This window comes from Streptomyces sp. NPDC036764 (assembly GCF_055609385.1).
The window spans coordinates 1-54366 of the sequence record NZ_JBVJPT010000025.1; the positions used below are offsets into that span (position 1 = coordinate 1).

At 70.5% G+C, this 54366-nt stretch carries 47 protein-coding genes, 2 pseudogenes and 2 riboswitches; of the genes and pseudogenes, 12 read left to right on the forward strand and 37 right to left on the reverse strand.

The annotated features are described in order from the left end of the window. Nucleotides 1–99: 99 nt before the first annotated feature. The 6 genes from serA to ACZ69Q_RS44580 all read right to left on the reverse strand — a co-directional run bounded on the left by serA (nucleotide 100) and on the right by ACZ69Q_RS44580 (nucleotide 10141). Nucleotides 100–1689, reverse strand: a complete 1590-nt coding sequence (gene serA / locus ACZ69Q_RS44555) for a phosphoglycerate dehydrogenase (protein WP_471054442.1) — start codon at nucleotides 1687–1689, stop codon at nucleotides 100–102. A 231-nt stretch (nucleotides 1690–1920) separates the two neighbouring features. Next, on the reverse strand, nucleotides 1921–2919 hold the full coding sequence (gene ilvC / locus ACZ69Q_RS44560; protein WP_471054443.1) for a ketol-acid reductoisomerase: 999 nt from the start codon (nucleotides 2917–2919) through the stop codon (nucleotides 1921–1923). A gap of 129 nt (nucleotides 2920–3048) precedes the next feature. Continuing rightward, nucleotides 3049–3573 (reverse strand): acetolactate synthase small subunit, encoded by a 525-nt coding sequence (gene ilvN, locus ACZ69Q_RS44565; protein WP_394727596.1) that lies wholly within the window; start codon nucleotides 3571–3573, stop codon nucleotides 3049–3051. A 21-nt stretch (nucleotides 3574–3594) separates the two neighbouring features. Beyond that, nucleotides 3595–5448 carry an acetolactate synthase large subunit gene (locus ACZ69Q_RS44570; RefSeq protein ID WP_471054445.1) on the reverse strand — a complete coding sequence of 618 codons (1854 nt, stop codon included), beginning with the start codon at nucleotides 5446–5448 and terminating at the stop codon, nucleotides 3595–3597. A gap of 237 nt (nucleotides 5449–5685) precedes the next feature. Then, nucleotides 5686–8739 carry a putative bifunctional diguanylate cyclase/phosphodiesterase gene (locus tag ACZ69Q_RS44575; protein ID WP_471054447.1) on the reverse strand — a complete coding sequence of 1018 codons (3054 nt, stop codon included), beginning with the start codon at nucleotides 8737–8739 and terminating at the stop codon, nucleotides 5686–5688. Nucleotides 8740–9190: 451 nt separating this feature from the next. Further along, nucleotides 9191–10141, reverse strand: coding sequence for a 2-hydroxyacid dehydrogenase (locus tag ACZ69Q_RS44580; protein WP_471054449.1), 951 nt, complete (start codon nucleotides 10139–10141; stop codon nucleotides 9191–9193). A gap of 183 nt (nucleotides 10142–10324) precedes the next feature. On the opposite strand from ACZ69Q_RS44580, the gene ACZ69Q_RS44585 reads away from it, so the two are divergent. Together ACZ69Q_RS44585 and ACZ69Q_RS44590 are read left to right on the forward strand one after the other, a co-directional pair. Then, nucleotides 10325–11323 carry an aldo/keto reductase gene (locus tag ACZ69Q_RS44585; RefSeq protein WP_471054451.1) on the forward strand — a complete coding sequence of 333 codons (999 nt, stop codon included), beginning with the start codon at nucleotides 10325–10327 and terminating at the stop codon, nucleotides 11321–11323. A gap of 148 nt (nucleotides 11324–11471) precedes the next feature. Beyond that, nucleotides 11472–12611: a PQQ-dependent sugar dehydrogenase gene (locus tag ACZ69Q_RS44590; RefSeq protein WP_471054453.1), complete on the forward strand. Its 1140-nt coding sequence runs from the start codon at nucleotides 11472–11474 to the stop codon at nucleotides 12609–12611. 18 nt (nucleotides 12612–12629) lie between these two features. On the opposite strand, the gene ACZ69Q_RS44595 is transcribed toward ACZ69Q_RS44590, so the two are convergent. From ACZ69Q_RS44595 to ACZ69Q_RS44620, 6 genes are all read right to left on the reverse strand, one after another. Further along, entirely contained in the window at nucleotides 12630–12830 is a 201-nt protein-coding gene (locus tag ACZ69Q_RS44595; protein ID WP_471054455.1) for a DUF6191 domain-containing protein, read from the reverse strand. Between the two features lie 38 nt (nucleotides 12831–12868). Further along, entirely contained in the window at nucleotides 12869–15925 is a 3057-nt protein-coding gene (locus tag ACZ69Q_RS44600; RefSeq protein ID WP_471054457.1) for a helix-turn-helix transcriptional regulator, read from the reverse strand. A gap of 203 nt (nucleotides 15926–16128) precedes the next feature. Further along, the gene (locus ACZ69Q_RS44605) at nucleotides 16129–16317 is read right to left on the reverse strand and encodes a hypothetical protein (protein WP_471054459.1); all 189 of its coding nucleotides are present in this window, start codon (nucleotides 16315–16317) and stop codon (nucleotides 16129–16131) included. 207 nt (nucleotides 16318–16524) lie between these two features. Then, the gene (locus ACZ69Q_RS44610) at nucleotides 16525–17097 is read right to left on the reverse strand and encodes a hypothetical protein (RefSeq protein WP_471054460.1); all 573 of its coding nucleotides are present in this window, start codon (nucleotides 17095–17097) and stop codon (nucleotides 16525–16527) included. A gap of 213 nt (nucleotides 17098–17310) precedes the next feature. Next, nucleotides 17311–19557 (reverse strand): MMPL family transporter, encoded by a 2247-nt coding sequence (locus tag ACZ69Q_RS44615; RefSeq protein WP_471054462.1) that lies wholly within the window; start codon nucleotides 19555–19557, stop codon nucleotides 17311–17313. Between the two features lie 213 nt (nucleotides 19558–19770). Next, nucleotides 19771–20103, reverse strand: a complete 333-nt coding sequence (locus ACZ69Q_RS44620; protein ID WP_471054463.1) for a hypothetical protein — start codon at nucleotides 20101–20103, stop codon at nucleotides 19771–19773. 187 nt (nucleotides 20104–20290) lie between these two features. Here ACZ69Q_RS44620 and ACZ69Q_RS44625 point away from each other — a divergent pair, with 187 nt between their 5' ends. Continuing rightward, nucleotides 20291–21097, forward strand: coding sequence for an SAM-dependent methyltransferase (locus ACZ69Q_RS44625; RefSeq protein WP_471054465.1), 807 nt, complete (start codon nucleotides 20291–20293; stop codon nucleotides 21095–21097). A 59-nt stretch (nucleotides 21098–21156) separates the two neighbouring features. On the opposite strand, the gene gatB is transcribed toward ACZ69Q_RS44625, so the two are convergent. The 6 genes from gatB to ACZ69Q_RS44655 all read right to left on the reverse strand — a co-directional run bounded on the left by gatB (nucleotide 21157) and on the right by ACZ69Q_RS44655 (nucleotide 25910). Then, nucleotides 21157–22671, reverse strand: coding sequence for an Asp-tRNA(Asn)/Glu-tRNA(Gln) amidotransferase subunit GatB (gene gatB / locus ACZ69Q_RS44630; RefSeq protein ID WP_471054467.1), 1515 nt, complete (start codon nucleotides 22669–22671; stop codon nucleotides 21157–21159). 15 nt (nucleotides 22672–22686) lie between these two features. Next, on the reverse strand, nucleotides 22687–22926 hold the full coding sequence (locus ACZ69Q_RS44635; protein ID WP_147993895.1) for a hypothetical protein: 240 nt from the start codon (nucleotides 22924–22926) through the stop codon (nucleotides 22687–22689). After that, a complete protein-coding gene (gene gatA / locus ACZ69Q_RS44640) occupies nucleotides 22923–24425 on the reverse strand; it encodes an Asp-tRNA(Asn)/Glu-tRNA(Gln) amidotransferase subunit GatA (protein ID WP_471054469.1) in 1503 nt (500 codons plus the stop codon). Before gatA ends, ACZ69Q_RS44635 begins: the two co-directional genes overlap by 4 nt. 5 nt (nucleotides 24426–24430) lie before the next feature. Beyond that, nucleotides 24431–24727, reverse strand: coding sequence for an Asp-tRNA(Asn)/Glu-tRNA(Gln) amidotransferase subunit GatC (gene gatC / locus ACZ69Q_RS44645; RefSeq protein ID WP_007384860.1), 297 nt, complete (start codon nucleotides 24725–24727; stop codon nucleotides 24431–24433). 280 nt (nucleotides 24728–25007) lie between these two features. Continuing rightward, nucleotides 25008–25502 carry a cupin domain-containing protein gene (locus tag ACZ69Q_RS44650; RefSeq protein WP_471054471.1) on the reverse strand — a complete coding sequence of 165 codons (495 nt, stop codon included), beginning with the start codon at nucleotides 25500–25502 and terminating at the stop codon, nucleotides 25008–25010. A 36-nt stretch (nucleotides 25503–25538) separates the two neighbouring features. Continuing rightward, nucleotides 25539–25910 carry a DUF4267 domain-containing protein gene (locus ACZ69Q_RS44655; protein WP_471054473.1) on the reverse strand — a complete coding sequence of 124 codons (372 nt, stop codon included), beginning with the start codon at nucleotides 25908–25910 and terminating at the stop codon, nucleotides 25539–25541. A gap of 87 nt (nucleotides 25911–25997) precedes the next feature. Here ACZ69Q_RS44655 and ACZ69Q_RS44660 point away from each other — a divergent pair, with 87 nt between their 5' ends. Continuing rightward, entirely contained in the window at nucleotides 25998–26585 is a 588-nt protein-coding gene (locus ACZ69Q_RS44660; protein WP_471054475.1) for a TetR/AcrR family transcriptional regulator, read from the forward strand. 106 nt (nucleotides 26586–26691) lie between these two features. Here ACZ69Q_RS44660 and ACZ69Q_RS44665 read toward each other — a convergent pair whose 3' ends face one another. From ACZ69Q_RS44665 to ACZ69Q_RS44685, 5 genes are all read right to left on the reverse strand, one after another. After that, the gene (locus tag ACZ69Q_RS44665; protein WP_471054477.1) at nucleotides 26692–28926 is read right to left on the reverse strand and encodes a putative bifunctional diguanylate cyclase/phosphodiesterase; all 2235 of its coding nucleotides are present in this window, start codon (nucleotides 28924–28926) and stop codon (nucleotides 26692–26694) included. Nucleotides 28927–29198: 272 nt separating this feature from the next. Further along, a complete protein-coding gene (ligA, locus tag ACZ69Q_RS44670; RefSeq protein ID WP_471054479.1) occupies nucleotides 29199–31391 on the reverse strand; it encodes an NAD-dependent DNA ligase LigA in 2193 nt (730 codons plus the stop codon). Between the two features lie 14 nt (nucleotides 31392–31405). After that, the gene (locus ACZ69Q_RS44675; protein ID WP_471054480.1) at nucleotides 31406–32413 is read right to left on the reverse strand and encodes a methionine synthase; all 1008 of its coding nucleotides are present in this window, start codon (nucleotides 32411–32413) and stop codon (nucleotides 31406–31408) included. 50 nt (nucleotides 32414–32463) lie between these two features. Continuing rightward, the gene (locus tag ACZ69Q_RS44680) at nucleotides 32464–33162 is read right to left on the reverse strand and encodes an SDR family oxidoreductase (protein ID WP_471054482.1); all 699 of its coding nucleotides are present in this window, start codon (nucleotides 33160–33162) and stop codon (nucleotides 32464–32466) included. Nucleotides 33163–33180: 18 nt separating this feature from the next. Next, nucleotides 33181–33744, reverse strand: a complete 564-nt coding sequence (locus ACZ69Q_RS44685; RefSeq protein WP_471054483.1) for an LOG family protein — start codon at nucleotides 33742–33744, stop codon at nucleotides 33181–33183. 51 nt (nucleotides 33745–33795) lie between these two features. On the opposite strand from ACZ69Q_RS44685, the pseudogene ACZ69Q_RS44690 reads away from it, so the two are divergent. After that, nucleotides 33796–34119: pseudogene (locus ACZ69Q_RS44690) on the forward strand (DUF427 domain-containing protein). Nucleotides 34120–34156: 37 nt separating this feature from the next. Next, nucleotides 34157–34936 carry an alpha/beta fold hydrolase gene (locus tag ACZ69Q_RS44695; protein WP_471054485.1) on the forward strand — a complete coding sequence of 260 codons (780 nt, stop codon included), beginning with the start codon at nucleotides 34157–34159 and terminating at the stop codon, nucleotides 34934–34936. Nucleotides 34937–35020: 84 nt separating this feature from the next. Here the strand turns inward: ACZ69Q_RS44695 and mnmA are convergent, their stop codons facing one another. Beyond that, the gene (mnmA, locus tag ACZ69Q_RS44700; protein WP_471054487.1) at nucleotides 35021–36151 is read right to left on the reverse strand and encodes a tRNA 2-thiouridine(34) synthase MnmA; all 1131 of its coding nucleotides are present in this window, start codon (nucleotides 36149–36151) and stop codon (nucleotides 35021–35023) included. A 60-nt stretch (nucleotides 36152–36211) separates the two neighbouring features. Here mnmA and ACZ69Q_RS44705 point away from each other — a divergent pair, with 60 nt between their 5' ends. After that, nucleotides 36212–36877: an N-acetylmuramoyl-L-alanine amidase gene (locus tag ACZ69Q_RS44705; RefSeq protein ID WP_471054489.1), complete on the forward strand. Its 666-nt coding sequence runs from the start codon at nucleotides 36212–36214 to the stop codon at nucleotides 36875–36877. 4 nt (nucleotides 36878–36881) lie between these two features. On the opposite strand, the gene ACZ69Q_RS44710 is transcribed toward ACZ69Q_RS44705, so the two are convergent. The 3 genes from ACZ69Q_RS44710 to ACZ69Q_RS44720 form a co-directional block, all read right to left on the reverse strand. Then, nucleotides 36882–38057, reverse strand: coding sequence for a cysteine desulfurase family protein (locus ACZ69Q_RS44710; protein ID WP_471054490.1), 1176 nt, complete (start codon nucleotides 38055–38057; stop codon nucleotides 36882–36884). Between the two features lie 128 nt (nucleotides 38058–38185). Then, nucleotides 38186–38464, reverse strand: a complete 279-nt coding sequence (locus ACZ69Q_RS44715) for a DUF4190 domain-containing protein (RefSeq protein ID WP_471054492.1) — start codon at nucleotides 38462–38464, stop codon at nucleotides 38186–38188. A 43-nt stretch (nucleotides 38465–38507) separates the two neighbouring features. Next, entirely contained in the window at nucleotides 38508–38660 is a 153-nt protein-coding gene (locus ACZ69Q_RS44720) for a hypothetical protein (protein ID WP_030963311.1), read from the reverse strand. Nucleotides 38661–38804: 144 nt separating this feature from the next. On the opposite strand from ACZ69Q_RS44720, the gene ACZ69Q_RS44725 reads away from it, so the two are divergent. Continuing rightward, entirely contained in the window at nucleotides 38805–39431 is a 627-nt protein-coding gene (locus ACZ69Q_RS44725) for a TetR family transcriptional regulator (RefSeq protein WP_471054493.1), read from the forward strand. 720 nt (nucleotides 39432–40151) lie between these two features. On the opposite strand, the gene ACZ69Q_RS44730 is transcribed toward ACZ69Q_RS44725, so the two are convergent. After that, nucleotides 40152–41018: a thioesterase family protein gene (locus ACZ69Q_RS44730; protein ID WP_471054495.1), complete on the reverse strand. Its 867-nt coding sequence runs from the start codon at nucleotides 41016–41018 to the stop codon at nucleotides 40152–40154. Between the two features lie 124 nt (nucleotides 41019–41142). On the opposite strand from ACZ69Q_RS44730, the gene ACZ69Q_RS44735 reads away from it, so the two are divergent. After that, nucleotides 41143–42381, forward strand: coding sequence for an alpha/beta hydrolase (locus ACZ69Q_RS44735; protein WP_471054496.1), 1239 nt, complete (start codon nucleotides 41143–41145; stop codon nucleotides 42379–42381). On the opposite strand, the gene ACZ69Q_RS44740 is transcribed toward ACZ69Q_RS44735, so the two are convergent. From ACZ69Q_RS44740 to ACZ69Q_RS44780, 9 genes are all read right to left on the reverse strand, one after another. After that, a complete protein-coding gene (locus ACZ69Q_RS44740; protein WP_471054512.1) occupies nucleotides 42290–42946 on the reverse strand; it encodes a trimeric intracellular cation channel family protein in 657 nt (218 codons plus the stop codon). The two genes, ACZ69Q_RS44735 and ACZ69Q_RS44740, sit on opposite strands and share 92 nt — an antisense overlap. Nucleotides 42947–43009: 63 nt before the next feature. Next, nucleotides 43010–44338 carry an ABC transporter ATP-binding protein gene (locus ACZ69Q_RS44745; RefSeq protein WP_471054498.1) on the reverse strand — a complete coding sequence of 443 codons (1329 nt, stop codon included), beginning with the start codon at nucleotides 44336–44338 and terminating at the stop codon, nucleotides 43010–43012. Next, nucleotides 44335–45417 carry an ABC transporter ATP-binding protein gene (locus ACZ69Q_RS44750; protein ID WP_471054499.1) on the reverse strand — a complete coding sequence of 361 codons (1083 nt, stop codon included), beginning with the start codon at nucleotides 45415–45417 and terminating at the stop codon, nucleotides 44335–44337. The genes ACZ69Q_RS44745 and ACZ69Q_RS44750 overlap by 4 nt, the downstream gene beginning before the upstream one ends. Further along, entirely contained in the window at nucleotides 45414–46424 is a 1011-nt protein-coding gene (locus ACZ69Q_RS44755; RefSeq protein WP_471054500.1) for an ABC transporter permease, read from the reverse strand. The genes ACZ69Q_RS44750 and ACZ69Q_RS44755 overlap by 4 nt, the downstream gene beginning before the upstream one ends. A 95-nt stretch (nucleotides 46425–46519) precedes the next feature. After that, nucleotides 46520–48271 (reverse strand): ABC transporter substrate-binding protein, encoded by a 1752-nt coding sequence (locus ACZ69Q_RS44760; protein WP_471054501.1) that lies wholly within the window; start codon nucleotides 48269–48271, stop codon nucleotides 46520–46522. A 26-nt stretch (nucleotides 48272–48297) separates the two neighbouring features. Further along, on the reverse strand, nucleotides 48298–49296 hold the full coding sequence (locus tag ACZ69Q_RS44765) for an ABC transporter permease (RefSeq protein ID WP_471054503.1): 999 nt from the start codon (nucleotides 49294–49296) through the stop codon (nucleotides 48298–48300). Between the two features lie 361 nt (nucleotides 49297–49657). After that, nucleotides 49658–50455, reverse strand: coding sequence for an enhanced serine sensitivity protein SseB C-terminal domain-containing protein (locus ACZ69Q_RS44770; RefSeq protein ID WP_471054504.1), 798 nt, complete (start codon nucleotides 50453–50455; stop codon nucleotides 49658–49660). 147 nt (nucleotides 50456–50602) lie between these two features. After that, nucleotides 50603–51394, reverse strand: coding sequence for an enhanced serine sensitivity protein SseB (locus tag ACZ69Q_RS44775; protein ID WP_471054506.1), 792 nt, complete (start codon nucleotides 51392–51394; stop codon nucleotides 50603–50605). Between the two features lie 79 nt (nucleotides 51395–51473). Next, on the reverse strand, nucleotides 51474–52148 hold the full coding sequence (locus ACZ69Q_RS44780; RefSeq protein WP_471054507.1) for an AAA family ATPase: 675 nt from the start codon (nucleotides 52146–52148) through the stop codon (nucleotides 51474–51476). A 171-nt stretch (nucleotides 52149–52319) separates the two neighbouring features. After that, a riboswitch (glycine riboswitch) is annotated at nucleotides 52320–52418 on the forward strand. Then, nucleotides 52419–52535, forward strand: a riboswitch (glycine riboswitch). 37 nt (nucleotides 52536–52572) lie between these two features. Here ACZ69Q_RS44780 and gcvT point away from each other — a divergent pair. The 3 genes and pseudogenes from gcvT to ACZ69Q_RS44795 form a co-directional block, all read left to right on the forward strand. Continuing rightward, on the forward strand, nucleotides 52573–53691 hold the full coding sequence (gene gcvT, locus ACZ69Q_RS44785) for a glycine cleavage system aminomethyltransferase GcvT (protein ID WP_471054509.1): 1119 nt from the start codon (nucleotides 52573–52575) through the stop codon (nucleotides 53689–53691). A gap of 121 nt (nucleotides 53692–53812) precedes the next feature. Continuing rightward, entirely contained in the window at nucleotides 53813–54190 is a 378-nt protein-coding gene (gcvH, locus tag ACZ69Q_RS44790) for a glycine cleavage system protein GcvH (RefSeq protein ID WP_471054510.1), read from the forward strand. Nucleotides 54191–54205: 15 nt separating this feature from the next. Further along, a pseudogene (locus ACZ69Q_RS44795) lies at nucleotides 54206–54366 on the forward strand (serine hydroxymethyltransferase); the annotation flags it as partial.

Consider the following 54366-nt stretch of genomic DNA (forward strand, 5'->3'; position numbering starts at 1 on the left):
CCTCTCCCCCCCCCCCCCCCTCCACCCCCCCCCCCCCCCCCCCCCCCCCCCCCCCCCCCCCCCCCCCCCCCCCCCCCCCCCCCCCCCCACCCCCGCTGCTCAGGTCAGGTTCACGGCACGAGCGGACGTCGCCCCGATCTCCGCCGCGACCTCGGCCAGCACCCCGGCGGGCACCGTGTCGTCGACGGTGAGGACGGCCAGCGCCTCGCCACCGGCGACCGCACGCGACACCTGCATACCGGCGATGTTGATACCGGCCTCGCCGAGGATGCGGCCGACGGTGCCGACGACACCCGGACGGTCCTCGTAGCGCAGCACGGCCATGTGGTCGGCCAGCGCGAGGTCCACGTCGTACTCGCCGACCGCGACGATCTTCTGGAGGTGCTTGGGGCCGGCCAGCGTGCCGGAGACCGACACCTCCTCGCCGCCCGCGAGCGTGCCGCGCACGGTGACGACGTTGCGGTGGTCGGCCGACTCCGAGCTGGTCGTCAGCCGCACCTCGACGCCGCGCTCCTGCGCGAACAGCGGGGCGTTGACGTACGACACCGTCTCGTCGACGACGTCCTCGAAGACACCCTTGAGGGCGGACAGCTCCAGCACCTTCACATCGTGCTGGGTGATCTCGCCGTACACCTCGACGTCGAGGCGGACCGCGACCTCACCGGCGAGCGCCGTGAAGATACGGCCGAGGCGCTCGGCGAGCGGCAGACCCGGCTTGACGTCCTCGGCGATGACGCCGCCCTGGACGTTGACTGCGTCCGGGACCAGCTCACCGGCGAGCGCGAGGCGCACCGACCTGGCGACGGCGATACCGGCCTTCTCCTGCGCCTCGTCGGTGGAGGCACCGAGGTGCGGGGTGGAGACGACCTGGTCGAACTCGAACAGCGGGGAGTCCGTGCAGGGCTCCTTCGCGTACACGTCCAGACCGGCACCGGCGACCCGGCCCTCCTTGAGGGCGGAGTACAGCGCCTCCTCGTCGACGATCCCGCCGCGCGCGGCGTTGACGATGCGCACGCTCGGCTTGACCTTGCGCAGCGCCTCGTCGCCGATCAGGCCGACGGTCTCGGGGGTCTTGGGCAGGTGGACGGTGATGAAGTCGGAGACCTCGAGCAGCTCGTCCAGCGACAGCACCTTCACGCCCATCTGCGCGGCGCGCGCGGGCTGCACATAGGGGTCGTAGGCGACGACCTTCATACCGAAGGCGGACATGCGCTGCGCGACGAGAGCGCCGATACGGCCGAGGCCGACGACCCCGAGGGTCTTCTCGGCGAGCTCCACGCCCGTGTACTTGCTCCGCTTCCACTCGCCGTTCTTCAGCGCGGCGTTGGCCTGCGGGATGTTGCGGGCGGTGGCGAGCAGCAGACCGCAGGCCAGCTCGGCGGCGGTCACGATGTTCGAGGTGGGGGCGTTGACGACCATCACGCCGGCCTTGGTGGCGGCGGAGACGTCGACGTTGTCCAGGCCGACGCCGGCTCGCGCGACGACCTTGAGCTTCTTGGCGGCGGCGATGGCCTCTGCGTCGACCTTGGTGGCGGAGCGGACCAGGATCGCGTCCACGTCGGCGATGGCCGGGAGCAGCTCGGCTCGGTCCGCTCCGTTGCAGTGCCGGATCTCGAAGTCGGGGCCGAGCGCGTCCACGGTCGCGGGCGACAGCTCTTCGGCGATGAGTACGACGGGTTTCGAGCTCACGTGAGTCCTCACATGTCCATTGCGGACGGCCGTCCCGACGGCCGCAGGCGGTGGAGGGGTGGTGGCCGCGTGGAAGACGCACGACGCTGTGGGCCTGACGCGTATGTTGTGCGCCAGTGTAGTGGCGCGGCGGAGGCCCTCTTGCGCCTCTGCGGAAGGATCACCCGTCCGTGATGTGACGGGTTGGACAACGGGGCCGGAGCAGCATGCTCCGGCCCCGTCGGCTGAGGCTTACGCCTCCTCGTTCACCCAGCTCATGAGCTTGCGCAGCTCCTTGCCGGTGGTCTCCAGCAGGTGCTCGGAGTCCTGCTTCTTGTACTCGTTGTACTTCTTCAGACCGCCGTGGTACTCGTCCATCCAGGCCTGGGCGAAGGTGCCGTCCTGGATCTCGGCGAGGACCTGCTTCATCTCGGCCTTGGTGGCGTCGGTGATGATCCGCGGGCCGGTGACGTAGTCGCCCCACTCGGCGGTCTCGGAGATCGACCAGCGCATCTTCTCCAGGCCGCCCTCGTACATGAGGTCCACGATCAGCTTCAGCTCGTGCAGGCACTCGAAGTACGCGATCTCCGGCTGGTAGCCGGCCTCGGTCAGCGTCTCGAAACCGGCCTTGACCAGCGCGGCCGTACCACCGCAGAGAACGGCCTGCTCACCGAACAGGTCGGTCTCGGTCTCCTCGGTGAAGGTCGTCTTGATGACGCCGGCGCGGGTGCCGCCGATGCCCTTGGCGTACGACAGGGCCAGCGCGAAGGCGTTGCCCGTGGCGTCCTGCTCGACGGCGGCGATACACGGAACGCCGCGGCCCTCCTCGTACTGGCGGCGGACCAGGTGGCCCGGGCCCTTGGGGGCGACCATGCAGACGTCGACGCCGGCCGGGGGCTTGATGAAGCCGTAGCGGATGTTCAGGCCGTGACCGAAGAACAGGGCGTCGCCGTCGTTCAGGTTCGGGGCGATGTGCTCCTCGTAGACCTGGGCCTGGATCGGGTCCGGGACCAGGATCATGATGACGTCGGCCTCGGCGGCGGCCTCCGACGGGCTCACCACGCGCAGGCCCTGCTCCTCGGCCTTCGCCTTGGACTTGGAGCCCTCGTGCAGACCGACACGCACGTCGACACCCGAGTCACGGAGCGACAGCGCGTGGGCGTGGCCCTGGCTGCCGTAACCGATGACCGCGACCTTGCGGCCCTGGATGATGGACAGGTCGGCGTCGGCGTCGTAGAACAGCTCGGCCACTTTGGGTTCTCTCCTTGTGTGCAGGTGTTGCGTCCCACCGTATGACGGCGGGGGGAAGGGAAGTTTCCGGGTCTCGCTATACGGGCGGAATCCGGACGGCCGGTGTCACCCGACCGTCCGAACGCACCCTTATGCGGAGCGGTCGAGCGCCCGCAGCGACCGGTCCGTGATCGAGCGCGCGCCGCGGCCGATCGCGATCGTGCCGGACTGGACGAGCTCCTTGATGCCGAACGGCTCCAGCATCTTCAGCATGGCCTCCAGCTTGTCGCTGGAGCCGGTGGCCTCGATGGTGACGGCCTCCGGGGAGACGTCGACGGTCTTGGCGCGGAACAGTTGGACGATCTCGATGATCTGGGAGCGGGTCTCGTTGTCGGCGCGCACCTTCACCAGAACGAGTTCGCGCTGAACGGCCGAACCCGGCTCCAGTTCGACGATCTTCAGCACGTTGACGAGCTTGTTGAGCTGCTTCGTCACCTGCTCCAGCGGGAGGTCGTCGACGCTCACCACGATGGTGATGCGGGAGATGTCGGGGTGCTCGGTGACGCCCACCGCGAGCGAGTCGATGTTGAAGCCGCGGCGGGAGAACAGGGCGGCGATCCGGGCGAGGATGCCCGGCGTGTTCTCCACCAGGACGGAGAGCGTGTGCTTGGACATGGTCTTTTACGTCTCTCTCGCTCAGTCGTCTTCGTTGTCGCCGAAGTCGGGGCGCACGTCCCGGGCGGCCATGATCTCGTCGTTGGAGGTGCCGGCGGCGACCATCGGCCACACCATGGCGTCCTCGTGGACGATGAAGTCGACGACGACCGGGCGGTCGTTGATGGAGTTCGCCTCTTCGATGACCTTGTCGAGGTCGGCGGGGTTCTCGCAGCGGATCGCGTAGCAGCCCATGGCCTCCGACAGCTTCACGAAGTCGGGGACGCGGGTGCCGGCGCTCGGCTGCTTGCCGTCGGCCTCCGGGCCGGAGTGCAGCACGGTGTTGGAGTAGCGCTGGTTGTAGAAGAGGGTCTGCCACTGGCGGACCATCCCGAGGGCGCCGTTGTTGATGATGGCGACCTTGATCGGGATGTTGTTCAGGGCGCAGGTGGTGAGTTCCTGATTGGTCATCTGGAAGCAGCCGTCACCGTCGATCGCCCAGACGGTCCGGTCCGGCACGCCGGCCTTGGCGCCCATCGCGGCCGGGACCGCGTAGCCCATCGTTCCGGCGCCGCCGGAGTTCAGCCAGGTCGCGGGCTTCTCGTACTGGACGAAGTGCGCGGCCCACATCTGGTGCTGGCCGACGCCCGCCGCGAAGACCGTGCCCTCGGGGGCGAGTTGGCCGATGCGCTCGATGACCTGCTGCGGGGACAGCGAGCCGTCCTCGGGCTGGTCGTAGCCGAGCGGGTAGGTGTCCCGCCAGCGGCTCAGATCCTTCCACCAGGCGGTGTAGTCGCCCTTGTGGCCCTCGGCGTGCTCCTTCTGGACGGCCTGGACCAGGTCGGCGATGACCTCGCGGGCGTCCCCGACGATCGGCACGTCGGCGGCGCGGTTCTTGCCGATCTCGGCCGGGTCGATGTCGGCGTGGACGATCTTGGCGTACGGGGCGAAGCTGTCCAGCTTGCCGGTGACGCGGTCGTCGAAGCGGGCTCCGAGGGCGACGATCAGGTCGGCCTTCTGCAGCGCGGTGACGGCGGTGACCGCACCGTGCATGCCCGGCATTCCCACGTGCAGCGGGTGGCTGTCGGGGAATGCGCCGAGCGCCATCAGGGTGGTGGTGACGGGCGCTCCGGTGAGTTCGGCGAGGACCTTCAGCTCGGCGGTGGCGCCGGCCTTGATGACACCGCCGCCGACGTACAGGACCGGCCGCTTGGCGGCGGTGATCAGCTTGGCGGCCTCGCGGATCTGCTTGGCGTGCGGCTTGGTGACGGGCCGGTAGCCGGGCAGGTCCATGACGGGCGGCCAGGAGAAGGTGGTCTTCGCCTGGAGGGCGTCCTTGGCGATGTCGACGAGGACCGGGCCGGGGCGGCCGGTGGAGGCGATGTGGAACGCCTGCGCGATCACCCGCGGGATGTCCTCCGCCTTGGTGACGAGGAAGTTGTGCTTGGTGATCGGCATCGTGATGCCGACGATGTCCGCTTCCTGGAAGGCGTCGGTACCGATCGCCTTGGACGCGACCTGCCCGGTGATCGCCACGAGCGGCACCGAGTCCATGTGCGCGTCGGCGATCGGCGTGACCAGGTTGGTGGCACCCGGTCCGGAGGTCGCCATGCAGACGCCGACCCGGCCGGTGGCCTGCGCATAGCCGGTGGCGGCGTGACCGGCGCCCTGCTCGTGGCGGACCAGGACGTGACGCACCTTGGTGGAGTCCATCAGCGGGTCGTACGCCGGAAGGATCGCACCACCGGGAATGCCGAATACCGTGTCGGCGCCGACCTCCTCGAGCGAACGGATGAGGGACTGCGCACCCGTGACGTGCTCTGGGGCGGACTGCTGTCCGGATCGGGGCCGCGGCTGCGGATTATGGGCCCCGGTGGCCTGCTCGGTCATCGGCATTCTCTTCTCGATGCTGAGGGTTTTTGCGAGGTTTGAGCGGAGTTTCGATGCTGCACGACTGGTGCCTGTGCAACAAAAAACCCCTCGTGCCGTAAGGCAAGCGAGGGGAGCGCGCCGGTGGTGGTCGCTGGGAGTTCCGGGTCTGTCCGGACGTCACCAGCTTCAGCCGACGCGCTTTCCAAGTACGAGAATTCGGGTGCGCATGGCACTGACCCTCCCCCCGCCGCACACCCACTGTCAAGTGGGTGGGACGGGAGTCTCATTATGTGAGCGAAGGGCACTGCCGCCTCCGAGAACAGCGGGTACACCACTGGTGTACACCCCCGCACCCCCACCGGCGAACGCGGGCTCCGCCGGCCCGTGCGGCACCGGATAGTGGCCGGAACTGAGCGCCCGGCGCAGCCGGTACTCGTCCAGTGGCCCGGAGAACGCCATGCCCTGCCCGTGCGTGCACCCCATCGCCCGCAGCGCGACGACCTGCTCGGGCAGGTCCACGCCGTCGGCCACGGACTGCAGCCCGAGGTCGCCGGCGATCCGCAGCAGCCCGCCGGTGATCTTGTGCAGCCGCGCGGACTCGACGACGCCCTCGACCAGCCCGCGGTCGAGCTTGAGCACGTCGACGGGGAGCCTGCGCAGCGCGGTGATCGCCGCGTAGCCGCTGCCGAAGCCGTCCAGGGCGACCCGGACGCCGAGTCTGCGCAGGCCGCTCAGGCGGCGCTCCAGGTCATCCAGCGAGATCCGGGGGTCGAGGTCGGACAGCTCGATGACCAGCGACCCGGACGGCAGCCCGTACCGCGTCAGCAGCGCTTCGATCGAGCCGAGCGGCATCGACCGGTCCAGCAGCCGGCGCGCGCCCATCCGGACCGCGATGGGCACGCCGAGCCCGGTCGCGGTGCGCTCGGCTGCCTGCTCGACGGCCTCCTCCAGCATCCAGCGGCCCAGCTCGGCGGTCTTGTCGCTGTCCTCGGCCACCCGCAGGAACTCCGCGGGCGTGAACAGCACCCCTTGCGAGGACCGCCAGCGCGCCTGGGCGGCGACCGAGGCGATCCGGCCGTCCTCCAAAGACACCACCGGCTGGTGCAGCAGCGCGAACTCGCCGTCATGCAGCGCGGCACGCAGCCGCGTGGCCAGCTCCGCCTTGCGTACGACGTCCTGCTGCATCTGCGGCTTGTAGAGCTCGACGCGGCCCTTGCCGCCCGCCTTCGCGCGGTACATGGCCAGGTCGGCGTTGCGCAGCAACTCCCCCGCGCCGAGGCCCGGTTCGGCGAAGGCGACGCCGATGGAGGCGTTGATCCGGACATCGTTGCCGTCGATGAGGTAGGGCTGCGACAGCGTCGCCCTGAGGCGGTCGGCGAGCTCCAGGATGTGTCGTTCACGGGCGGTGCGGTCGCGCGTGTTGTCCCCGACGATCAGGGCCGCGAACTCGTCGCCGCCCAGCCGGGAGGCGGTGTCGCCCTGCCGGACCGCGTCCTGGAGTCTGCGGGCGGCCTGGACGAGGAGCTCGTCCCCGGCCTGGTGCCCGATCGTGTCGTTGACGCCCTTGAACCCGTCGAGGTCGATGAAGAGGACGGCGGTGTTACGCAGGGCGAGGCCCCGGTCGGAGGCCCGGCGGCCGGAAAGGGCCTGCTGGACGCGCTTGGTGAACAGGGCGCGGTTGGGCAGGTCGGTGAGTGGGTCGTGCTCGGCGTTGTGCTGGAGCTGCGCCTGCAGGCGCACTCTTTCGGTCACGTCCCGGCTGTTGAAGATGAGGCCGCCGTGGTGCCGGTTGACGGTCGACTCGACGTTGAGCCAGCCTCCCCCGCTCTCGGCTTCGCCCGAGCGGGAGGTGCCCCCGCCCCCGGACCGGAAGCGGCACTCGATGCGCGTAGTGGGTTCCTCGAGTGGGCTGGCGGCGAGGAAGCGGCGCACCTCGTGCACCACGCAGCCCAGGTCCTCCGGGTGGATGAGACTGGCCAGTTCCGAACCCACCAGATCCTCGGCGGAGCGGCCGTAGACCCCGGCGGCGGCCGGGGAGACGTACCGGAGGATGCCGTTGGGCGCGGCGATCATGATGACGTCGCTGGAGCCCTGCACCAGGGAGCGGAAGTGGTTCTCCTTCTGCGCCAGCTCCTGGGTGAGGGTGATGTTGTCGAGCAGCATGATGCCCTGGCGCATCACGAGCGCCAGCACGACGGTGCCGCCGGTGATCAGCACCACGCGGTCGACGCTGCGGCCGTTGAGGACGTTGTAGAGGATGCCCAGGGTGCACACCGCGGCGGCGAGGTACGGCGTGAGCGCGGCCAGCGAGCCGGCGATCGGCCGGGTGACCGGGTACCGGGTGTGATCGCCTCCCTGCGCGGGGGTGTGGTGATGGCCCCCGCCCCGCTGTCCGGGCACGTGCTCGTGCACCACGCGCGTGTGGCCCGTCGAGCCGTGCCGGTCGCAGTCCTCCTGCCCCTGCCGGGGCGCGGCCCACGGCGCGTACGCCAGGAGCAGCGAGCCGGCGAACCAGCCCGCGTCGAGGAGCTGGCCGGAGTGATAGCTGTTGTGCAGCAGCGGCGAGGTGAACAGGGCGTCGCACATCACGGTCAGGGCGAGCGCGCCGATCGCGGTGTTGACCGCGGTGCGGTTGGCCGAGGAGCGCCGGAAGTGCAGCGCGAGCACCATGCTGACCAGCGCGATGTCGAGCAGCGGGTAGGCCAGCGAGAGCGCGGTGTGCGCCACGCTCGCCGCGCCGCCGGCGTCGATCTTGGCCGCCTGGGCCAGGGCGAGGCTCCACGCGAGCGTCAGCAGCGAGCCGCCGATCAGCCAGGCGTCCAGCCCGAGGCAGACCCAGCCCGCCTTGGTCACCGGGCGCTTGGCGAGCACCAGGAGTCCCACGATGGCGGGCGGCGCGAAGCACAGGAAGAACCCGTCGGCGTAGGAGGGGCTGGGCACGGGCCGCTCCAGGACGACCTCGTACCACCCCCAGACCAGGTTGCCGAGGGCCGCCATGGCCGAGGAGAGGGCGAACAGCAGCCATGCGGGTCGAAAGCGGATACGGCGGCTTCGGGCGTAGCGGAAGCAGGACACGGCGGCTGCTCCCGCCGCGGCCGCCAGCCCGAAGTCGCCCATGATCAGCGCCAGTTGGTCCGAACCCCAGCCGAGCGCGGAACCGACGGCGTATACCGCGCACACCAGGGCCAGAGTCAGTTGCGGGAACAGTCCCGAGCCGTTGCCGCTCGACGAGGGACGAGGCAGCGTCACAGCCGACGGCCGCTGTGCCCGCAGCGCTCCGTCGAGCGTCGTCGTGGAGGGCGGTGGCGAGCTCACCGGTCCCTCCCGGTCCGCGCCGCTCGCGGGTCCCGAGGGTCCCGTTGCACCGGGTGCGGATGCCGCCTGCGGCTGCTGTGCCTGCGGTGGTGATGGTTGTGACGGCAGCCATGGGTGCCGTTGTGGCCGCGTCCGCGCGCGGCCGTTCGCCAGGGTCGCCGCCGACGGCCCTGTCGCGTCGGATCGCTCGTAGGTAGGCCGTGCATCGCCCGTCGCCCCCCTCACAAATCTGAAATGTCCATCCCCGGCGCCGAAAGTACGCGGCGCTGCCCCTGTCGGGACGATACACCAGTCTCGTCACTCAGGGACATAGCACCTCTACGCTCCGTGACGACCAGCGCATATGCGAGTACGGACCGCTTCCGGGAGGTTGCGGACGGTACTCGAACCGGATTATGGGCCTGTTACGCGCGACACGCACGGCATCCGCCCGATGCTCAACCCGTGAGCGTCACGCGTGTGTCGCGCCCGTCGTAAGGATCACGTTGCGCAACGGCTCCCGGTTCACATAACGACTCAACTGGTCCACCAGCAACCGCTTGGCGCGCGGCAGGAACGCGGACGTCGGCCCCCCGACATGGGGGCTGATCAGCAGGCCCGGGGCCCGCCACAGGGGGTGCTCCCGGGGCAGCGGTTCGGGGTCGGTGACATCGAGGGCGGCGGTGATGCGCCCGGTCTCCAGCTCGGCCAGCAGCGCCTTGGTGTCCACGACGGCTCCGCGGGCGACGTTGACCAGCAGCGCGCCGTCCTTCATGCGGGCCAGGAAGTCGGCGTCTGCCAGGTGCCGGGTGGCATCCGTCAAGGGTGTGGACAGGATGACGACGTCGGCTTCCGGAAGCAGTGCGGGCAGTTCGGTGAGCGGATGCACTTCGCCGCGCGCCGTGGTGCGCTGCGAGCGCGCGACGCGCGCCACCCGCGCGAGTTCAAAAGGTTCGAGCCGGTCCTCGATGGCGGCACCGATCGAGCCGTATCCCACGATGAGGACGTTCTTGTCCGCCAGCGCGGGACGGAACCCGCCGAGCCACTCCCCCCTGTCCTGCGCCCGCACGAAGTCGGGAACGCCGCGCAGCGAGGCGAGGATCAGGGTGAGCGTGAGTTCGCCGGTGCTCGCCTCGTGCACCCCGCGCGCGTTGCACAGCCGTACGCCGGGCCGCAGGTGCTTCAGGCCCGGCTCCACGTGGTCGGTGCCGGCGGAGAGGGTCTGCACGACCTCCAGGTGGGTCATCTGCGGCAGGGGACGCTGCCCGAGCCCGGGCGGCTTCATGTACGGGACGACATAGAAGGCGCACCGGGCCGGGTCCGCGGGGAAGTCCTCGGCGCCGTTCCAGAAGCGGTAGGCGGGGCCTTCGGGCAGGCCCTCGATGTCCTCCGGCGGGATGGGGAGCCACACGTCAGCAGTCATGGTCAGGAGGCTAGAGCCTTCCGGCGGGTCAGGCCGAAGAAACGTACCGGCGTCTGATCATCGCTGGTGAGCGGGATGTGGTGCCCCGCGACCCTGGCCCGACCCGTCGGGCAGGCCCTAGGTCGGGCGAACCGGAGTGCAGAGGTTAGGTTGGGGTGCCGGAAGAGGGAGGGTTACGGCCAGGTGGAGCGCAGGACGATCGGCGCGGCGGCACTCGCGGTGGGAACCGTCGGGCTCGGGTGCATGCCGATGAGCTGGGCCTACAGCTCGTCGCGGCAGCGCGGCGAGGAGTCGGTCAGGGCGGTGCACCGGGCGCTCGATCTGGGCTCGACGCTGCTGGACACGGCCGACATGTACGGCCCGTTCACCAACGAGCTGCTGGTGGGGCGGGTGTTGAAGGAGCGCCGCCAGGACGCGTTCGTGTCGACCAAGGTCGGTCTGCTGGTCGGCGAGCAGCACATCGTGGCCAACGGCCGCCCCGGCTATGTGAAGCGGGCCTGCGACGCCTCTCTGCGCCGCCTTCAGACCGACGTGATCGATCTCTACCAACTGCACCGCGCCGACCCCGAGGTCCCCGTCGAGGAGACGTGGGGCGCGATGGCGGAGCTCGTCCGGGCCGGAAAGGTACGGGCGTTGGGGCTGTGCGCGGTGGGTGCGCGAGGTGGCCGCCGCCTCGGCACGCGTCTGCACGACGCGACGATCCGGCAGTTGCAGCGGGTGCAGCAGGTCTTTCCGGTGAGTGCGGTGCAGGCCGAGCTGTCGGTGTGGTCGCCCGAGGCGCTGGAGGCGCTGCTGCCGTGGTGCGAGGCCCGCGGGGTCGGCTTCCTGGCGGCGATGCCGCTGGGCAACGGCTTCCTGACCGGCACGCTCACCCCGGGCCAGGGCTTCGAACCGGACGACGTGCGCGCCCGGCATCCACGCTTCACCGCGGAGATGATGGCGTCGAACCAGCCGATCGTGGCCGGCCTGCGCCGAGTCGCGGCCCGGCACGGTGCGGCGGTCACGCCGGCACAGGTGGCACTGGCGTGGGTACTGGCCCAGGGCCGGCACGTCGTCGCGATACCGGGCACCAAGCAGGAACGCTGGGTGACGGAGAACGCGGGCGCCGAGGCGCTGCGGCTGTCCCCGGAGGACCTGGCCGAGGTGGCGGAGCTGCCGGGGGCGCAGGGATCCTGGGACTGAGCCACGGGGGGTCCCGCTGCCCCGGATGGCAGCGGCCCGGGGCGGCGCTGATCCAAGGTTCATGGATCGGGAACCTCTGAGGCGCGAGCGGTGTAAGAACAGTAGAACCCGCCGCATCGAAGGGACCGTGATCGTGCAACGTCGAGCTGTGTCGGCCGTATTGGCCGCGGCCGCACTCCTGCTGACGGCCGGCTGCTCCTCCGGTGACGGGGACTCGCCGGGCAAGGGCGGAGACAAGCCACCGGGCAGGACCACGGCCTCGCCCACCGGACGGGCGGCCGAGACCCCACCGGCACAGGGCACGGTCAAGGTGGTGCGCACGGTCGCCGAGGGCCTGAACACCCCGTGGGGACTGGCCCCGCTCCCTGACGGCGACCTGCTCGTCTCCTCCCGCGACGACGCCACGATCACCCGCGTCGACGGCGAGAGCGGCAAGAAGACCGAGCTGGGCGAGGTGCCGGGGGTGTCACCGGCGGGCGAGGGCGGCCTGATGGGCCTGGCCCTGTCCCCGGACTACGCCTCCGACCACATGATCTACGCGTACTTCACCTCGGCCTCGGACAACCGCATCGTGCGCATGCTCTACGACGAGCAGCGGGCGTCGGGCGACCAGCTCGGCGCGCCCGACACGATCTTCAAGGGCATCCCCAAGGGCTACATCCACAACGGCGGCCGGATCGCGTTCGGCCCGGACAAGATGCTGTACGCGGGCACCGGCGAGAGCGGTGACACGGGCCTGTCCCAGGACAAGGAGTCCCTGGGCGGAAAGATCCTGCGTCTGACGCCGCAGGGCGAGCCTGCGCCGGGCAACCCCTTCCCCGACTCCCCCGTGTACTCGTACGGCCACCGCAATGTGCAGGGCCTGTCCTGGGACTCCAAGCAGCGCCTGTTCGCCTCCGAGTTCGGCCAGGACACCTGGGACGAGCTGAACGCGATCAAACCGGGCGACAACTACGGCTGGCCGAAGGCCGAGGGCAAGTCGGACGACAGCGCCTTCCACAGCCCCCTGGCCCAGTGGGGCACCGACGACGCCTCCCCCAGCGGCATCGCCTACGCCGAGGGCTCCGTCTGGATGGCCGGCCTGAAGGGCCAGCGCCTGTGGCGCATCCCTCTGAACGGCACGGAGGCATCGGCGGACCCGCAGGCCTTCCTGCAGGGTGAGTACGGCCGGCTGCGGACGGTGGTCCCGGCGGGCAGCGACAAGCTGTGGCTGATGACCAGCAACACGGACGGGCGGGGCGACCCCAAGGACGGGGACGACCGGATCCTGGAGCTCCAGGTGACCTGAGCGGGCCCCGGCTTCTCGCTACTCCTCGCCGTCGCCCTCGTCGCCCTCCTCGATGGGCGGCTCGGGCGGTCGTACGACGACCTTCCCGGACGCGAGATCTATCGGCCCACGTCCGGGGTCGTTGTCGCCGACGTCCTCGCGGGTCAGTTCCAGACGGTTTTGTTCGTCGCGCGTGTGCTTGCGACCGGGCGCGAAGAGTTCCTCGAACGCGTTGAACACGGAACCTCCCGGAGCCGACGTCCCTTACAGCGTATGCCTCAGCCGCTCATCCCGGATGTGAGCGTTTCGGCCGGAAACAGCCCCATCCGATGCGCCACGGCGGCGGCCTCGCCCCTCCCCGAGACGCCGAGCTTGCCGAGGATGTTCGAGACATGGACGCTGGCCGTCTTCGGGGAGATGAAGAGTTCCTCGGCGATCTGCCGGTTGGTGCGGCCGGCGGAGACCAGGCGCAGGACGTCCCGTTCGCGGGTGGTGAGGCCGAGGGAGTCGGCGGGGTCGGCCGTGGGCAGGTGCGGCACCGAGGTCAGGGTGAGGCGGGCCCGCTGGGCAAGCTGGGCCGCGGCGTCGGCGAGCGGACGGGCGCCGAGGTGGGCGGCGGTGGCCCGGGTGAGGCGGAGCAGTTCGGTGGCGCGGGCGCGCTCGTCGTCGCCGCCGATGGCGAGCAGGGCCTCGGCCAGGCGGTGGCGGACCTGGGCGAGGTCGTAGGGCCGCTCCAGGGCCTCGAAGGCGGTGACCACGTCCGACCAGGTGTCGGTGGCGGTCCGGCCGTCAGCCCGGTCGAGTTCGGCCCGCGTCCACTTCTCGTAGGCCAGCCACAGGGGCGCGCCCGTGGTGAGCTTGCGGACGGCCTCGAAGAGCCGCTGCAGGAAGGCGGCGCGGCCCTCCTGCGCGGTGGGCAGCGCTTGGGCGCGGGCGTCGGACTCGGCGACGGCGGCGGCCAGCAGCAGCGGCCAGGCATAGCGGTGGGTGCCGGGCGGGAAGCCGGCGTTCAGGGCCCGGTCGGCCTCCGCGCGGGCGTCGAGGAGCCGGCCCTCGGCAGCGGCTGTGCCCAGGGCGAGGAAGGACATCGGCAGGTTGTTCTGCGGCATGGGGTCGTGGGTGCCGTAGGAGGCGCGGGCGGCGGCGAGATGGTGGGCGGCCTCGGCGACCTCCCCGCGGGCGAGGGCTAGCTGGGCGAGGCGGTTGGAGGCTCCGCCGTGCGGCTTGGCGGACTGCCCCGTGCGCTGGGCGTTCACCGCGGCTTCGGCGGCCTCGGCCCAGTGGCCCAGGGAGATCAGCGACTCGGCGAGGTTCGTCCACATCCAGGCCTCGGAGTCACGCAGACCCCACTCCTGGGTCAGGCGCAGCCCCTCGCGCAGGATGCCGACGGCGTCCTGCGAGCGGCCGATGCCTTCGAGCGCGGAGGGCAGGTTCACATGGCTGCGGCCCACCACCGTGGTGAGGCCGCGGGCCAGCACCTCCTCCTTGACCTCGTGCATCTGGGCCAGGCCGGCGTCGATGTCGCCGGCGTCGACCATGAGGTTGCCGAGGGTGAGGCGCGCATTGAGTTCGATGTCCTCGGCGCCCACCATGCGGGCGTACTCGACGGCCCGCTGGGCGGCCGACATGGCGTCGGGGCCGGGGGCGCGCAGCATCGACCAGTTGGCCGCGGTGGCCAGCACCTCGGCGTGCACCTCGGACGGCGGCAGGCCGCGCACCAGTTCCTGGGCGGTGCCCAGCTCCTGCCAGCCGTCGCCGCGCGCCAGGGCCTGCACCAGGCGGGAGCGCTGGACCCAGAACCAGGCGGCGCGCAGGGGTTCGCCGTCCTCCTCCAGCAGGTGCAGTGCCCGCTTGGTGATCTTCAGGGCGCGTTCGCGTTCCCCGCAGCGCCGCCCGGCGACGGCGGCCTCCGCCATCAGGTCGAGATAGCGCAGGGGTGTGGTGGCGGGGTCGCAGCCGCAGGGCGGGTAGACCTCGGTGTAGTCGACGGGGCGCAGTGTGGCGCGGATGTCCTCGGGCGCGGAGTCCCACAGCTCCATCGCGCGTTCCAGCAGCCGCAGTTGCTCGGAGTGGGCGTGCCGGCGGCGGGCGGTGACGGAGGCGTCCAGGACAGCGGGCAGAGCCTTGGCCGGGTCGTGGGCGTGGTACCAGTAGCTGGCCAGCCGCATGACGCGCTCGCCGGCCGGGACGAGCGCCGGGTCGGCCTCCAGGGCTTCGGCGTAGCGGCGGTTGAGGCGCGAGCGTTCGCCGGGCAGCAGGTCGTCGCCGACGGCCTCGCGGACCAGGGAGTGCCGGAATCGGTAGCCGTCGTCGCCGGGCGCGGCGATGAGGATGTTGGCGCCCACGGCGGCCCGCAGCGCCTCGATGAGGTCGTCCTCGGCGAGCTGGGCGACGGCCGCCAGCAGCCGGTACTCGACGGTGGAGCCGCCCTCGGCGACGATCCGGGCGACCCGCTGGGCGCTCTCGGGCAGCCTCTCGACGCGGACCAGGAGCAGGTCGCGCAGGGAGTCGGTGAGGCCGGTGCAACTCCCCTCGTGGGCGGCGACGGCGAGTTCCTCGACGAAGAAGGCGTTGCCGTCGGAGCGTTCGAAGATCTCGTCGACCTGGGCCGGGTCGGGTTCGTGGGCCAGGATGCCGGCGATCTGGCGGCCGACCTCGGCGCGGTTGAAGCGGCCGAGTTCGATGCGGCGGACCGTGCGCAGCCGGTCGAGTTCGGCGAGGAGCGGGCGCAGCGGGTGGCGGCGGTGGATGTCGTCGGAGCGGTAGGTGGCGAGGACGATCAGGCGGCCGGTGCGCAGGGTGCGGAAGAGATAGGCGAGCAGGTGGCGGGTGGAGGCGTCGGCCCAGTGCAGGTCCTCAAGGGCCACGACGACCGTTCGGACCGCGGCAACGCGTTCCAGGAGGCGGGCGGTGAGCTCGAAGAGGCGGGCCATGCCCTCCTCGTCGGAGCGGTCACTTCCGCGGGAGGGGGCGCTTTCGCCCAACTCCGGGAGAAGCCGGGCGAGTTCCTCCTCCTGGCCGGCGGCCGCTGCGGCCAGCTCGTCGGGCAGTTCGCGGCGCAGGGCGCGCAGCGCCGTGGAGAACGGGGCGAACGGCAGGCCGTCGGCGCCGATCTCGACGCAGCCGCCGAGCACGACGACGGCCCCTTCGCGGGCGGCGGCGGTGGCGAACTCCTCGACGAGACGGGTCTTGCCGACCCCGGCCTCACCGCCGAGCACCCATGCCTGCGGCTCGCCCGCGGCGGCACGGGCGAGCGCCTCGTTCAGTGTCTCCAACTCGGCTGCGCGACCGACGAACACGGGACTTACCGACCTGCTCTCCACGGGGGCGAGCATCGCATGTCGTGCCGACAGGACGGCAGCGGTTTTCGCCGGGCCCGGCGCCGCGGTCGCCGTCGTACGGGGGCTGCCGCCCCCGTACCCCCGCTTCGGCCCTGAACGGGCCTCGTCCTCGAGCGCCGGACGGGCTGAGATCGCCTGCACCCGCCTCGAGCTGGGCGGCTCGGCATCGATCGACGGCCGAGGAGCGCCGTCGGCCCTCACGCGGCGCGTGGATGCCGGTGCCTGCGCAGGCGGGACGTATGCGACTCCGCCTCCGCGGCGCCTTGGGCGGAGCGTTCGCGGCGGGCCGCGCGGCGGCTGCGGACCGCTTCGCGGACCAGACGCTCGTGCTCGGCCCGCCGGATCAGTTCGGCGGAACGGATGTGGTGGAGTTCGAACCCGTACATGGTCGATTCCTCGTTTTCCCTGGTGAGAGGTGGTTTCCTGCGTCGCTTTCCGCGATGCCTCAACCTTCCTCTCCCAGGCGGGTCCGCCACATCGGGAGAGTTCCGCATCTTCGCCGGCGGGCGGGGCCTTAGACAGGCGTAAGGGGCCTCAGGGCGCCGTCTAAGGTGCTTACGGCGGCCCTGAGACCCCTTCGGACCTGCGGTGACTCAGCCCGCTGAGGGCAGGCCGAGCAGTGCGTCGGTGTACTTGAGGACGGCCAGCAGCAGGCCGATGACGCCGAGCGCGACGCCGCCCCAGGCGACCGACTTGATCCACACGGCCTGCGGCTTGCCGGGCGCCCCGAACGCGGGACGGGCCAGCACCACGACGCCGACGATCAGCGCGGCCAGCGCGAACACGCCGGCCCACAGCGCGGAGGTCTGCCAGGCATCGCCGTAGACCTCCTTGATCTGCTGGGACACGCTCGCGTTGGAGGCGGTCTCGAGCTGGCCGATGAGGGTCTCGCGCGCGGCGGCGACCGTCCCGATCCAGCCGCCGGTCAGGGAGACGAGGCCGAGCGCCGCGGAGACGACCGCTCCCGCGCCCTGGCCGACGCCGGTGGGGGCCGCTTCCGTCGCCTCGGCGGCCACCTCCTCATCGGTCTCGTCGGTGTCCGCCGCCTGGTCGGCTGCGGTGGAGTCGGTGGCGTCGGCCGTCTTGGTGACGTCCGCCTTCTCCTCGTCGGTCTTCGCGTCGGTGCCCGTGTCGGCCCCGGTCTCGTCCACTGTCTTCGTTCCCATGCCTCGCACCGTACGGACGCTGTCTGAGAGCTTTCTTAATGCTCGTTGTGGGCGGCACGCGTGCGTGCCTCACGCCCCTCGGGGGCCGGAATCGACGCCTGGAGGTCGTGCCGCACCCCACGATAGGGGTAGCCCTCCCTCCGCACGCCCTCCCGGGTCGGGGCGAGACGTCGCGCCGCTTCGACGCCGAGAACGCGGACTGCGGCTGAGTCGTCACCCGGTGATGTCGCGTACGTCCCGCTGTCGCTCCTCCTCGGCCAGCACCCCCGCCACCTCGGCGTCCGTCGCGGCGGCCAGCCTCTGATGGGCGGCGCGGGACTCGGGCGGCTCGATGCTGATGCGGGGCATGCGCTTGTCCAGCCAGCGCGGCAGCCACCAGTTGGCGCCGCCGAGCATGTGCATCAGGGCAGGGACGAGGAGCGTGCGCAGGACGAAGGCGTCCAGGGCGACGGCGGCGGCCAGCGCGATGCCGAACATGGCGATCACTCGGTCGCCGCTGAGGACGAAGGCGAGGAAGACCGAGATCATGATGACCGCGGCGGAGTTGATCACCCGGCTGGTCTCGGCGAGGCCGACCCGTACGGCCCGCCGGTTGTCGCCGGTCTCCAGCCACTCCTCGTACATCCGGCTGACCAGGAAGACCTGGTAGTCCATCGACAGGCCGAAGAGCACCGAGACCATGATGACCGGCAGGAACGGCTCGATCGGGCCCGCGCGCCCCAGCCCCAGCAGTTCGCTGCCCCAGCCCCACTGGAAGATAGCGACGACGACTCCGAAGGCGGCGGCGACGGCGGCCACGTTCATCGCGGCGGCCTTCAGCGGTATGCCGACGGAGCGGAAGGCGAGCAGGAGCAGCAGACAGCCCAGGCCGATGACGACCCCGACGAACAGCGGCAGCTTGCCGACGATCACGTCGGCGAAGTCGTCGTAGCCGGCGGTCATGCCGCCGACCTGCACGTCGAGCGAGGTGCCGGTCTCGGCGCGGGGCAGGACCTCGGAGCGCAGCCGGTCCACGAGATCGCTGGTCTGCTGCGACTGCGGGGAGGACTCCGGTACGACGGTGAGGTACGCGGTGTCGCCGCCGGCGTTGTAGGTCACCGGCGTCACCGACTCGACGCCCTGGGTGTTGCGCAAGGTGGCGTCGAGGTTGTCGAGGGCGAGTTTGTCGTCGCCGCCGTCGACCCCGGTGACCAGGGTGAGCGGGCCGTTGACGCCGGGCCCGAAGCCGTCGGCGAGGAGGTCGTAGGCCTGGCGGGTGGTGGCGGTCCGGGGGTCGTTGCCCTGGTCGGAGGTGCCCAGGCGCAGGCCGAGGGTGGGCAGCGCGAGGACCGTGATGACCGCGAGGGCGACGGCGCCGAGCGCCTTGGGGTGACGCTCCACGAAGGCCGACCAGCGGGCGGCGAACCCGGTGGGCACCTCGGGCTCGGGGCCGTGCTCGGCCAGCTTGCGCCGCTCGCGGCGGCTGAGGGCGCGCATGCCGATGAACGACAGCAGGGCGGGCAGCAGGGTCACGGAGGCGGCGACCGTGAGGACCACGGTCAGCGAGGCGGCTATCGCGACGCCGTTGAGGAAGCTCAGTTGCAGGATCAGCATCCCGAGCAGGGCGATGCACACCGTCGCGCCCGCGAACATCACCGCTCGTCCGGTGGTCGCCACGGCGTTCGTGATCGACTCGGTGACGGACAGGCCGCGTTTGAGCCCGCGCCGGTGTCTGGTGACGATGAACAGGGCGTAGTCGATGCCAACGCCGAGCCCGATGAGCATCCCGAGCATCGGCGCGAAGTCGGCCACGGTCATGGCGTGTCCGAGGAGGGCGATGCCGGCGTAGGCCGTGCCGACACTGACCAGGGCTGTGGCGATGGGCAGCAGTGAGGCGGCGAGCGAGCCGAAGGCGAGGAACAGCACGACCGCGGCGACGGCCACGCCGACGATCTCGGCGAGATGCCCGCCGGTCGACTCGGTGAGCCCGATGGCGGTGCCGCCCAGCTCCACCTGGAGCCCGTCGGCCTCGGCGTCCCGGGCCACGTTCACCACGGCCTGTGCCTCGCCCTTGTCGAGGTTCTCGGCGCTGTCGTCGAAGGTGACGGTGGCGTACGCCGTGTGCCCGTCCTCGCTGATCTGGGCGGCGCCCTGCTTGCCGTAGGGGCTGCCGACGGCCGCGACGCCGGGCAGTTCGGCGATCTCGTCCAGGGTGCGCGTCATGGTCTGTTCGACGTCGGCGGCGCGGACGGTGCCGGACGTGGTGTGCCAGACGACGGTGTCGCTGTCGCCGCCCATGCCGGGGAAGCCGTCCTGAAGGAGCTGTGTGGCACGGCCGGACTCGGTTCCGGGGACCTGGTAGTCGTTCGAGTACGCGGTGCCCGTCACGGCGGCGGCCGCGGTCACTCCGCCGAAGGCGAGGAGCCAGAGCAGTACGGCGACGAGGCGCCGTTGGACACACCAGCGTGCTAGGGCTGCCACTAACGTGCTCCCGGGGGACGATTTTTGGATCTTTGGCCGGGATTCAGTCGTTCAGAAAGTGAACAGCCCGCAAAGAACGCATGAGCGATGTGAAGCAAACTCTCCCAGGCAGGAGAGATCGTTTGCCCCGTTCGTGGGGTTATTCACAGGAGTGGGAGGTAGATCACAGGACAGTAACGGCCACTCTGTCGTTGCCGAGTGGCGCCTGTCACATCAGTCGAACTGGTCTCCGAGCGCCATCACCATCACTCCGGCCACCAGCAGCCACAGCGCGCGCCGGGTACGTCCCCGGGAGCCGAGGAACGCGGCGAGCGCGCAGACGCCGGCGCCGAGGGCATAGGCGGCCGGCACCAGAGCCGGGGCCGAGCCGGTGACCCTCAGGGTCGCGGCGGCCAGCCCGGCGAGGGCGAGCAGCGCCCCGGTCCCGGCGGCCGTCCAACGGGCCCGCCGCGCCACCTGCGCCAGGTCGTCCGGCTCGTCGGAATCAGGCGTGCCGGACTGCTCCTCCCCCGTCTCGGATATCTCGGAATCACCGCGTCCACTCATGGCGGGCGAGCGTAGCGCGTCGCGCGCGGAAACCCGATGCGGGGCCGTGCCGCCCACTGCTAGTTTCCGAAGGTCGACCATCTTGCGGCACACCGCCGCCGACCTGGGCAGGTGCATTTCTTGAGCGTCGGACCGAGCTCCTCCGTATCCCTTTCCGCTTCCCCGGACTCAAGGAGCCCGTTCACCGATGCCAGACATCACCCCGAGGACCTCGGATGAGGATCTCGCCAAGCGGCTGACCCACCCCGGCTACCCGCGCAGCAACAGCTACGACGCCCGCTGGGTCGTCGAGAACCAGATGGGCCCCAACGCCCTCTGGCTGCTGGAGTGGCTGGCCCCCGCCCTCGGCCTGGACACGCTGCGCCCGTGCGCCCGCGTCCTGGACCTGGGCTGCGGCCGGGCGATGACCTCCGTCTTCCTGGCCAGGGAGTACGACGCCCAGGTCACCGCCGCCGACCTGTGGATCGAGCCCGACGACAACGCGCGGCGCGTGGCGGAGGCCGGTTTCGCCGACCGCGTGCTGCCCGTGAAGGCCGAGGCGCACGATCTGCCGTTCGCCGAGGGCGGCTTCGACACGATCGTGAGCGTCGACGCGTATCAGTACTTCGGCACGGACGACCTCTACCTGCCCACTCTCACCCGGCTGCTGAAGCCTGGCGGCCGGATCGGTGTCGTGGTGCCGGCGCTGCGGGAGGAGCCGGACGGCCTGGAGCCGCCGGAGCACCTCGCGCCGTGGTGGGAGCCCGGCTACTGGTGCTTCCACTCCGCCGGCTGGTGGCGGCGTCACTGGACCCGCAGCGGGGCCGTCGAGGTGGAGGCCGCCGACTGGCTGGACGACGGCTGGCGGGACTGGCTGCTGTGGTGCGAGGTGATCGCCGAGGAGAGCCCCGAGGAGTTCCACCGCACGATGGCCCGCCGGGTCGGCGAGATGGTGCGGCGGGACGAGGGCCGCGCGCTGGGCTTCGTACGACTGGTGGGCCGCCGCGTCCGATGACGCACCGAGGGGGACGCATCACGGTCGATGCGTCCCCCTCGGGGTGTACGGCTACCGGCTCAGCCCTCGCTGACGCCGAGCTTCTCCAGGATCAGCTCCTTGACGCGGGCCGCGTCGGCCTGACCACGGGTCGCCTTCATGACCGCGCCGACCAGGGCGCCGGCCGCGGCGACCTTGCCGGAGCGGATCTTGTCGGCGATGCCCGGGTTGCCGGCGATGGCCTCGTCGACGGCGGTGCCGAGAGCACCCTCGTCCGACACGACCTTCAGACCGCGCTTCTCGACGACCTCGTCCGGGGTGCCTTCGCCCGCGAGGACGCCCTCGATGACCTGACGGGCCAGCTTGTCGTTGAGGTCGCCCTTCGAGACCAGCTCGGTCACGCGCGCGACCTGCGCGGGCGTGATGGCCAGCTCGTCCAGCGACTTGGCGGACTCGTTGGCGCTGCGCGCCAGTTCACCCATCCACCACTTGCGGGCGGAGGCGGCGTCGGCACCGGCGTCGATCGTCGCGACGATCGGGTCCAGCGCACCGGCGTTGAGGATCGCCTGCATCTCGGTGGCCGAGATGCCCCACTCCGCGAGGAGACGGTTGCGGCGGACCAGCGGCAGCTCCGGCAGACCGGAGCGGATCTCCTCGACCCACTCGCGCGAGGGGGCCACCGGAACGAGGTCCGGCTCGGGGAAGTACCGGTAGTCCTCGGCCTCCTCCTTCACGCGGCCCGAGGTCGTGGACCCCGTGTCCTCGTGGAAGTGGCGGGTCTCCTGGATGATCGTGCCGCCGGACGACAGCACGGCCGCGTGCCGCTGGATCTCGAAGCGGGCCGCGCGCTCCACGGACCGCAGCGAGTTGACGTTCTTCGTCTCGGAGCGGGTGCCGAACTTCTCGGTGCCGTTCGGGCGCAGCGACAGGTTCACGTCGCAGCGCATCTGGCCCATCTCCATACGGGCCTCGGAGACGCCGAGCGCCCGGATGAGCTCGCGCAGCTCACGGACGTACGCCTTCGCCACCTCGGGAGCACGCTCGCCCGCGCCCTCGATCGGCTTGGTGACGATCTCGATGAGCGGGATGCCGGCGCGGTTGTAGTCGAGCAGCGAGTGCGAGGCGCCGTGGATACGGCCCGTCGCGCCGCCGACGTGCGTCGACTTGCCGGTGTCCTCCTCCATGTGGGCGCGCTCGATCTCCACCCGGAAGGTCTCGCCGTCCTCGAGCTGCACGTCGAGGTAGCCGTTGAAGGCGATCGGCTCGTCGTACTGGGAGGTCTGGAAGTTCTTCGGCATGTCCGGATAGAAGTAGTTCTTCCGGGCGAAGCGGCACCACTCGGCGATCTCGCAGTTCAGCGCGAGACCGATCTTGATCGCCGACTCGACGCCGGTCGCGTTGACGACCGGGAGCGCGCCGGGCAGGCCGAGGCAGGTGGGGCAGGTCTGCGTGTTGGCGTCCTGACCGAGCTCGGTCGAACAGCCGCAGAACATCTTGGTCTTGGTGCCGAGTTCGACATGGACCTCGAGGCCCATGACGGGGTCGTACGACGCCAGCGCGTCCTCGTACGACACCAGGTCGGTCGTGGTGGTCACGGTGAAACTTCCCTCTCAGCCCAGCAGGACGTCGTCGTCGCCCAGCCGCTTCAGCTCGCGGTAGAGGATGGCGAGGCCGGTGGCGATGGCGGCGGCGGACACGGCGGCGTCGATCAGGCGCAGCGTGTCGCTCTCCACGCGGGCCTTCTTGGCCTGCTTGGCGACACTGACCGCACCGAACGCGGTGGTGGCCATGGACAGGTACAGACCGGACTTGGACTTCTTGAAGTCCTTGGCCTTGGACAGCTTGCTCACAGCGACGGTGCCTCCTCGAGGAGCGGGTGCCCCCACTTTTCCACGAAGGCCGCCTCGACGGCCGCCCCGACCTTGTAAAGACGGTCGTCCTTCAGCGCCGGGGCGATGATCTGCAGACCGACGGGGAGGTTGTCCTCCGGGGCGAGACCGCAGGGCAGCGACATGGCCGCGTTGCCCGCGAGGTTGGTGGGGATGGTGCACAGGTCGGCGAGGTACATCGCCATGGGGTCGTCGGCGCGCTCGCCGATCGCGAAGGCGGTGGTCGGGGTCGTCGGGGAGACGATGACGTCGACCTGCTCGAAGGCCTTCTCGAAGTCGCGCGTGATGAGCGTGCGGACCTTCTGGGCGCTGCCGTAGTACGCGTCGTAGTACCCGCTGGAGAGCGCGTACGTGCCGAGCATGATGCGGCGCTTGACCTCGGGGCCGAAGCCCGCCTCACGGGTGAGGGAGGTGACCTCTTCGGCGGAGTGCGTGCCGTCGTCGCCGCTCCGCAGGCCGTAGCGCAGGCCGTCGAAGCGGGCGAGGTTGGAGGAGCACTCGGAGGGCGCGATCAGGTAGTACGCCGACAGGGCGAGGTCGAAGGACGGGCAGTCCAGCTCGACGATCTCGGCGCCCAGCTCCTTCAGCACCTCGACGGACTCGTCGAAGCGCTGGATGACGCCGGCCTGGTAGCCCTCGCCACGGAACTGCTTGACGACACCGACGCGCATGCCCTCGACGCTGCCGTTGCGGGCGGCCTCGACGACCGGCGGGACCGGGGCGTCGATGGAGGTGGAGTCGAGCGGGTCGTGCCCGGCGATGACCTCGTGCAGCAGGGCCGCGTCCAGGACCGTACGGGCGCAGGGGCCGCCCTGGTCGAGGGAGGAGGAGAACGCCACCATGCCGAAGCGGGAGACCGCGCCGTACGTCGGCTTCACGCCCACCGTGCCGGTGACGGCGGCCGGCTGGCGGATAGAGCCGCCGGTGTCGGTGCCGATGGCGAGGGGGGCCTGGAAGGAGGCGAGCGCGGCGGAGGAGCCGCCGCCCGAACCGCCGGGGATCTTGGTGAGGTCCCACGGGTTGCCGGTCGGGCCGTAGGCGCTGTTCTCGGTGGAGGACCCCATGGCGAACTCGTCCATGTTGGTCTTGCCGAGGATGACGACGTCGGCGGCCTTCAGGCGCTTGGTGAGGGTGGCGTCGTACGGCGGAATCCAACCCTCAAGGATCTTCGAGCCGACGGTCGTCGGAATGCCCTCGGTGGTGAAGATGTCCTTCAGCGCGAGCGGGACGCCGGCCAGCGGGCCGAGCTTCTCGCCCCTGGCGCGCTTGTCGTCGACGGCGCGGGCCTGGGCGAGGGCGCCCTCACGGTCGACGTGCAGGAAGGCGTGCACCTTCTCGTCGACGGCCTCGATGCGGGCGAGGTGGGCCTCGGTGACCTGTACGGCCGTGAGCTCGCCGGAGGCGATCTTCTCGGCGGTCTCGGCGGCCGTCAGCTTGATGATGTTGACGTTGTCCGTCATGGCGATTAGTCCTCCCCCAGGATCTGCGGCACCTTGAAACGCTGCTGCTCCTGGGCCGGGGCGCCGGAGAGCGCCTGCTCGGGGGTGAGCGACGGACGGACCTCGTCCGCCCGCATGACATTCGTCAGCGGGAGCGGGTGCGAGGTCGGCGGTACGTCTTGGTCGGCGACCTCGCTGACGCGTGCGACCGCGCCGATGATGTCGTCAAGCTGTCCCGCGAAGTGCTCGAGCTCTTCGGGCTTCAGCTCCAGACGCGCCAGCCGTGCGAGGTGGGCGACCTCCTCGCGCGTGATGCCAGGCATGCAGCGATCCTCTGGGGTGAGTGTGTGGTTTGGGGCTGGGGCTAGTCGTCCCGTTCCCGTCGTCCGCCCGAAGGGCGGGTCGCGCGGCGTCCGGTGCGTGCCGATCGCAAGGCGCCGGAGCGTCCTCGTGGCGGAGCCACGTGGACGATTCGGCAACGCGGCGAGCGTGCGTGCCGGGCGTCGCGCGACAGACGGGAACGGGACGACTAGCCCCAATCCTATGGGGCGGGGGCCGGTGGCCGTGAAACGGTTTCCCGGCCCCGCGCCGGACGGCCTCCGCTCACCCGCGCCGGCCGTCCCAGACCTCGCTCCTCATGAAGTGGTTGTCGTACAGGTCCTGCACCTCCAGCAGGCTCTCGACGGTGGCCTCGCCGAGGGCGATGCGCCGGAGGTGGCGGAAGTACTCGAAGCGCTCGACGCCGGGTGTGATGACGATCAGGATGTCGGCGTCGGCGCCCGGCACGGCGGCGAAGGCGTGCGGTTTGCCGGGCGGCACGACGACCAGGTCGCCGGGGCCCGCGGTGACGACGTCGTCGCCGGAGAGGATCTCGGCGGCGCCGTCGAGCAGGAAGAACATCTCGGCGGAGTTGTCGTGCCAGTGCGGTTTGGCGCCGTCGGCGCCGCCCGTGAGCGTGACGCGCTGGGTGGACAGCGCGCCGCCGGTCCGACTGCTGTCGGCCAGCAGCCGCACGGTGGTGGGCGCCCGGCCGACGACTTCGGCCTCGGCCTCACGCACGATCACGGACTCGTCGAACTTCGGAACGAACAGCGACATGTCTCGAACCCCCGGTGCGATGACGTGTTGACGTGTTCAGACGAGGAAGAGCAGGACGGCACTGATGAGGACGACGACCGCCGTGGCGAAGTGGATCCCGAAGGCCGTCGCCTTCGCGCCGCCGTTCCGCAGCACTATCAGTGTGTCGAAGAGCGGGACGAGTGCCACGGCGAGCATGAACCAGGCCTCGGCGCGGGCGCCGGCGAAGAACAGCAGCACCAGGCCCACCACGCCGAAGGTGCCGTCCCGCAGGCCCTTGACGGAGAGATAGGCGCCGGCGTCGCCCTCCGGCCGGGCCGGGACGCCGTAGCCGGTGGCGGCGGAGGCGGGCTGGAGCAGGAACCGGTAGCCGAGGAACAGGCAGAACAGGTTGAGCACGATGGCCAGGGTGTACGCGGTCACGGTCATGGCTTGACTCCTCGCTAGCGTCGCTAGGGACAAGAGCGAAGCTAGCAGAGCATCGACAGATGCGCTAGCACTGCTAGAATTCCTGGCATGTCGATCCAGACGCGCAAAGAGCGCGAACGAGCGGAACGCGAGCGGCTGATCGTCACGGCCGCACGGGAACTCGCGGAGTCGGAAGGCTGGGACGCGGTCACGACCCGCCGCCTCGCGGCGGAGATCGAGTACAGCCAGCCGGTCCTCTACAGCCACTTCAAGGGCAAGGACGCGATCATGGCGGCGGTGGCGGTGCAGGGCTGCGCCGACCTTGCGGAGGAACTGCGCACGGCCCGTACGGCGGCGAAGGGCACGCGCGCGGCGCTGACGGCGGTGGGCGAGACGTACACGGCGTTCGGCCGACGGCGACCGGCGCTCTACGACGCCATGTTCACGTACCGGGTGGACCTGCCGTTCGCCACGGACGAGGCCCCGGAGCCGCTGAAACGGGCCTTCGGGGAAATCGCGGCTGCGGTGGAGCCGATCGCCGGGGAGGGCGAGGACCTGGGGGTGCTGACGGAGACGTATTGGGCGGGGCTACATGGGCTGGTCACACTGATGCGCAGCGGCCGGCTGCCGGAGGTCGCTCATGAGCAGCGGCTGGCGCTACTGATCGGGCACTTCACGGCAGGGGCAGGGCGCTAGGCAGGACGGCGCCCGGTCGACGCCCTAAAGGGGCGCGGGGAACTGCGCGACCAGCCACGACGGCGCCGCAGCCGCCGCACCACTCCTCGCGGCGCTCACAGGAGACCTACTCGGCGGCCGGCAGTGCCGCGCGCGGCCGCTGCCACCCCCGCGACCCTCGCGCCCGCAGCCACGCCGTCGTCTCCTCGGGCGGCATCGCGGCGGCCACCAGCCACCCCTGTACGGCGTCGCAGCCCAGGTCCCGCAGCCGCTCCCAGGTCTCGTCGTCCTCGACGCCCTCGGCGACCACGAGCAGGCCCAGCGAGTGCGCCAGGTCCACCGTGCAGCGCACGATCTCGGCGTCCTCGTTGTCCACCGCGAGCCGGGCCACGAACGACCGGTCGATCTTCAGCTCGCTCACCGGCAGCCGTCTGAGATGCACGAGCGAGGAGTACCCCGTGCCGAAGTCGTCCAGGGACATCTTCACGCCGTGCCCGGTCAGCCCGGCCAGCGTGTCCGCGGCCCGCTGCGGGTCCTCCAGCAGGACGTGTTCCGTTATCTCCAGTTGGAGCGCTCCCGCGGGGACACCGTGCCGGGCGAGCCGCGCGGCGACGGAGCCCGCGAACCCGGGGGTGTGGACGTCACGCGGCGAGACGTTGACCGCCACGGGCACGAACAGCCCCTGGGCCCGCCACCGGGCCACCTGCCCCAGCGCCGTCTCCAGCACGTACTCCGTCAGATGGGGCATCAGCCCCGACGACTCGGCGATCGCTATGAACTCGTCCGGAGGCACCCTCCCCCGCTCCGGGTGCACCCACCTCACGAGAGCCTCCAGCCCCGCGACCTGGCCGTCGAAGCGGACCTTGGGCTGGTAGTGCAGTTCGACCTCGTGCGCGTCGAGGGCTCGGCGCAGATCCCCCAGCAGGCCCAGCCGGTCGGGGGTGTTCGAGTCGCGCTTGGACTCGTAGACCTCCACGCCGGTGCGGTCCCGCTTCGCCTGGTACATCGCCACGTCCGCGCGCCGCAGCAGCCCCTCGGCGTCGAGGGCGTGGTCCGGGAAGACGGCGACGCCGGCGCTGGCCTCCAGGACCAGGGTCAGGCCGTCGAGGTCGAGCGGGGAGCTCAGGGCGGTGACGAGACCGCGCGCGACCCGGGTCGCGGACGTCGTGGAGTCGGCGACGGGCAGTAAGACGGCGAACTCGTCGCCGCCGAGCCGCGCGGCCTCCGCTCCGCGCGGCAGGGCGAGCCGGAGCCGGTCCGCTATCTGCAACAGCAGCCGGTCACCGGCCAGATGACCGAGCGTGTCATTGACCGACCGGAACCGGTCGAGGTCGATCAGCATCAGGGCGGAGCGGGCGCCGATGCGCTCGGCGTCGTCGAGCGCGGTCCAGATGCGTTCCAGCAGCCACTGCCGGTTGGGCAGCCCGGTCAGCGGGTCACGCAACTGCTCCTCCGCCCGGGCCCGGGCTATCCACAGGGTGGAGTCGAGGGCGACGAGCGGAATGGCGAACAGCGGCAGCAGCAGGGGCTTGGCGATGGCGACGACGCACACCAGCGGTGTGATGCCGAGCAGCGCGACCGCGACCAGGCCCTGTCGGACCAGTGCGGTGCGCTCCACGGTGGGCAGGCCGCCGCGCTGGGCGTGGAGGTACCAGAGCAGGACGCGGGTGACCGCGAGGTAGGCGGCGGCGACCAGCACCACGCCCGGGGCGGTGTAGAGGGTCCAGGTGTCCGGGTTCCAGGGGTTCTCGACGGTGGGCACCCGGCCGAAGGCGGCCAGTACGAGGGCTCCGGCGGCGATGCCGAGGATGTCCACCGCGCCGTGCAGCAGGCCCTGGCGCCAGCGGTTGCGGCGGGCCACGCCCACCAGGACGACGACCGTGAGGCTGACCATGCCGGCGGGCACCCAGCCGTACAGCATCAGCACGGCGAGGGTGAGGGCCGCGCCGGAGCCGGTGCCGCCCCACCAGCGGGCGCGGCCGAGGGCGACCAGATGGCCGACGATGACGCCGGTGAGCACGGCCAGCGACCAGCCGACCGTGCCGGACGGGAAGAGGGCGTGGTGGTCCGTGAACGCCCGGTAGAAGCCGGCGCCGAGGACGAATGCGGCCGCCGCGACGACCGCCGCGGGCAACGCGGGCCAGGACAGATGGTGTTCGTGGTCGGGGTGCGCCGGCCCGCCGGTGGGCTCGACGCCGATCTGTACGGCGGTGCGGCCGTCCATGACGGTGGGCGGCCCGACGGCGCCCCCTGTGCCTCTTTCCGCGCGCGAACGCTCCGCGGTCCGCGCCGCCCACCCTCGCCATGCGCCGGCGAGCCGGCGCAACCGTGAGTTCGGGGCGGCGCTCTCGGTCGGTTCCATTCCCGTCCCTCTCACAGCCGGCGGTGCCCACGCCACGCGGCCCGATGCCCGAAAACGACCTTCAACGGCACCGCGTTGGAAAGCCCTTCCCCTCACTCTTCAAAGCCCTGCAAGAGCAAGGGGATGCCCCAACCGCAGCGGGGCACGGCAGGCGCACATCTCAACAGTAGGCCGCAGAAGGCTTCCACGGGCAGCGGTCGTCGACGGTTGCCCGAATGCGCCCCAGCCACCCGTATGCATCTGGTATGCGCCGATCGGGTGGCCTTCAACCGTTACTCCTCTACGGGGAGGGCAACTTCGGCCGCCGCGTCCGGCCCCTGTTCCAGCAGGACGTTGAAGCCGCTTTCATTCAGAACAGGCACCTTGAGCTGCATGGCCTTGTCGTACTTGGATCCCGGGTTGTCGCCAACCACAACAAAAGATGTCTTTTTCGAAACGGAACCGGTTACCTTCGCGCCACGGCTCTGGAGCGCGTCCTTCGCACCGTCGCGCGTGAAGTGCTCCAGTGTGCCGGTGACGACGACCGTGAGCCCCTCCAGCGGGCGCGGCCCCACGTCCTCCCCGGAGCCCTCCTCCTCCATGCGGACGCCGGCCGCCCGCCACTTGCGCAGGATCTCCTGGTGCCAGTCCTCGGCGAACCACTCCTTGAGCGAGGCGGCGATGATCGACCCGACTCCGTCGGTGCTCGCCAGCTCCTCCTCGCTCGCCTGCTCGATGCGGTCGATGGAACGGAACTCACGGGCCAGCGCCTCGGCGGCGACCGGGCCGACATGACGGATCGACAGGCCGGTGAGGATGCGGGCCAGCGGGCGCTCCTTGGCGGCGGCGATGAACTCCAGCATCGAGACCGCGTTCTTCTTGAGCTCACCCTGCTGGTTGGCGAAGACCGTGGCGATCTTCTCCTCGCCGGTCTTCGGGTCGCGCTTGGGCAGGCCGCTGTCCTGGTCGAGGACGTACGCCTTGATGGGCAGCAACTGCTCCGCGGTCAGGTCGAACAGGTCGCCCTCGTCCACCAGCGGCGGCTCGGCCGGCTCCAGCGGCTTGGTGAGCGCGGCGGCGGCGACATAGCCGAAGTGCTCGATGTCCAGTGCCTTGCGGCCCGCGAGGTAGAACAGCCGCTCACGCAACTGCGCCGGGCAGGAGCGGGCGTTCGGGCAGCGCAGGTCGACGTCGCCCTCCTTCATGGGCCTGAGCGCCGTGCCGCACTCCGGGCACTCGGACGGCATCACGAACTCGCGCTCGCTGCCGTCGCGCAGGTCGACGACGGGTCCGAGGATCTCCGGAATGACCTCACCGGCCTTGCGCAGCACCACCGTGTCGCCGATGAGGACGCCCTTGGCCTTGACCACGTCCTGGTTGTGCAGGGTGGCGAACTCGACCTCGGAGCCCGCGACCGTGACCGGCTCGACCTGGGCGTACGGCGTGACCCGTCCGGTGCGGCCGACGCCCACGCGGATGTTGACGAGCTTGGTGTTGACCTCTTCCGGCGCGTACTTGTACGCGATGGCCCAGCGCGGGGCGCGCGAGGTGGAGCCGAGGCGGCCCTGGAGCGGGATCTCGTCGAGCTTGACGACCACTCCGTCGATCTCGTGCTCCACGGAGTGGCGGTTCTCGCCGTAGTGCGCGATGAACTCGCGGACGCCGTCGAGGTCGTCGACGACTCTGTTGTGGGTGGAGGTGGGCAGGCCCCAGGACTTGAGCAGGTCATACGCCTCGGACAGGCGGGTCAGGCCCTCGAAGCCCTCCAGGGCGCCGATGCCGTGGACGACCATGTGCAGCGGAAGGGTCGCGGTGACCTTCGGGTCCTTCTGCCGCAGCGAACCGGAGGCGGAGTTGCGCGGGTTGGCGTACGGCTTCTCGCCGGCCGCCACACGGCGTGCGTTGAGCGCCTCGAAGGCCTCCATCGGGAAGTAGACCTCGCCGCGGATCTCGACGAGCCCCGGAACGTGGTCGCCCGTCAGCCGGTGCGGAATCTCCGCGATCGTCATGACATTGGGTGTGATGTCCTCGCCGATCCGGCCCGTACCGCGGGTGGCCGCGCGGGTCAGCCTGCCGTTCTCGTACGTCAGGTTCACCGCGAGGCCGTCGACCTTGAGCTCGCACAGGAAGTGGTACCCGGGGGTGCCGACGTCCTTGTGCACACGCTCGGCCCAGGCGGCGAGCCCGGCGTCGTCGAAGACGTTGTCGAGGGAGAGCATGCGCTCGCGGTGCTCGACCTCGGCCAGGTCGGTGGCGAACTCGACGGACACCTTCTGCGTCGGCGAGTCCGGCGTGCGCAGCTCCGGATACTCGTCCTCCAGCGCTTCGAGGGTGCGCAGCAGCTCGTCGAACTCCGCGTCGCTGACGACCGGGGCGTCGTTCACGTAGTACCGGAAGCGGTGCTCCTCGATCTGCTCAGCGAGCTTCGCGTGCTGCTCCCGTGCCTCGGTGGGCACCGTCGTCTCCGCTTGCTTGTCGCCGGCCACCGTGTTTCCTCCCGTTACTCTGGGTTGTCCGCGAGGGATCTCGCCGCCCGGACGCAGTGGGCGAGAGCCTGGCGCGCGTACTCGGGAGAAGCCCCCGCGAGTCCGCACGACGGCGTGAGAGTGACCGCCTCCGCGAGAAGCCCCGGTGACAGCCCCAGCCTGCGCCACAGCGTCCTGACACCCATGACGCTACCGGCAGGGTCTGACAATGGGCCGTCCGTGCCCGGGACGACACCGGTGAAGAGCCGGGTACCCGATTCCACCGCCTCGCCGATCGCGTCGTCGTCACGCTCGGTGAGGAGGGAGAAGTCGAAGGAGATCGCCGCCGCGCCCGCCCGGCGAAGCAGGGCGAACGGGACGTCCGGTGCGCACGAGTGGACCACGACCGGGCCGTCGCCGTGAACCCCGACGGCGTCGCGGAGCCTGGCCTCCACGATCTGCCGGTCCACGGCACGGTGGGTCCGGTACCCGCTGGCGGTCCTCACCTGCCCGCGCAGGACGGCGACGAGGGAGGGCTCGTCGAGTTGCAGCACGACCCGGGCGCCGGGGACGCGGCGGCGGACCTCCGCGAGATGCTGCCGAAGTCCCTCGGCGAGGGAGGCGGCGAGGTCGCGGCAGGCGCCGGCGTCGCCGAGCGCGACCTCGCCGTTCCTCAGCTCCAGCGCGGCGGCCAGGGTCCAGGGCCCCACGGCCTGGACCTTGAGCAGCCCTTCGTAGTCCTGGGTGAACTCCTCCAGCGCGTCGAGGTCCTCCCCCAGCCAGGACCGGGCCCGCCTGGTGTCCCGCCCCGGCCGGTCCCCGATCCGCCAGCCGCTGGGCTCCACGCGCGCGTACAGCTCGACGAGCATCCCGGCGGTCCGTCCGATCATGTCGGCGCCGGGCCCACGGGCGGGCAGTTCGGCGAGGAACGGGAAGTCCTCGAAGGACCCGGTGGCGGTCCTGGCGGCCTCACGGGCGTCGCCGCCCGGCAACGAGCCGATACCGGTGGCGGGGGCGAAGGTGAACGGGCTGTTTTCACTCACCCCGGAAGCCTATGCAACCCGCGGCACCGGTCTTCAACCGTCCGGCCCGGTCAGCGTCCCGGCCGCACCGTCAGGTCGTTGATCTCGGCGTCCCCGGGAAGGTCCAGGGCCATCAGGATCGTCGTCGCCACCGACTCGGGGTCGATCCACCTCGCGGCGTCGTACTCCTTGCCCTCCTGCTGGTGGACCTTGGCCTGCATGGGGCTCGCCGTGCGGCCGGGGTAGACCGAGGTGACGCGCACGCCGGCCGCGTGTTCCTCGTGGCGCAGCGAGTCCGCGAGGGCCTTGAGGCCGTGCTTGGACGCGGCGTATGCGGACCACTCGGCGTGGGCGTTGAGACCGGCGCCGGAGTTCACGAAGACCACATGACCGCGGGCGGCGCGGAGTTGCGGGAGGAAGTGGCGGGTCAGTTCCGCGGGAGCGATCAGATTGACGTTGAGCTGGTGGCGCCAGGTCTTCGGGGTCAGCTCGCCCACCGGGCCGAGGTCCACGACTCCGGCGATGTGGAGCAGGGAGTCCACCCGGTCCGGGAGCGACTGGTGGGAGAAGGCCCAGGACAGCTTGTCCGGGTCCGCCAGGTCGCCGACCAGGGTCCGCGCGCCGGGGAACTCCGCCGCCAGTTCCTTCGCACGGCCCGCGTCGCGCGCGTGGAGCACGAGTTCGTCCCCGCGCGCGTGCAGGCGGTGGGCGACGGCCGCGCCGATGCCGGAGCCGGCTCCGGTGATCACATGTGTAGCCATGCCCGCCATGCTCGCATCAACGGAGGTTCACTCCACGCCCCGGTCCACGGCGGGAGCCGCTGACGTCTCGGTCTCCAGGTACGCCAGCGCCCCGGCCGGCTCCTCCGCGAAGAACACCAGATCGGCCAGCGGGCGGGGTAGGAAGCCCTCGTCCTCCATGCGGCGGAACTGCTCCTTGAGGCCGTCGTAGAAGCCCGCGGTGTTGAGCAGGACGACCGGCTTGTCCGTGTGGCCGTGCTTCTTCAGCTCCAGGATCTCGGTGGCCTCGTCAAGCGTGCCCGTGCCGCCGACCATGATCACCACGGCATCGGCCTTCTCCATCAGCAGCCGCTTGCGCTCGGCGAGGTCCTTGGCGATCACCATCTCGTCGACCCCCGGACGGACCTTGGCGGACAGGAACTCCACGGAGACCCCGGCGAGCCGTCCGCCCGCCTCCTGCACCCCGTCCGCGACCACCTTCATCAGCCCGACGTCGGAACCGCCCCACACGAGCGTGTGCCCGCCCTTGCCCAGCAGTTTCGCGAAGTCGCGCGCGGGGCGCGTGTAGCGGTCGTCGAGGTCGGCGGCGGAGAGGAAGACGCAGATTCGCATGCAGCCACCGTACGCGGGAAGAACCCGGCGCCCGCGAGCGCTTTCCCCGGTATGGCTGATGGACACACGATCACGATCGAGCAGGGCACGCGACGCGTGCGGGCCGTTCACGGCGACCAGGTCCTCGCGGAGAGCGACCGCGCCCTCGTCCTGCGCGAGACGGGCTGTCCCGCGCGCTACTACATCCCCGCCGAGGACGTACGGCTGGACCTGCTGACCCCCTCCGACACCCACACCTACTGCCCCTTCAAGGGAACGGCGTCCTACTGGTCGCTCCCGGACGCGCCGGACCTCGTCTGATCGTACCCGGACCCGAAGCCGGACGTGGCCGAGATCAAGGACCACCTGTGCTTCTACGAACTCGAAGTGTCGTGAACGATTAGTTCCGCGCCGTACGGCAATCTCCACAGACATGGACAAACACATCGATTCAGCCGACGGCACGTCCATCGCGTACGAGACCAGCGGTGACGGCCCGGCAGTGATCCTCGTCAGTGGGGCGATGTCGACCGGGGGCACGGTGGCGCCGTTGGCCGTGCCCCTGTCGGAGCGGTTCAGAGTCGTCGTGTACGACCGGCGCGGGCGTGGCGAGAGCGGTGAGGCGTCCCCGTACGCGGTGGAGCGCGAGGTCGAGGATCTCGCCGCGCTGATCGACGCGGTGGGCGGTGAGGCGGCGCTGTACGGCACCTCCTCGGGCGGCGCGCTGGTGCTCCGGGCGGCGGCGAGCGGGCTGCCGGTGCGTCAGGTCGCGGTCTACGAGGTGCCGTTCGCCGTCTACGAGGGCGGTGCTCAGGAGCGCGCGGAGTACACCGAGCGGCTGACCGAGGCGCTGGACGAGGGCCGCCGCGGGGACGCCGTCGAGCTGTTCCTGCGGCTGACCGGGATGGCCGAGCAGATGATCCAGGGCGCCCGTCAGTCCCCCATGTGGGCCGGGATGGAGACGATCGCGCCGAGCCTGGCCTACGACAACGCCGTCATGGGCGACGGCCTGGTGCCCCGGGACCGGCTCGCGTCGATCACCGCGCCGGTACTGGCCGTCGCGGGCAGCGCCAGCCCCGCGTGGCTGCACGAGGCGGCACACGCGGTGGCGCAGACGGTGCCGGGCGGGTCGTACCGAATTCTTGAGGGGCAGACCCACACGGTGGAGCCGGACGTGATCGCGCCGGTGCTGACGGAGTTCTTCGCGAAGTGACCGGGCGGTCCCGACGGGTGCCGGTCGTCGTCGGCGGCACACGCGAAGTGACCGGGTGGTCCCGTCGGCGTTCGGGTCGCCGCCTCAGACGGCCGTCGGTGTCGCCCGTGCCGTGGACGCGATCGTCGCCGAGCCCACCACGCGCGTGCCGTCGTACAGGACGATCGCCTGGCCGGGGGCGACGCCGCGGACCGGCTCGGTGAAGGTGACCTCCATGGTGCCGTCGACGAGCTCGGCGGTCACCTCGGTCTCGCCGCCGTGGGCGCGGAGCTGGGCGGTGTAGGTGCCGGGGCCGGTCGGGGCGGCGCCGCACCAGCGGGGCTTGACGGCGGTGAGGGCGCTGACGTCCAAGGAGGCCGCCGGGCCGACCGTCACCGTGTTGTTCACCGGTGAGATGTCGAGGACGTAGCGCGGCTTGCCGTCGGCGGCCGGAGTGCCGATGCGCAGGCCCTTGCGCTGGCCGATGGTGAAGCCGAACGCGCCCTCGTGGGTGCCGAGCTTGGCTCCCGACTCGTCGACGATGTCGCCCTCCGCCTTGCCGAGGCGGTTCGCGAGGAAGCCCTGGGTGTCTCCGTCGGCGATGAAGCAGATGTCGTGCGAGTCGGGCTTCTTGGCGACGGCGAGGCCACGGCGCTCGGCCTCCGCGCGGATCTCGTCCTTCGTGGTCAGCGTGTCGCCGAGCGGGAACATCGCGTGCGCGAGCTGCTTCTCGTCCAGGACGCCGAGGACGTACGACTGGTCCTTGGCCATGTCGGAGGCCCGGTGCAGCTCGCGGGTGCCGTCCTCGTTCAGCACGACGGTGGCGTAGTGGCCGGTGCAGACGGCGTCGAAGCCGAGGGCCAGCGCCTTGTCGAGCAGGGCGGCGAACTTGATCTTCTCGTTGCAGCGCAGGCAGGGGTTCGGGGTGCGGCCGGCCTCGTACTCGGCGATGAAGTCCTCGACCACGTCCTCGCGGAAGCGGTCAGCAAGGTCCCACACGTAGAACGGGATGCCGATGACGTCGGCGGCGCGGCGGGCGTCGCGGGAGTCCTCGATGGTGCAACAGCCCCGCGCGCCCGTGCGGAAGGATTGAGGGTTCGCGGAGAGCGCGAGGTGGACGCCGGTGACGTCGTGGCCGGCTTCGGCCGCGCGGGCGGCGGCGACGGCGGAGTCGACCCCGCCGGACATGGCGGCGAGGACGCGGAGGGGGCGGGAGGGCTGCACGGTGTCAGTCATAACCCTTCCAGGGTAAGGGGGCGCGGGAACCAGGGCCCCCGAGTATCCGTTGACGATCACATGGGACAGCGGAAGGCTCCGAAGGACGGCGACCGGAAGGTCGGGCGTCGTGCGTTGCTCATCGGCGGGACGGCGGCCGCGGTGGGCTCGGCGGTGCTGGCCCGCGACGAGCTGGCGCGCCTGTGGTGGCGGGTGCCGGGCGTGGAGAAGCCGCGCAAGGAGGGCGAGGTCGACTTCGCGGGCGCGCGCTGGGTGGCGGCGTCGGACGCGAACTGGCGGCGGGCGGACCGGCCCGACGACTACGGCATAGACATGGTGGTCATCCATGTCACCCAGGGCAGCTTCGACAGCGCGGTGAAGGTGTTCCAGGACCCGGAGCACGGGGCGGCCGCGCACTACATCGTGCGCAAGGACGGCCGCATCACGCAGATGATCCGCGAGCTGGACGTGGCGTACCACGCGGGCAACCGCGACTACAACGAGCGCAGTGTGGGCATCGAGCACGAGGGCTTCGTGGAGCGGCCCCAGGACCTCACCGACGAGATGTACGAGGCGTCGGCGCGCCTGACGGCCCGGATATGCGCGCGCTACGACATCCCCGTCGACCGCGAGCACATCATCGGGCACGTGGAGGTGCCGGGGACCGACCACACGGACCCCGGCAAGCACTGGGACTGGGACCGGTACATGAAGCTCGTGCGGGCGGCGCGCACGTCGCCCGCGTAACGCTCTATGTGAGTCCGGCCGCCCGCGCGCGTTCCACCGCCGGGCCGATGGCCTTGGCGACCGCTTCGATGTCGGCCTCCGTGGAGGTGTGGCCGAGGGAGAAGCGCAGGGTGCCGCGGGCCAGGTCCGGGTCGGTGCCGGTGGCCAGCAGGACGTGGCTGGGCTGGGCGACGCCCGCGGTGCAGGCGGAGCCGGTGGAGCACTCGATGCCCTGGGCGTCCAGCAGCAGGAGCAGGGAGTCTCCTTCGCAGCCCGGGAAGGTGAAGTGGGCGTTGGCGGGGAGGCGGCCGCCGGGTGCCGGGTCGCCGCCGAGGATCGCGTCCGGGACCGCCGTACGGACCGCTTCGACGAGGGCGTCGCGCAGGGCGCCGATCTCCCGGGCGAACCACTCGCGCTGTTCGGCGGCGAGGCGGCCGGCGACCGCGAAGGAGGCGATGGCGGGGACGTCGAGGGTGCCGGAGCGGACGTGGCGTTCCTGGCCGCCGCCGTGCAGGACGGGTACGGGGGTCTGGTCGCGGCCGAGCAGCAGCGCGCCGATGCCGTACGGGCCGCCGATCTTGTGGCCGGAGACGGTCATCGCGGCGAGGCCGGAGCCCGCGAAGTCGACGGGGACCTGGCCGAAGGCCTGGACCGCGTCGGCGTGCAAGGGGACGTCGAACTCCCTTGCCACGTCGGCCAGTTCACGGATCGGCATGATGGTGCCAATCTCGTTGTTGGCCCACATCACGGTGGCCAGGGCGACGTCGTGGGGGTCGCGGGCGATCGCTTCGCGCAGGGCGTCCGGGTGGACGCGTCCGTGGGAGTCGACCGGGAGGTACTCGATCGTGGCGCCCTCGTGTTCGCCGAGCCAGTGGACGGCGTCGAGGACGGCGTGGTGTTCGACGGGGCTGGCCAGGACGCGGGTGCGGGCCCGTGCCGGGTCGGCGTCTCGGCGGGACCAGTAGAGGCCCTTGACCGCGAGGTTGTCGGCCTCGGTGCCGCCGGAGGTGAGGACGACCTCGCTGGGGCGGGCGCCGAGCGCTTCCGCGAGGGTCTCGCGGGCCTCCTCGACGGTGCGCCTCGCGCGGCGGCCGGATGTGTGGAGGGAGGAGGCGTTGCCGGTGACGCCTAGCTGGGCGGTCAGCGCCTCTGCCGCCTCCGGGAGCATGGGGGTCGTCGCGGCGTGGTCGAGGTAAGCCATGGTGGCCACGATTCTAGGGGCACCGGTAAGAGACCTCGTGTCAAGGTTGGCCGGTTGCGGCCGGGGGTGCGCCCTTGCGGCTTCGCCGCCGGAGTCGTAGCCCTCGTCGCCGTGCGCGACGACTGCCCCTAGAAGCTCCAGGAAAGCGTGCTGTCCATCTGGATGAACGCGAGCAGGACCAGCAGGTCGGCGACGCCCAGCCCCATGCCCAGGTACGCCCGGCCCTTGCGGCCGGTGCCACGCCACAGGGCGGCGGCGGCCAGGACGATGGCGGTCGGGCCGAGGAAGAGGTTGAAGACCAGCAGGCCGAGCAGGCCGAGGATGAAGGACGCCACGGCCATGCCGTCGGCGTCGCGGGTGCGGCTGCGCGCGGTGGGGCGGGCGGCGGCCGGTGCGGTGAGGTGCATGAGTGTCAGCTCCCGATGTGTCGGTTCGGTCCGGTCGATGAGGTCAGTTGCGGCGGGCGTGACGCTCGCGGGCGGCGAAGACGGCCAGCCAGACGGCGATCACGCCGGCTGCGACGACGGTGAAGGCGAGCGGTGCGTGGGCGACGGCGCCCAGCACCACGCCCAGCAGCAGGAGCGCGGCGACGAGGAACAGCATGGGTCGGACCCCCTCCGAGATCTCTTGCGACGATCTCTCTCGTTACGTTTCGGTGAACAGTTGTAGTAACAGTTGTTCACTGACTCCAAGTCTAGCGCCCCTCACGGCTTTTCAATTCCAGAGAACAGTTGTTAACTGCATGGTATGAGTCACACCCTCGGCCTTCGGCAGGCACAGAAACAGAAAACCCGACAGGCGCTGCTGGACGCGGCGTTGGGACTGCTGGAGGAGCAGAGCCTGAGCAGCCTGGGCCTGCGCGAGGTCACCCGAGCCGTCGGCGTCGCCCCGACCGCCTTCTACCGGCACTTCCGCTCCACGGCCGACCTCGGCGTCGCCCTGGTCGAGGAGGCCCTGGGCAGTCTGCACCCCATGATCCGCACGATCGTCTCCTCGGTCGGCGACAGCGACCGACGCATAGAGCGGGCCATCGAGTTGATCGCCGGCCACGTCGAGACGCATCCGGCCCATGTGCGCTTCATCGCCCGCGAGCGGCACAGCGGAGTGCAGTCCGTACGAAAGGCGATCCAGGACCAACTGGCCCGTTTCGCCGACGAGGTGAAGGAGGCGCTCGCCAAGGACCCGCTCTCCGAGGGCTGGAACGAAGAGGACCTCCTCATGCTCGCCCACCTCTACGTCGACCAGATGCTGATCACGGCCTCCCTGTTCCTGGACGCCCTGGAGGCACCGGAGAACGAGCGGCACAGCGTCGCCCAGGCCGCGACCCGGAGGATGCGGCTGATCAGCATCGGCCGTGAGCACTGGCTGGACTGAAACGACGGCGGACGCGCACCGGCAGCACGATGAGGGCGGCACCCCCGGTCACCGGGAGTACCGCCCTCATCCGTGCCGTACCGCGTCGCGCGTCAGCTCTTGGTCGCGGAGGCCGCCGCACTCGGGGCACCACTCGGGGCACCGCTGGGCGCCGCCCCGCCGCCCTGGCCGCCGCCCGGACCGCCGCCGCAGCCGCCACCCTGTCCCCCACCGGGACCACCCTGGCCCCCGCCCGGTACACCACTGGGAGCACCGCCCGGAGCACCACTGGGAGCACCGCTCGGCGCACCACCGGGAGCACCGCTCGGCGCACCCGACGGCGCACCGGAGGCACCGGCAGCACCGGCCGAAGGCGCACCGGACGGCGCCCCGCTCGGCATGCCCGAGGGCGTGCCCGACGGCTGTTGGCACGACTGCCGCTGCCCGGAGCCGCCGCTGTTCGATGTCGATGACGAGTCGCCGGACCCGCAGGCCACCAGGGCCAGGGGCGAGAGCGCCAGCAGGGCCACGGCGGGGAGGAGACGCGCACGCTTCATGAGAGACCGCTCCATGGAAGACGAGGAAAGTCCTGGAGCGGGAACTCAACCAACCCCGGTTAGGGCCTACTTGAGGATCCGCTGTCGGCGGCCTGTGCGCCTGACGGGCAGCCGCGACCGTTCGTGTGCGACCGCGGGTTGCCTGCGGCCTGTCGCGCGGCTCCCCGCACCCTTTCGGGGCGCTTCAGCGCGCGAGCCTCACCCGGGCGAGCTGCCGCGACTGGGCCACGAGCCGGTCCGCGCTGTCCCAGACCTCCGCGTCCTCCTCCAGGAAGCCGCCGGCGAGGTTGCGGGTGGTGATCGACACCCGCAGCGGGCCGGGAGCCGGACGGCAGCGTATGTGGACGGTCAGTTCGACCGTGGGGACCCAGCCGGAGATGCCGATCTCGAAGGCGGTCGGAGGCAGCGCGTCCACCGCGAGGAGCAGCGAGAAGGGGTCGGCGTCCCGGCCGTCGGCCAGGCCGAACCAGGCGCGCATCTCGCCCTTGCCGGAGGGCTGCCCGAGCGCCCAGCCCAGGGTGGACGGGTCGAGCTTGAGCATCAGCCGGTCGGCAATGGCCGAGCTGCCGTCGACGGGGGCGGGGCCGTCCTCGGGGCCGAAGCAGTGCTCCATCGGCGGGATCGCGGGCGGCTGGGCCGTCGTACGGACGTCGTCGGGGAGGGAGTCCAGGTCGCCGTAGGAGGCGAGGACGCGGATCCGCTCGACCTCGCGGCCCTGCTCGTCGTACTGGAAGAGCGAGGCCTGCCCGGTCGACAGGGTCCGGCCCGTGCGCACCACGTCCGTGCGGACGACCGCCGGGCCCGGCTGGGAGGCGGTGAGGTAGTGCGCGGAGATCGTGAAGGGGTCGTCGTGCGGCAAGGCGTCCGCGAGGGCGCGGCCGAGAACTGCCAGCAGATAGCCGCCGTTGACGGCGCTGATGATGGTCCAGCCGGCGGAGAGGTCGATGTCGTAGACGCCGGGTTCGCGGCGGGTGAGCGCGGTGTCGCGGTCGAACTCGCTGTCGCCGATCGCGGCCCGCAGGGCCGTCGCGGCAGAGGCTGCTTCTGGCATGGATGAACGGTACAACAGCAAACTACTAAGCGGTAGCTTTTGAATCTGGTGAGATCCGGGCAACTTTTCGGCAAGTGTCCGGCTCGCCCGAAACCGCGGGCCCGATCTCCCCCTCTATCAGGACATGAGTCTCACCGGGACCCCGTTCCTCTACACGCTCGTCGTCCTGTGCGTCGTCGCCGTGGCGCTGCCGCTCGCCCTGTGGCCGCGGGTGCGCGGACCCAAGATCGTGCGGGCCGCCGCCCGGGTGCTGATGGTGCTCTTCGCCCAGGGCACGGCCGTCGCACTGGTCTTCACACTGGTCAACAACTCCAACCAGTTGTACGACAACTGGGGCGACCTGCTCGGCACCAGCGACCATGTGCACGAGGCCGCCGACCTCGGGGCGAACGGCACCGGCGGGATCGCGCTGGAGAAGCTGCCCAAGGTCCGGCAGACCTTCAAGCAGGCCAAGGGGCCGGGCATGCGCGCGGAGGGCGGGGTGCTCGTCACACAGCTCAAGGGCCAGGTGTCCGGGGTGCACGCCGAGGTCAACGTCTGGCTGCCGCCGCAGTACCACGAGCCCGCCTACCGCAAGCACAGGTTCCCGGTCGTCGAGGTGCTGCCGGGGTATCCGGGCTCGTCGAAGGCCTGGTACGGCACGATGGACGCGCCCCAGCAACTGGCGCCGCTGATGCGCAGCGGGCAGATCGAGCCGTTCATCATCGTCTCGCCGCGCACCACGCTGCTGCCCGGCAAGGACACCGGCTGCGCGAACATCCCCGGCAAGGTCAACGCCGATAGCTGGCTCAGCATCGATGTGCCGAAGATGGTCAGGGACAACTTCCGGGCCCAGGCCGCGCCGGACGGCTGGGCGGTCGCCGGGTACTCGGCGGGCGCGCACTGTGCGGCGAAGCTCGCCGTCGCCCACCCCGACCGCTACCGGGCCGCGGTCAGCATGTCCGGCTACAACGACCCCGTCGCGGTGCCCCAGTCGCTGGCCGGCAAGTCCCGGGCGCTGCGGGCGGCGAACAACCCGTACATGCTCCTGAAGGACGCCCGGGTCCCGCCGCGTGTCGCGCTGTACCTCTCCGGTCAGCCGAACGACGGGTACGAGGCGGCCATGGCCCTCAAGCGGATCGCGAAGGCGCCCACGACCGTGAACGTCGTGTTCGTCCCGACCGACGCCGGCGGCCACACCATGGCGCTGTGGAAGCCGCAGGTCGTGCCCGCGTTCCGCTGGCTGACCGAGGTGATGCGCGACGGGAACCGGGCCCTTACGACGCCGGGGACTACTCCTCTCGCACCGTCGACCGGCGGTTCCAGGCACGCGGAGCTCGCCAGTGGAATCGCATCGCCAGCAGACGCAGTACGAAGGCCGTGACGGCCGCGAGCGTGCTGGTGAACGGGTTGAGGGCGTCGTAGTGGATGCACAGGACGGTCATCGTGGCGCCGACGATCGCCGGGACCGCGTACAGGTCGCGGTCCCAGCGCAGCAGTGACGGCACCTCGTTGGCCAGGACGTCGCGCAGCACACCGCCGCCCACGGCGGTCGCGAGGCCCAGGGCGACGGAGGCGGTGAGGTTGAGGCCGTAGTCGTACGCCTTCGTCGTCCCGGCGACGCAGAACAGGCCGAGGCCCGCGGCGTCGAAGACGTTCACGCCGGTCTGGATGCGCTCCACGTGCGGGTGGAGGAAGAACACCAGGAGCGCGGCGAGCAGCGGGGTGAGGAAGTACCCCAGGTCCGTGAACGCGGCCGGGGGCACGGCGCCGATGACCACGTCCCTGAAGAGCCCGCCGCCGAGAGCCGTGACCTCGGCGAGGACGGCGATGCCGAAGACGTCGAAGTTCTTGCGGACGGCCAGCAGGGCGCCGGAGATCGCGAAGACGAAGATGCCGATCAGGTCGAGCGTGTGCTGGACGGACGGGCTGAACAGTTGCTGGAGCACCCGTACATTCTCGCCCAGCACCGAGCCCCCGCCTTGCAAAGGAAGGCAGGGGCCCGGGTTGGGTTACTTCTCGGTGGTTTCGGCGGAAGACTCCCCGGCCTCCGCGGAAGACCCGGCCGCGTCATCGGCCGACTCATCCGCCGACTCATCGGCCTCTTCGGAGGTCGCCTCGGCCTCGCCGGTCTCCTCCTCGGAGGCCTCGGACGTGGTCTGCGTCACCTCCGCCGTGACCGCCGCGACCGCGGCCGAAGTGGCCGCCGACTCCGCGAGCACCTCGTCGGCCACCAGCTCCGCCGCCTCCTTGGCGACGGACAGCAGGACGGTGTCCTGCGGCTGCTGGTCCTCGAAGTTCTCGGGGTGGTGGCACGCCACGCGCTGGCCGGGCCGCAGCTCCACCAGCGGCGGCTCCGTCGTCCGGCAGATCTCCGTCGCCTTCCAGCACCGCGTGTGGAAGCGGCAGCCGCTCGGCGGGGAGATCGGCGAGGGCACGTCGCCGCGGAGCAGGATCCGCTCGCTCTTGACGCCCCGGCGCTTGGGGTCCGGGATCGGCACCGCCGACAGCAGGGCCTTGGTGTACGGGTGCATCGGCGCCTTGTACAGCGACTCACGGTCGGCGAGCTCGACGATCTTGCCGAGGTACATCACCGCGATGCGGTCCGAGACGTGCCGCACCACCGACAGGTCGTGGGCGATGATCACGTACGTGAGGCCGAGCTCCTCCTGGAGGTCGTCCAGCAGGTTCACGACCTGCGCCTGGATCGACACGTCCAGGGCGGAGACCGGCTCGTCGGCCACGACCAGCTTGGGGTTGAGCGCGAGGGCACGCGCGATGCCGATGCGCTGGCGCTGACCGCCGGAGAACTCGTGCGGATAGCGGTTGTAGTGCTCGGGGTTCAGGCCGACCACCGACAGCAGCCGCTGGACCTCCTTCTTCACCCCGCCCTCGGGCGCGACGCCCTGGAGCCTGAAGGGGGCGCCGACGATCGTGCCGATGGTGTGCCGGGGGTTCAGCGAGGAGTACGGGTCCTGGAAGATCATCTGCACGTCACGGCGCATCGGGCGCATCTGCCCGACGCCGAGGTGCGTGATGTCCTTGCCCTCGAACTCCACGGTGCCGCCGGTCGGTTCGAGCAGCCGGGTGATCAGCCGGCCCATCGTCGACTTGCCGCAGCCCGACTCGCCGACGACGCCCAGCGTCTCGCCCTTGCGCACCTCGAAGTCGATGCCGTCGACCGCGCGCACCGCGCCGGTCTGCCGCTGGAGCAGGCCCTTGCGGATCGGGAAGTGCTTCTGAAGCCCGGTCACCTTGAGCAGGATCTCGCCGTCGGCGGCACCGTCCTCCGTGAGGGTGCCGCCCTGCGCGGGAATCTTCACCGCTTTGTCTTCGCTCACAGCTTCGGCGCAATCTCTTCGGTCCAGATACGCTCCCGCTGCTCCTGGCCCATGTGGCAGGCGGCCCAGTGCCGCTCGCCGACCTCGGTCAGCTCGGGGCGGACCGTGCGGGTGACGTTGTCCTTCGGGATGTCGGCGTACGGGCAGCGCGGGTTGAAGGCGCAGCCGGACGGGACGTTGATCAGGGAGGGCGGGGAGCCCTTGATCGGGATGAGGCGGTCGGTCTCGTCGCGGTCCAGGCGCGGCATCGAGCCGAGCAGGCCCCAGGTGTAGGGGTGGCGGGGCTCGGAGAAGACCTCCTCGGCGGGGCCGCGCTCCACGCACCGGCCGCCGTACATGACCAGCAGGTCGTCGGCCATCTCGGCGACGACGCCCAGGTCGTGCGTGATCATGATGACCGCGGAGCCGAACTCCTTCTGCAGGTCCCGGATCAGGTCGAGGATCTGCGCCTGCACGGTGACGTCCAGGGCGGTGGTCGGCTCGTCGGCGATGAGCAGCTCGGGGTTGTTCACCAGCGCCATGGCGATCATGGCGCGCTGGCGCATACCGCCGGAGAACTCGTGCGGGAAGCCGTCGACGCGCTTGTCGGGCTCGGGGATGCCCACCCGGTCCAGCATCTCGACGGCCCGCTTGCGGGCCTCCTTCTTGCTGACCTTGTGGTGGACCCGGTACGCCTCGACGATCTGCTGCCCGACCGAGTAGTACGGGTGCATCGCGGACAGCGGGTCCTGGAAGATCATCGCCATCTTGCGGCCGCGCAGCCGGCGTACGTCGTCGGGGTCGGCGGTGATCAACTCCTGGCCGTCCAGCCAGACTTCACCGGCGACCTTGGCGTTGGCCGAGCGGTGCAGGCCCATCACGCCGAGCGAGGTGACGGACTTGCCGGAGCCGGACTCGCCGACGATGCCCAGGGTCTTGCCCCGCTGCACGTCGAAGCTGACGCCGTCGACGGACTTGACCAGACCGTCGTCCGTGTTGAAGTGGATACGCAGATCGCGTACCGAAAGGAAGGCGCCGTCCGTGTCGGACGGGGCGGCTGCGGCGGGTTCGCCGAGTGCCGCTTTGTCGAGCTTGCTCACGAGTACCTCACCCGGGGGTCGATGGCGGCGTACACCAGGTCGACGACGAGATTGCAGAAGACGATGAAGAACGCGGCGACCAGGGTCACGCCCATCACGATGGGCAGGTCGTTGTCCTTGATGGACTGAACCGCGTAGGCACCGATGCCCTGCAAGGAGAAGACGGTCTCGGTGAGCACTGCGGAGCCGACGAGGGTGCCGAAGTCCATGCCGAAGATGGTGACGATCGGGGTCAGCGCGGCACGCAGGCCGTGCTTGGCTACGACCGTGGTCTCCTTGAGACCCTTGGCCCTGGCCGTTCTGATGTAGTCCTCGCCCATCGTCTCCAGCATGCCCGCCCGGGTGAGTCGGGCGTAGAGCGCGGAGAAGAGGAAGGCGAGGCTGACCCAGGGCAGGATCAGATGCCAGGCCCAGTCGGCGGGGTTCTCGGTGAACGGGACGTACTCGATGGCGTCCCAGATGGGGATCTCGTACACGAACAGGGCGTTGAGCACCTGACCGGTGAAGAAGATCGGGAGGGAGACGCCGGCGAGGGCGATGAACATCGAGATGCGGTCGATGGGCTTGCCCTTGCGCAGCGCGGAGATCACGCCGGTCGTGACGCCGAAGATCAGCCAGATCACGGCGGCACCGACGGCCAGCGAGAAGGAGACCGGGATCCGCTCCGTGAGCTGGGGCCACACCTCGACGTGACTCTTGAAGGAGTAGCCGAAGCACGGGGCGTCACAACGGGTGGCGTCGGGACCGAACTTGTAGTCGGCGCCCGCGACGAGGCCCTTGATGTAGTCCCAGTACTGGACGGCGATGGGCTGGTCCAGCCCCAGGTTCCGCTTGATGGCGGCAACGGACTCGGGGTTGGCGTCCTTGCCGACATACTGCGTGGCCAGTTGGTCGGCGGTCTGGCCACCGAGGCGTGGCACCAGGAAGAAGATCGCGAAAGTGACTGCGCTGACCACCAGCAGCAACAGTATCGCGCCGAAGACGCGTCGGATGATGTACGCAGCCACAGCTGTACGGCTCCGATCAGCCGGGGCGGGTTGTGCCCGCCCCGGCCGTCCGGTGCCTTCACCTGCCTTTCAGGGGGATCCGGCCTTGCTGGTTACTACTTGGTGGAGCTCATCAGCAGGTAGTCATACATGCCGAGGTAGGCCTGCGTGACCGTGACGTTGGCCGCGGAAGCGGGCCGGTACAGCAGGTTCTTGCGGTAGATCAGCGGGACGACCGAGGCGTTGTCGAGCACCATCTTGTCGATTTCGCCCCAGGCCTTGGTGCGGGCCGCGTCGTCGGTGTTGGCGATCGCGTCCGTCAGGGCCTTGTTGATCTTCGGGTCGTTCAGCTCCATCAGGTTGTTGCCACCGGAGGGCTTGATGGCCGCACCGTTGACGATCTGGTCGAGGAAGCCGAAGCCGGTCGGCCAGTCAGCACCCCACGCCATGGAGAGCATGCCGAGCTTGTTGTCGTGGACGTAGCTCGGGACACCGGCGAAGTTGGAGAAGTACTTGCCGGAGGGGAACTGCTTGATCTCGACGTTGATGCCGACCTTCTTCAGCGAGGCCTGAACGGCCGTGGCCGAAGCAACCTCGGCGGGACGGTCGGAACGCGCGGTCAGGATCGTGTCGAAGCCGTTCGGCTTGCCGCACGCCTTCAGGGCTTCCTTGGCCTTGGCCACGTCACCCTTGTTGTCCTTGGTCGCGTAGGTGTCGAACTTGGTGTAGCCGTTCACCGACGGGGGCAGCAGCGTGCTCGCCACGTCACCCTTCGGCGGACCACCGATGGCGTCCTGGATCGACTTCTTGTCGATCGCCCACTGGACGGCCTTGCGGCAGTCGGCGTTGTCGAACGGCTTCACGTTGACGTTCAGCGCGATGTACTGCGTCGCACCGGCGTACGAGGCGTCCGTGGAGGCCGCGTTCTTGCCGACCAGGACCTTCGGCTGGGTCGCCGGCTGGACACCGGTGCCCGCGGCGTCGGCCGTGATCTTGTCGGAGAGCAGGTCGTTGTCGACCGTCACCGGGTTGACCTTGAACTTGATCGAGATCTTGTCCGGCAGCGCCTTGCGGATCGGGTCCGTCTTGGCGTCCCAGTTCTTGTTACGGACGAGGGTGGCGCCACGGCCCTCCTCGTACGACGAGAACTGGTACGGGCCGGAGGACACGATGCTCTGCACGTACTTCGCGCCGGTGTCCTTGGCCTGCGGCACCGGAGCCGTCTGCGAGAACGTCGCCAGGTAGTCGAAGTCCGCGAAGGGCTGCTTCAACTTGAAGACGATCGTGTTGTCGTCCGGCGTCTCGATGGACTTCAGGCCGTCGGCGGACTTGTCCTTGTACGGGCCCTTGTACTTGTCGGCGCCGTCCAGGTAGGCCTTGAAGTACGTCGGGCCGTTGGACAGGGCCTCGGGCGCGAAGTTGGAGCGCTCGATGGCGTACTTCACGTCCTTGGACGTGATCGGCGTGCCGTCCTGGTACTTCAGGCCCTTGCGGATCTTGTACGTCCAGGTCTTGGCGTCGGCGCTGGGCTTGCCCAGGGACTCCGCCAGGTCGGGGACGACCTCAAGACCTTCCTTGCCGGCAGCCGGCTTGAACGTGGTCAGCGCACGCGCGTAGAGGCGGGAGAAGTTCTGCACCCAGCCGTAGTACGTGTTGCCCGGGTCCAGGGAGTCCGGCACGTCCGAGTGCTCGTACGTGACCGTGCCCCCCTTCTTCGTCGACGCGTTGACGATGGAGGACAGCGCGGCGTCCTTCTTGCCGTTGCCTCCGCCGTTGCTGTCACTGTCATCTCCGCCACCACATGCGGCAGCACCCAGTGAGAGCGCCAGAACCGACGCGATGGCGGCGGTCACCCTTCTCGTCTTCACCTGAGGAAAGCCCCTCTATCGATGGATCACTTGCTGCGAGGGTCGAGGGCGTCACGCAGCCCGTCACCCAGCAGGTTGAAGGCCAGGACGGTGATGAAGATCGCCAATCCGGGCACGAACATGTACTGCGGATCTGCTGTGTACAGATCGACAGCGTTGCTGAGCATCCCGCCCCAAGAGGCTTGCGGCGGTGCGATGCCGACTCCGAGGAAGCTCAGCGCCGCCTCGAAGAGGATGTTCGTCGGGATGATCAGCGTCGAGTAGACGAGGATCGGCGCGACGAGGTTGGGGAGCAGCTCGCGGAACAGGATGTACGGCCCGCGTGCGCCCAGACTCGTGGAGGCCTCGATGAACTCCCGGCGGCGCAGGGTCATGGTCTGCGCCCGCACGATACGTCCGATGTACGGCCAACTGAAGAAGCCGATCACGAAGATCAGCACGCAGATGCGCAGCGGAAGTCCTTCGAGCCCGAAGAAACCGTCCTGCACAGAGGCGGAGATGGAGATCGCGAACAGCAGCAGCGGGAAGGCCAGGAAGGTGTCCATCAGCCGGCTGATGATGCTGTCGACCACGCCGCCGTAGTACCCGGCGACCACACCGAGGACGGTGCCGATGGCCACGGAGAGGAGCGTGGCGCCTCCCGCGACCAGCAGCGAGACCCAGGAGCCGTCGATGATGCGGGCGAGCATGTCGCGGCCGTACTGGGGGTCGACGCCCAGCGGGTGGTCCCAACTCATTCCGCCCCAGCCGCCCTTGGGGGCGAGCAGGGCCGGGTCGATCAGGTCCTGGTTGAACTGGTTGGGGTCGAGGTCGAACACCCACAGGATCGGCTTGGAGAGCACCGCCATCAGCACGAGGCAGATGACGACGACGCCTCCGGCCATTGCGACCTTGTCCCGCTTGAAGCGCATCCAGGCGATCTGGGTGAGCGAACGCCCCTCGATCTGGCTCTTCTTGACTCCGGAGAGCACGGCCTCGGGCTGCGCTCCAGCCTCCGCTCCCGTTGTCTCGATCGGTGCGGTCACGGTGAGATTGACCCCTCTCGGCCGACGGTTGCCGACCCCCTGGCTGCCGCTGTAGCGGCTTGCATTTCTCGTACACAGGACCGACCGGCCCGTGTCTTGCGGGGAGTCTTCAACGCTTTGGCGATCTGTTGCCAGAGGTGGCCGGGAAAGTATGCGCAACCGTGATGCTGTCTGGGGGGTTCCGTTATCCGAACAGTGGGTAACGCCCGGCGGACGCGAGTCAGTTGGGGCGTATGAGGGCGGACTGGGACCTTCTGATCGCATCTACGCGCGGAGATTTGCCTATGAAACCGCAGTCAACGCCCGCATGCACCTACGAAGTCGCGATACCGACTTAACGGTAGGTAAGTGCCCCCGATGATCAGTAACGGCCCGGTGCCGGTGGGTAACCGTAGCCGCCGGCGGGAGCCTGCGCGGGCGCGGCGTGCGCCTCGCGGTCGTAGAACGGACGGGCGCTCGCGCGCATCCACATGGCGATCGGATCGTCCTCGTCGGACATCGCCACGGTCGACACCGGCAGCCCGTCCGGGACCGCGCCGATCGACTGGAGCATCATCGAGCGCACCGAGTCCACCGCGGGCGGGCTGGTGTCGTACACGTCGAGCCCGATGGCGAGATACGGCGCCCCGAGCGCCGGCTGCACCCAGGCGCGGCGCAGCGCGCGCACAGCCGGGGTGCGGTGGGCGTTCTGCGCGAGCAGGGCGTAGAACTGCGGGATCTCGATGCCGGGCTCCGACAGCCGCAGCGGGCCGGCGGGCTGGCGGTCCAGGCCGGTGGCGATACGGCGCAGGTCGAGCCAGGGGATGCCGACGCCGCCGCCCGGGGCGTGCGGGTTCAGCCAGAGGCCGAAGTGGTCCGGGTAGAGGGTGCGGGCCACGTCGACGCCGTCGACCACTTCGTAGCTGCGGTTCCAGCCGCTGGCCGACAGCTCCTGGGCGGAGGTGACGCACGGGGCGTAGCCGTACCCGTCGACCTCCATGTTTCCGTACTGGGCGTCCGGGGACCCGGCCTGGCCGTGCCACAGCAGCATCCAGACCTGGCCGGTGGAAGGGGTGGCGAGGGCCCGCAGGAGGGCCTCGTAGGCGTCGTAGCGCCCCGGCGTCACCTGGCGCAGCATGTGCTCGACCTGCCCGGTCGAGGTTGTGCCGCTCGCGCTCACGATTTACCGCCCCTTCGGGAAACATGGCTTGTAAGCCCAGCTTAGGCGCTCCGCTGGGAGAGCCGTGGAGAGCTCGGGACTTGAGGTGGTCTTCTGACTGCGGGCCGGAGGGGGCTGGTCGCGCAGTTCCCCGCGCCCCCAAGGTTCTCAGAGTTCCCGCGTGTAGAAGGGCCGTACTTTTGCGCGCATCCACTCGATCACCGGGTCCTGGGCCACGTCCAGGAGGACCAGGTTGACCTGCCAGGGGACCGGGGTGCGGCCGAGGGCGCGGGCGAGGGCCGCCGTGGGGGCGGCGCGCAGGTCGCCCTCCCACTGGGAGAGTTCGACGCCTATGAACATCACCGGGGCGGCCGTCTCGATCAGCGCCAGGCAGCGACGTGCCGTCGCGACCACGCCGGTCCCGGCGAACTCGGCCGACGCCGCGGCGAGGAAGTCGACCGGGTCCTCCTGCCAGTCCGGCTCGTAGAGCTTGACCCGGCCGCCGGAGGTGGGGCCGTCCAGCGAGGTGCGGCCCACCCGGCAGAGCTCGGCGACGGCCGGCGGGGGCAGCGGGACGCCGACCACGCCGTCGGGGTTCAGGGCGATGCCCACCTGCGGCGGCAGGCCGCGCGCGAACTCCACGGCCGGGGCGACCGTGAACGCCATGTGGGAGCCGACGACCTGGCGGAACTGCTCCTCGGAGCTGAAGACCGGGACGTAGCCCTGGCCCTCGATCTCCACCGTGGGCAGGTCCAGCGGGCCGCTGTGCGGGCCGCCGCCGTTGGGCAGGGGCACCCAGACGAAGCTGCGGCCCAGCACCTCGATGATCCGGGCGCCGGCCGAGGGCATGCCGAGGGAGGCGGAGAGCACCTCCTCCAGTTCGTTGCCGGGCCAGCCTCCGTGTGAGTGGAGGTGGGCCCGGGCCGAGAAGTCCGCGGGGAGATCCGCTGGGAAGTCCATCTGTCTGACCGCCTGCTGTGAACCACGTCTGAGGCTCAGAAGGCTAGCCGGTGTCCGCCGCCGACAGGTCTGCGGGCGGTCAGCCCGCGAACCCGATCCGGCGCAGTACGTCCGCCGCGTCCCGGTCGATCAGCACCGCCGAACCGCAGCCCTGCGGCAGATCGCCCTTCGCCGCCGAGCGCAGCAGACGGGAGGCCGCTCTGCGGTGCCGCAGGAAGGCGTACCGCGAGACGCCCCGGCCGCGCTCGCGCTGGCCCTGAAGGGCGGTGCCCGGCGTCACGTCGAGCAGCAGCAGATGCAGCGTGCCGCCACGGCGGCGGGCGTCGCGGGCCAGCCAGCCGCGCACCCAGGCCTGCGTGCCGCAGTCGTGCACGACGACGCCCTCGCCGGAGCGCAGCGCGCGGTACAGCCCGGCGTAGTGCGCGAGGCGGACCAGGGGGCGGTAGACGGCGTAGGGGAGGAAGCCCGGCATGCGGGCGTCCCAGCGGTCCCGGGTGTCCTGGGAGTCGACACGGCGGCCCTTCACCGTCCGCTTCATCAGCGTCGACTTGCCGCTGCCGGGCAGGCCGGTGATCACGACGAGGTCCTTGGGGCCGAAGAGCAGCGCGTGCGGGCTGTGGCCGGAGCGCTCGCGCAGATCACGGACCACGGGCGCGGGGCACAGGGCGCGGGCTTCGACCGTTGGAGCCGCGGGCTGCTTGGGCAGCGCCAGGCCCGACGTCGTGGCGTACGCCGTGGTGCGGTTCACCGTCATCGTCCTCCTCCGGGGGTCAGGAGTCCCCATCCCCACTGAGCGTAAAGAGAAGGTAATAGAGGATCTCTCGTATTTTCGTTCGCTTCCTGCCACAAGCCGGTTACAGACGTGGCCCTGCCGCGGACGTGCCCGGCATGCAATGATGGCCGCGCCAACTGCATACCGGCCGTTTGAATCCGCGCGGGAGAGTCCCCAGCAGTGCATCGCTGGGGCGCCGAAGGAGCAAGTCCCTCCCTTGAATCTCTCAGGCCCCGTTACCGCGCGGGCGAGGCACATCTGAAAAGCGGGTCGCTGTGTGTGCAGCGGCTCCACCCAAGGTGCAAGCCGTGATCACGGTCTCCCGGGATCATGGCGAACCTCTCAGGTTCCGATGACAGATGGGGAGGAACGACCTCGCCGTCATGCCTTGGGAGACAACCGACCGATGAGCAGCACCGAACCCCGTCGTACCGCGCTCGATGCCCTGCATCGCTCGCTCGGCGCGACCATGACCGACTTCGCCGGCTGGGACATGCCCCTGCGCTACGCCTCCGAGCGCGACGAGCACAACGCCGTACGCACCAAGGCCGGCCTCTTCGACCTCTCCCACATGGGCGAGATCACCGTGACCGGCGCGGACGCGGCCGCTCTGCTGAACCACGCCCTCGTCGGCAACATCGCCTCCGTCGGCGTCGGCCGCGCCCGCTACACCATGATCTGCCAGGCCGACGGTGGCATCCTCGACGACCTGATCGTCTACCGGCTCGCCGAGACCGAGTACATGGTCGTCGCCAACGCCTCCAACGCCCAGGTGGTCCTCGACGCCCTGGTGGAACGATCCGCCGGCTTCGACGCCGAGGTCCGCGACGACCGCGACGCCTACGCGCTGCTGGCCGTCCAGGGCCCCGAGTCCTCCGGCATCCTGAAGTCCCTGACCGACGCCGACCTCGACGGCCTGAAGTACTACGCCGGCCTGCCCGGCACCGTCGCCGGCGTCCCCGCGCTCATCGCCCGCACGGGTTACACCGGCGAGGACGGCTTCGAGCTGTTCGTGAAGCCGGAGCACGCCGTCGAGCTGTGGCAGGCGCTCACCAAGGCAGGCGAGGGCGTCGGCCTGCTCCCCTGCGGGCTGTCCTGCCGGGACACGCTGCGCCTGGAGGCGGGCATGCCGCTGTACGGCCACGAGCTGACCACCGCCCTGACCCCCTTCGACGCCGGGCTCGGCCGGGTTGTGAAGTTCGAGAAGGAGGGCGACTTCGTCGGGCGCGAGGCGCTGGCCGAGGCCGCCGAGCGCGCCTCGCAGAACCCGCCGCGCGTGCTGGTCGGCCTGATCGCCGAGGGGCGTCGCGTCCCGCGTGCCGGGTACCCGGTCGTCGCCGGCGGCGAGGTCATCGGCGAGGTCACCTCCGGTGCCCCCTCCCCCACCCTGGGCAAGCCGATCGCCATGGCGTACGTCGACGCGGCGCACTCGGCGCCGGGCAGCGCCGGGGTCGGCGTGGACATCCGGGGCAGCCACGAACCGTACGAGGTCGTGGCGCTGCCGTTCTACAAGCGGCAGAAGTAGCGCCACAAGAAGAGACTGACAGCGGTGCGTGCGTGACTCTGCGCACATTTCCGCTGATCACGCACGTATCCAGCCGTCTCCCATTCACCACCACTCCCGCGCGTACAGGAGAATTCAGGCCATGAGCAACCCCCAGCAGCTTCGCTACAGCAAGGAGCACGAGTGGCTGTCGACCGCCGAGGACGGCGTGGCGACGGTCGGCATCACGGAGTTCGCGGCCAACGCGCTCGGCGATGTCGTCTACGCCCAGCTCCCCGAGGTCGGCTCGACCGTGACCGCGGGTGACACCTGCGGCGAGCTGGAGTCGACCAAGTCGGTGTCCGACCTGTACTCCCCCGTCACGGGCGAGGTCACCGAGATCAACGAGGACGTGGTGAACGACCCGGCGCTCGTGAACTCCGCCCCCTTCGAGGGTGGCTGGCTGTTCAAGGTACGCATCACGGAGGAGCCGGCCGACCTGCTCTCCGCCGACGAGTACGTCGCCCACACCGCCGGCTGAGGAGTCGTATCCCTTATGTCTGACACGTCTGACAAGTCGCTTCTGAACACCCCCCTGCACGAGCTGGATCCGGCGATCGCCGCGGCTCTGGATGCCGAGCTGGAGCGTCAGCAGTCGACGCTGGAGATGATCGCGTCGGAGAACTTCGCTCCGGTCGCGGTGATGGAGGCGCAGGG

Bases quoted from the DNA above. Each gene is read 5' to 3' on its own strand.
- ilvN (WP_394727596.1), bottom strand. From the start codon at position 3,573: ATGTCCAAGCACACGCTCTCCGTCCTGGTGGAGAACACGCCGGGCATC.
- ACZ69Q_RS44570 (WP_471054445.1), bottom strand. From the start codon at position 5,448: ATGCCGATGACCGAGCAGGCCACCGGGGCCCATAATCCGCAGCCGCGG.
- ACZ69Q_RS44580 (WP_471054449.1), bottom strand. From the start codon at position 10,141: ATGACTGCTGACGTGTGGCTCCCCATCCCGCCGGAGGACATCGAGGGC.
- ACZ69Q_RS44600 (WP_471054457.1), bottom strand. From the start codon at position 15,925: ATGCTCGCCCCCGTGGAGAGCAGGTCGGTAAGTCCCGTGTTCGTCGGT.
- ACZ69Q_RS44605 (WP_471054459.1), bottom strand. From the start codon at position 16,317: ATGTACGGGTTCGAACTCCACCACATCCGTTCCGCCGAACTGATCCGG.
- ACZ69Q_RS44610 (WP_471054460.1), bottom strand. From the start codon at position 17,097: ATGGGAACGAAGACAGTGGACGAGACCGGGGCCGACACGGGCACCGAC.
- ACZ69Q_RS44620 (WP_471054463.1), bottom strand. From the start codon at position 20,103: ATGAGTGGACGCGGTGATTCCGAGATATCCGAGACGGGGGAGGAGCAG.
- ACZ69Q_RS44625 (WP_471054465.1), top strand. From the start codon at position 20,291: ATGCCAGACATCACCCCGAGGACCTCGGATGAGGATCTCGCCAAGCGG.
- gatA (WP_471054469.1), bottom strand. From the start codon at position 24,425: ATGACGGACAACGTCAACATCATCAAGCTGACGGCCGCCGAGACCGCC.
- gatC (WP_007384860.1), bottom strand. From the start codon at position 24,727: ATGCCTGGCATCACGCGCGAGGAGGTCGCCCACCTCGCACGGCTGGCG.
- ACZ69Q_RS44650 (WP_471054471.1), bottom strand. From the start codon at position 25,502: ATGTCGCTGTTCGTTCCGAAGTTCGACGAGTCCGTGATCGTGCGTGAG.
- ACZ69Q_RS44655 (WP_471054473.1), bottom strand. From the start codon at position 25,910: ATGACCGTGACCGCGTACACCCTGGCCATCGTGCTCAACCTGTTCTGC.
- ACZ69Q_RS44660 (WP_471054475.1), top strand. From the start codon at position 25,998: ATGTCGATCCAGACGCGCAAAGAGCGCGAACGAGCGGAACGCGAGCGG.
- ACZ69Q_RS44665 (WP_471054477.1), bottom strand. From the start codon at position 28,926: ATGGAACCGACCGAGAGCGCCGCCCCGAACTCACGGTTGCGCCGGCTC.
- ACZ69Q_RS44680 (WP_471054482.1), bottom strand. From the start codon at position 33,162: ATGGCGGGCATGGCTACACATGTGATCACCGGAGCCGGCTCCGGCATC.
- ACZ69Q_RS44685 (WP_471054483.1), bottom strand. From the start codon at position 33,744: ATGCGAATCTGCGTCTTCCTCTCCGCCGCCGACCTCGACGACCGCTAC.
- ACZ69Q_RS44695 (WP_471054485.1), top strand. From the start codon at position 34,157: ATGGACAAACACATCGATTCAGCCGACGGCACGTCCATCGCGTACGAG.
- mnmA (WP_471054487.1), bottom strand. From the start codon at position 36,151: ATGACTGACACCGTGCAGCCCTCCCGCCCCCTCCGCGTCCTCGCCGCC.
- ACZ69Q_RS44705 (WP_471054489.1), top strand. From the start codon at position 36,212: ATGGGACAGCGGAAGGCTCCGAAGGACGGCGACCGGAAGGTCGGGCGT.
- ACZ69Q_RS44710 (WP_471054490.1), bottom strand. From the start codon at position 38,057: ATGGCTTACCTCGACCACGCCGCGACGACCCCCATGCTCCCGGAGGCG.
- ACZ69Q_RS44715 (WP_471054492.1), bottom strand. From the start codon at position 38,464: ATGCACCTCACCGCACCGGCCGCCGCCCGCCCCACCGCGCGCAGCCGC.
- ACZ69Q_RS44720 (WP_030963311.1), bottom strand. From the start codon at position 38,660: ATGCTGTTCCTCGTCGCCGCGCTCCTGCTGCTGGGCGTGGTGCTGGGC.
- ACZ69Q_RS44725 (WP_471054493.1), top strand. From the start codon at position 38,805: ATGAGTCACACCCTCGGCCTTCGGCAGGCACAGAAACAGAAAACCCGA.
- ACZ69Q_RS44730 (WP_471054495.1), bottom strand. From the start codon at position 41,018: ATGCCAGAAGCAGCCTCTGCCGCGACGGCCCTGCGGGCCGCGATCGGC.
- ACZ69Q_RS44735 (WP_471054496.1), top strand. From the start codon at position 41,143: ATGAGTCTCACCGGGACCCCGTTCCTCTACACGCTCGTCGTCCTGTGC.
- ACZ69Q_RS44775 (WP_471054506.1), bottom strand. From the start codon at position 51,394: ATGGACTTCCCAGCGGATCTCCCCGCGGACTTCTCGGCCCGGGCCCAC.
- ACZ69Q_RS44780 (WP_471054507.1), bottom strand. From the start codon at position 52,148: ATGACGGTGAACCGCACCACGGCGTACGCCACGACGTCGGGCCTGGCG.
- gcvT (WP_471054509.1), top strand. From the start codon at position 52,573: ATGAGCAGCACCGAACCCCGTCGTACCGCGCTCGATGCCCTGCATCGC.
- gcvH (WP_471054510.1), top strand. From the start codon at position 53,813: ATGAGCAACCCCCAGCAGCTTCGCTACAGCAAGGAGCACGAGTGGCTG.